The 55,046-nt window shown below is 73.1% G+C and carries 58 protein-coding genes (2 of these 58 cut by a window edge); 32 read left to right on the top strand and 26 right to left on the bottom strand.

Annotated elements, in window-relative coordinates:
* Positions 1-58 carry the 3' portion of a hypothetical protein gene (locus AB0E14_RS07750; RefSeq protein ID WP_362413575.1) on the top strand. The gene continues 254 nt to the left of window position 1, outside the view, so the window shows 58 of its 312 coding nt (coding positions 255-312); its start codon lies off the left edge, out of view; its stop codon occupies positions 56-58.
* Positions 59-185: 127 nt separating this feature from the next.
* Here the strand turns inward: AB0E14_RS07750 and AB0E14_RS07745 are convergent, their stop codons facing one another.
* The 3 genes from AB0E14_RS07745 to AB0E14_RS07735 form a co-directional block, all read right to left on the bottom strand.
* Positions 186-1,835 carry an acyl-CoA dehydrogenase family protein gene (locus AB0E14_RS07745; RefSeq protein WP_362413573.1) on the bottom strand — a complete coding sequence of 550 codons (1,650 nt, stop codon included), beginning with the start codon at positions 1,833-1,835 and terminating at the stop codon, positions 186-188.
* The gene (locus tag AB0E14_RS07740; protein ID WP_362413571.1) at positions 1,819-2,436 is read right to left on the bottom strand and encodes a TetR/AcrR family transcriptional regulator; all 618 of its coding nucleotides are present in this window, start codon (positions 2,434-2,436) and stop codon (positions 1,819-1,821) included. Before AB0E14_RS07740 ends, AB0E14_RS07745 begins: the two co-directional genes overlap by 17 nt.
* 105 nt (positions 2,437-2,541) lie before the next feature.
* Positions 2,542-3,126 (bottom strand): TMEM165/GDT1 family protein, encoded by a 585-nt coding sequence (locus AB0E14_RS07735; protein WP_362413569.1) that lies wholly within the window; start codon positions 3,124-3,126, stop codon positions 2,542-2,544.
* A 300-nt stretch (positions 3,127-3,426) separates the two neighbouring features.
* On the opposite strand from AB0E14_RS07735, the gene AB0E14_RS07730 reads away from it, so the two are divergent.
* Genes AB0E14_RS07730 through AB0E14_RS07720 form a run of 3 tightly spaced genes read left to right on the top strand, consistent with a single transcriptional unit; the run spans position 3,427 to position 6,678 of the window.
* The gene (locus AB0E14_RS07730) at positions 3,427-4,050 is read left to right on the top strand and encodes a TetR/AcrR family transcriptional regulator (RefSeq protein ID WP_362413566.1); all 624 of its coding nucleotides are present in this window, start codon (positions 3,427-3,429) and stop codon (positions 4,048-4,050) included.
* Positions 4,047-5,516: an MFS transporter gene (locus AB0E14_RS07725; protein WP_362413564.1), complete on the top strand. Its 1,470-nt coding sequence runs from the start codon at positions 4,047-4,049 to the stop codon at positions 5,514-5,516. The genes AB0E14_RS07730 and AB0E14_RS07725 overlap by 4 nt, the downstream gene beginning before the upstream one ends.
* A gap of 58 nt (positions 5,517-5,574) precedes the next feature.
* Positions 5,575-6,678 carry a PP2C family protein-serine/threonine phosphatase gene (locus tag AB0E14_RS07720; protein WP_362413562.1) on the top strand — a complete coding sequence of 368 codons (1,104 nt, stop codon included), beginning with the start codon at positions 5,575-5,577 and terminating at the stop codon, positions 6,676-6,678.
* A gap of 45 nt (positions 6,679-6,723) precedes the next feature.
* On the opposite strand, the gene AB0E14_RS07715 is transcribed toward AB0E14_RS07720, so the two are convergent.
* Positions 6,724-7,572, bottom strand: a complete 849-nt coding sequence (locus AB0E14_RS07715) for a hypothetical protein (RefSeq protein WP_362413560.1) — start codon at positions 7,570-7,572, stop codon at positions 6,724-6,726.
* 293 nt (positions 7,573-7,865) lie between these two features.
* A complete protein-coding gene (locus tag AB0E14_RS07710; RefSeq protein ID WP_362413558.1) occupies positions 7,866-8,270 on the bottom strand; it encodes a cupin domain-containing protein in 405 nt (134 codons plus the stop codon).
* A gap of 70 nt (positions 8,271-8,340) precedes the next feature.
* Between AB0E14_RS07710 and AB0E14_RS07705 the strand changes: the two genes are divergently transcribed.
* Complete coding sequence (locus AB0E14_RS07705; RefSeq protein WP_362413556.1) at positions 8,341-9,342, top strand: helix-turn-helix domain-containing protein; 1,002 nt, start codon at positions 8,341-8,343, stop codon at positions 9,340-9,342.
* Positions 9,343-9,362: 20 nt separating this feature from the next.
* On the opposite strand, the gene AB0E14_RS07700 is transcribed toward AB0E14_RS07705, so the two are convergent.
* Positions 9,363-9,947, bottom strand: coding sequence for a nucleosidase (locus tag AB0E14_RS07700; RefSeq protein ID WP_362413554.1), 585 nt, complete (start codon positions 9,945-9,947; stop codon positions 9,363-9,365).
* A 79-nt stretch (positions 9,948-10,026) separates the two neighbouring features.
* On the opposite strand from AB0E14_RS07700, the gene AB0E14_RS07695 reads away from it, so the two are divergent.
* On the top strand, positions 10,027-10,230 hold the full coding sequence (locus tag AB0E14_RS07695) for a cold-shock protein (protein WP_362413552.1): 204 nt from the start codon (positions 10,027-10,029) through the stop codon (positions 10,228-10,230).
* Positions 10,231-10,254: 24 nt separating this feature from the next.
* Here AB0E14_RS07695 and AB0E14_RS07690 read toward each other — a convergent pair whose 3' ends face one another.
* The 3 genes from AB0E14_RS07690 to AB0E14_RS07680 form a co-directional block, all read right to left on the bottom strand.
* A complete protein-coding gene (locus tag AB0E14_RS07690; RefSeq protein WP_362413550.1) occupies positions 10,255-10,623 on the bottom strand; it encodes a hypothetical protein in 369 nt (122 codons plus the stop codon).
* Positions 10,624-10,705: 82 nt separating this feature from the next.
* Positions 10,706-12,094, bottom strand: a complete 1,389-nt coding sequence (locus AB0E14_RS07685; RefSeq protein WP_362413548.1) for a VWA domain-containing protein — start codon at positions 12,092-12,094, stop codon at positions 10,706-10,708.
* Positions 12,091-12,960 (bottom strand): MoxR family ATPase, encoded by an 870-nt coding sequence (locus AB0E14_RS07680; protein WP_362413546.1) that lies wholly within the window; start codon positions 12,958-12,960, stop codon positions 12,091-12,093. Before AB0E14_RS07680 ends, AB0E14_RS07685 begins: the two co-directional genes overlap by 4 nt.
* A 296-nt stretch (positions 12,961-13,256) precedes the next feature.
* Here AB0E14_RS07680 and AB0E14_RS07675 point away from each other — a divergent pair, with 296 nt between their 5' ends.
* Together AB0E14_RS07675 and AB0E14_RS07670 are read left to right on the top strand one after the other, a co-directional pair.
* Positions 13,257-14,456 carry a PP2C family protein-serine/threonine phosphatase gene (locus AB0E14_RS07675; RefSeq protein WP_362413544.1) on the top strand — a complete coding sequence of 400 codons (1,200 nt, stop codon included), beginning with the start codon at positions 13,257-13,259 and terminating at the stop codon, positions 14,454-14,456.
* A gap of 195 nt (positions 14,457-14,651) precedes the next feature.
* Positions 14,652-15,020 carry a luciferase family protein gene (locus tag AB0E14_RS07670; RefSeq protein ID WP_362413542.1) on the top strand — a complete coding sequence of 123 codons (369 nt, stop codon included), beginning with the start codon at positions 14,652-14,654 and terminating at the stop codon, positions 15,018-15,020.
* Between the two features lie 7 nt (positions 15,021-15,027).
* On the opposite strand, the gene AB0E14_RS07665 is transcribed toward AB0E14_RS07670, so the two are convergent.
* On the bottom strand, positions 15,028-15,516 hold the full coding sequence (locus AB0E14_RS07665) for a PaaI family thioesterase (protein WP_362413540.1): 489 nt from the start codon (positions 15,514-15,516) through the stop codon (positions 15,028-15,030).
* Positions 15,517-15,743: 227 nt separating this feature from the next.
* Here AB0E14_RS07665 and AB0E14_RS07660 point away from each other — a divergent pair, with 227 nt between their 5' ends.
* From AB0E14_RS07660 to AB0E14_RS07645, 4 genes are all read left to right on the top strand, one after another.
* Positions 15,744-16,625: a YhjD/YihY/BrkB family envelope integrity protein gene (locus AB0E14_RS07660; RefSeq protein WP_362413538.1), complete on the top strand. Its 882-nt coding sequence runs from the start codon at positions 15,744-15,746 to the stop codon at positions 16,623-16,625.
* 130 nt (positions 16,626-16,755) lie between these two features.
* On the top strand, positions 16,756-17,256 hold the full coding sequence (locus tag AB0E14_RS07655) for an NUDIX domain-containing protein (RefSeq protein ID WP_362413536.1): 501 nt from the start codon (positions 16,756-16,758) through the stop codon (positions 17,254-17,256).
* Between the two features lie 175 nt (positions 17,257-17,431).
* Positions 17,432-17,650, top strand: a complete 219-nt coding sequence (locus AB0E14_RS07650) for a hypothetical protein (RefSeq protein WP_362413534.1) — start codon at positions 17,432-17,434, stop codon at positions 17,648-17,650.
* A gap of 57 nt (positions 17,651-17,707) precedes the next feature.
* Positions 17,708-18,205 (top strand): peptidylprolyl isomerase, encoded by a 498-nt coding sequence (locus AB0E14_RS07645; protein WP_362413532.1) that lies wholly within the window; start codon positions 17,708-17,710, stop codon positions 18,203-18,205.
* Between the two features lie 70 nt (positions 18,206-18,275).
* Here AB0E14_RS07645 and AB0E14_RS07640 read toward each other — a convergent pair whose 3' ends face one another.
* Positions 18,276-18,530 (bottom strand): type B 50S ribosomal protein L31, encoded by a 255-nt coding sequence (locus tag AB0E14_RS07640; RefSeq protein WP_362008853.1) that lies wholly within the window; start codon positions 18,528-18,530, stop codon positions 18,276-18,278.
* Between the two features lie 91 nt (positions 18,531-18,621).
* Positions 18,622-21,036, bottom strand: coding sequence for a SpoIIE family protein phosphatase (locus AB0E14_RS07635; RefSeq protein WP_362413583.1), 2,415 nt, complete (start codon positions 21,034-21,036; stop codon positions 18,622-18,624).
* Positions 21,037-21,300: 264 nt separating this feature from the next.
* Here AB0E14_RS07635 and AB0E14_RS07630 point away from each other — a divergent pair, with 264 nt between their 5' ends.
* Genes AB0E14_RS07630 through AB0E14_RS07620 form a run of 3 tightly spaced genes read left to right on the top strand, consistent with a single transcriptional unit; the run spans position 21,301 to position 22,457 of the window.
* Positions 21,301-21,588, top strand: a complete 288-nt coding sequence (locus tag AB0E14_RS07630; protein WP_362413529.1) for a hypothetical protein — start codon at positions 21,301-21,303, stop codon at positions 21,586-21,588.
* Positions 21,589-21,628: 40 nt separating this feature from the next.
* Positions 21,629-22,138 carry a DinB family protein gene (locus tag AB0E14_RS07625; RefSeq protein ID WP_362413527.1) on the top strand — a complete coding sequence of 170 codons (510 nt, stop codon included), beginning with the start codon at positions 21,629-21,631 and terminating at the stop codon, positions 22,136-22,138.
* A 52-nt stretch (positions 22,139-22,190) separates the two neighbouring features.
* Positions 22,191-22,457, top strand: coding sequence for a hypothetical protein (locus AB0E14_RS07620; RefSeq protein WP_362413525.1), 267 nt, complete (start codon positions 22,191-22,193; stop codon positions 22,455-22,457).
* 10 nt (positions 22,458-22,467) lie between these two features.
* Here the strand turns inward: AB0E14_RS07620 and AB0E14_RS07615 are convergent, their stop codons facing one another.
* On the bottom strand, positions 22,468-22,680 hold the full coding sequence (locus AB0E14_RS07615) for a DUF4287 domain-containing protein (protein WP_362413523.1): 213 nt from the start codon (positions 22,678-22,680) through the stop codon (positions 22,468-22,470).
* A gap of 129 nt (positions 22,681-22,809) precedes the next feature.
* Complete coding sequence (xylA, locus tag AB0E14_RS07610) at positions 22,810-23,982, bottom strand: xylose isomerase (RefSeq protein ID WP_362413521.1); 1,173 nt, start codon at positions 23,980-23,982, stop codon at positions 22,810-22,812.
* Positions 23,983-24,128: 146 nt separating this feature from the next.
* On the opposite strand from xylA, the gene xylB reads away from it, so the two are divergent.
* Positions 24,129-25,616 carry a xylulokinase gene (gene xylB, locus AB0E14_RS07605; RefSeq protein WP_362413519.1) on the top strand — a complete coding sequence of 496 codons (1,488 nt, stop codon included), beginning with the start codon at positions 24,129-24,131 and terminating at the stop codon, positions 25,614-25,616.
* Between the two features lie 32 nt (positions 25,617-25,648).
* Here the strand turns inward: xylB and AB0E14_RS07600 are convergent, their stop codons facing one another.
* Complete coding sequence (locus AB0E14_RS07600; RefSeq protein WP_362413517.1) at positions 25,649-26,578, bottom strand: universal stress protein; 930 nt, start codon at positions 26,576-26,578, stop codon at positions 25,649-25,651.
* 70 nt (positions 26,579-26,648) lie between these two features.
* The gene (locus tag AB0E14_RS07595; RefSeq protein ID WP_362413515.1) at positions 26,649-27,332 is read right to left on the bottom strand and encodes a hypothetical protein; all 684 of its coding nucleotides are present in this window, start codon (positions 27,330-27,332) and stop codon (positions 26,649-26,651) included.
* Positions 27,333-27,468: 136 nt separating this feature from the next.
* Between AB0E14_RS07595 and AB0E14_RS07590 the strand changes: the two genes are divergently transcribed.
* From AB0E14_RS07590 to AB0E14_RS07580, 3 genes are all read left to right on the top strand, one after another.
* Positions 27,469-28,407: a PfkB family carbohydrate kinase gene (locus tag AB0E14_RS07590; protein ID WP_362413513.1), complete on the top strand. Its 939-nt coding sequence runs from the start codon at positions 27,469-27,471 to the stop codon at positions 28,405-28,407.
* Between the two features lie 164 nt (positions 28,408-28,571).
* Entirely contained in the window at positions 28,572-29,549 is a 978-nt protein-coding gene (locus tag AB0E14_RS07585) for a tellurite resistance/C4-dicarboxylate transporter family protein (protein ID WP_362413511.1), read from the top strand.
* Between the two features lie 52 nt (positions 29,550-29,601).
* Entirely contained in the window at positions 29,602-30,210 is a 609-nt protein-coding gene (locus AB0E14_RS07580) for a hypothetical protein (RefSeq protein ID WP_362413509.1), read from the top strand.
* A gap of 61 nt (positions 30,211-30,271) precedes the next feature.
* On the opposite strand, the gene AB0E14_RS07575 is transcribed toward AB0E14_RS07580, so the two are convergent.
* Entirely contained in the window at positions 30,272-31,663 is a 1,392-nt protein-coding gene (locus AB0E14_RS07575; RefSeq protein ID WP_362413507.1) for a serine hydrolase domain-containing protein, read from the bottom strand.
* 172 nt (positions 31,664-31,835) lie between these two features.
* Here AB0E14_RS07575 and corA point away from each other — a divergent pair, with 172 nt between their 5' ends.
* A complete protein-coding gene (gene corA / locus AB0E14_RS07570; protein WP_362413505.1) occupies positions 31,836-32,927 on the top strand; it encodes a magnesium/cobalt transporter CorA in 1,092 nt (363 codons plus the stop codon).
* Between the two features lie 294 nt (positions 32,928-33,221).
* Positions 33,222-34,400, top strand: a complete 1,179-nt coding sequence (locus AB0E14_RS07565; protein ID WP_362413503.1) for a Cmx/CmrA family chloramphenicol efflux MFS transporter — start codon at positions 33,222-33,224, stop codon at positions 34,398-34,400.
* Here the strand turns inward: AB0E14_RS07565 and AB0E14_RS07560 are convergent.
* Positions 34,336-35,712: an FAD-dependent oxidoreductase gene (locus AB0E14_RS07560; RefSeq protein WP_362413501.1), complete on the bottom strand. Its 1,377-nt coding sequence runs from the start codon at positions 35,710-35,712 to the stop codon at positions 34,336-34,338. The genes AB0E14_RS07565 and AB0E14_RS07560 overlap by 65 nt on opposite strands.
* A gap of 175 nt (positions 35,713-35,887) precedes the next feature.
* Here AB0E14_RS07560 and AB0E14_RS07555 point away from each other — a divergent pair, with 175 nt between their 5' ends.
* The 8 genes from AB0E14_RS07555 (at position 35,888) to AB0E14_RS07520 (ending at position 48,285) form a co-directional block, all read left to right on the top strand.
* Entirely contained in the window at positions 35,888-38,401 is a 2,514-nt protein-coding gene (locus tag AB0E14_RS07555) for a SpoIIE family protein phosphatase (protein ID WP_362413499.1), read from the top strand.
* Between the two features lie 81 nt (positions 38,402-38,482).
* The gene (locus tag AB0E14_RS07550) at positions 38,483-40,000 is read left to right on the top strand and encodes a carboxylesterase family protein (RefSeq protein WP_362413497.1); all 1,518 of its coding nucleotides are present in this window, start codon (positions 38,483-38,485) and stop codon (positions 39,998-40,000) included.
* A 58-nt stretch (positions 40,001-40,058) separates the two neighbouring features.
* Entirely contained in the window at positions 40,059-40,403 is a 345-nt protein-coding gene (locus AB0E14_RS07545) for a hypothetical protein (RefSeq protein WP_362413495.1), read from the top strand.
* Positions 40,404-40,560: 157 nt separating this feature from the next.
* Positions 40,561-41,352, top strand: coding sequence for a hypothetical protein (locus AB0E14_RS07540; RefSeq protein ID WP_362413493.1), 792 nt, complete (start codon positions 40,561-40,563; stop codon positions 41,350-41,352).
* A 128-nt stretch (positions 41,353-41,480) separates the two neighbouring features.
* Positions 41,481-42,887, top strand: coding sequence for a serine hydrolase domain-containing protein (locus AB0E14_RS07535; protein ID WP_362413491.1), 1,407 nt, complete (start codon positions 41,481-41,483; stop codon positions 42,885-42,887).
* Between the two features lie 238 nt (positions 42,888-43,125).
* Positions 43,126-43,833 (top strand): tRNA-dependent cyclodipeptide synthase, encoded by a 708-nt coding sequence (locus AB0E14_RS07530; protein WP_362413489.1) that lies wholly within the window; start codon positions 43,126-43,128, stop codon positions 43,831-43,833.
* Entirely contained in the window at positions 43,823-45,007 is a 1,185-nt protein-coding gene (locus tag AB0E14_RS07525; RefSeq protein WP_362413486.1) for a cytochrome P450, read from the top strand. Before AB0E14_RS07530 ends, AB0E14_RS07525 begins: the two co-directional genes overlap by 11 nt.
* A 200-nt stretch (positions 45,008-45,207) precedes the next feature.
* Complete coding sequence (locus AB0E14_RS07520) at positions 45,208-48,285, top strand: phosphocholine-specific phospholipase C (protein WP_362413484.1); 3,078 nt, start codon at positions 45,208-45,210, stop codon at positions 48,283-48,285.
* Between the two features lie 12 nt (positions 48,286-48,297).
* Here the strand turns inward: AB0E14_RS07520 and AB0E14_RS07515 are convergent, their stop codons facing one another.
* Both AB0E14_RS07515 and AB0E14_RS07510 read right to left on the bottom strand, forming a co-directional pair.
* On the bottom strand, positions 48,298-49,284 hold the full coding sequence (locus AB0E14_RS07515) for an MBL fold metallo-hydrolase (protein WP_362413482.1): 987 nt from the start codon (positions 49,282-49,284) through the stop codon (positions 48,298-48,300).
* 107 nt (positions 49,285-49,391) lie between these two features.
* On the bottom strand, positions 49,392-50,177 hold the full coding sequence (locus AB0E14_RS07510; RefSeq protein WP_362413480.1) for a LysR family substrate-binding domain-containing protein: 786 nt from the start codon (positions 50,175-50,177) through the stop codon (positions 49,392-49,394).
* 78 nt (positions 50,178-50,255) lie between these two features.
* Between AB0E14_RS07510 and AB0E14_RS07505 the strand changes: the two genes are divergently transcribed.
* Positions 50,256-50,660, top strand: a complete 405-nt coding sequence (locus tag AB0E14_RS07505) for a DUF5997 family protein (protein WP_362413478.1) — start codon at positions 50,256-50,258, stop codon at positions 50,658-50,660.
* On the opposite strand, the gene AB0E14_RS07500 is transcribed toward AB0E14_RS07505, so the two are convergent.
* The 6 genes from AB0E14_RS07500 to AB0E14_RS07475 all read right to left on the bottom strand — a co-directional run bounded on the left by AB0E14_RS07500 (position 50,608) and on the right by AB0E14_RS07475 (position 54,363).
* Positions 50,608-51,447: an SGNH/GDSL hydrolase family protein gene (locus AB0E14_RS07500; RefSeq protein ID WP_362413476.1), complete on the bottom strand. Its 840-nt coding sequence runs from the start codon at positions 51,445-51,447 to the stop codon at positions 50,608-50,610. The genes AB0E14_RS07505 and AB0E14_RS07500 overlap by 53 nt on opposite strands.
* A 69-nt stretch (positions 51,448-51,516) precedes the next feature.
* The gene (locus AB0E14_RS07495; protein ID WP_362413474.1) at positions 51,517-52,053 is read right to left on the bottom strand and encodes an NUDIX domain-containing protein; all 537 of its coding nucleotides are present in this window, start codon (positions 52,051-52,053) and stop codon (positions 51,517-51,519) included.
* 120 nt (positions 52,054-52,173) lie between these two features.
* Positions 52,174-53,004: a DUF5995 family protein gene (locus AB0E14_RS07490; protein ID WP_362413472.1), complete on the bottom strand. Its 831-nt coding sequence runs from the start codon at positions 53,002-53,004 to the stop codon at positions 52,174-52,176.
* A gap of 23 nt (positions 53,005-53,027) precedes the next feature.
* A complete protein-coding gene (locus AB0E14_RS07485; RefSeq protein WP_362413470.1) occupies positions 53,028-53,462 on the bottom strand; it encodes a hypothetical protein in 435 nt (144 codons plus the stop codon).
* A 164-nt stretch (positions 53,463-53,626) separates the two neighbouring features.
* Entirely contained in the window at positions 53,627-53,926 is a 300-nt protein-coding gene (locus tag AB0E14_RS07480) for a DUF3817 domain-containing protein (RefSeq protein ID WP_362413468.1), read from the bottom strand.
* Between the two features lie 5 nt (positions 53,927-53,931).
* Positions 53,932-54,363, bottom strand: coding sequence for a hypothetical protein (locus tag AB0E14_RS07475; RefSeq protein ID WP_362413466.1), 432 nt, complete (start codon positions 54,361-54,363; stop codon positions 53,932-53,934).
* An 85-nt stretch (positions 54,364-54,448) separates the two neighbouring features.
* On the opposite strand from AB0E14_RS07475, the gene AB0E14_RS07470 reads away from it, so the two are divergent.
* Positions 54,449-54,790, top strand: coding sequence for a helix-turn-helix transcriptional regulator (locus AB0E14_RS07470; protein ID WP_362413464.1), 342 nt, complete (start codon positions 54,449-54,451; stop codon positions 54,788-54,790).
* A protein-coding gene (locus AB0E14_RS07465; RefSeq protein WP_362413462.1) for a permease prefix domain 1-containing protein crosses the window boundary here: on the top strand, positions 54,787-55,046 show its 5' end (the start). The gene runs 469 nt beyond the window's last position; 260 of the gene's 729 nt are visible here — the first part of the coding sequence; its start codon is at positions 54,787-54,789; the stop codon falls past the right edge of the window. The genes AB0E14_RS07470 and AB0E14_RS07465 overlap by 4 nt, the downstream gene beginning before the upstream one ends.

Below are 55,046 nucleotides of genomic sequence, written 5' to 3'. Positions count from 1 at the left end.
GCTGACCGTCGCCGACCGGGACCTCACCGGGCACCCGACCCCGACGGTCTCGCGGTAGCGCGGGGGTGCGGCACAGAGCGGTGAACTCCGGGGAGCCGGCCGCGGCTCGGGAAGCCACGGCCGGGTCGCCGCCCCCGCCGCGTCACCGCTGTCCTCAGGCCGCCCCCCCCGCGTCACCCCCGTCCTCAGGCCGTCCGCGGCGCGGCGCGGTCGATGATCGACGCCGTGTCCAGGCCGGGAGGCAGCGTGCCGAACGCGATGCCCCAGTCGCTGTCCAGGCGCGAGGCGCAGAAGGCGTCGGCCACCGCCGGGTGGCCGTGCCGGACGAGCAGCGAGCCCTGCAGGACCAGGGCCATGCGCTCGACGAGGCGCCGCGCGCGGTACTGCACGGCCGCCGGGTCGTCGCCGAGGTCGGCGAGGTCCTTCCGGAGCCGGGCGGTGGCCGCGTCGAGACGGTGGTCGGCACCCGAGGCGCGGTCGACCTCCGCGAAGAAGGCCTCCACCGCCTGCGGCTGCCGCCCCATCGCGCGCAGCACGTCGAGCGCGGCCACATTGCCCGAGCCCTCCCAGATCGAGGGCAACGGCGACTCGCGGTACAGCCGGGGCAGGCCCGAGTCCTCGACGTAGCCGTTGCCGCCCAAGCACTCCAGCGCCTCGGCCGCGTGCGCGGGAGCGCGCTTGCACACCCAGTACTTGGTGACCGCGAGCCCGATCCGGCGCAGCAGCTCCTCGTCCGCGTCACCGGCCGCCGCCCGGTCCACCGCGCCGGCGAGCCGCAGCCCCGCGACCGTCGCCGCCTCCGCCTCCACCGCCAGGTCGGCGAGGACGTTGGTCATGAGGGGCTGGTCGATCAGCCGCGCCCCGAACGCGCTGCGGTGCGTCGCGTGGTGCACCGCCTGGACGAGCCCCTGACGCATCCCGGACGCCGAACTGACCGCACAGTCCAGCCGGGTCATGTTGACCATCCGGATGATGGTCGCGACCCCCCGGCCCTCCTCGCCGACGAGGCGGCCGAGCGCGCCCTCGTACTCGATCTCCGACGAGGCGTTGGAGCGGTTGCCGAGCTTGTCCTTCAGCCGCTGCAGCCGGATCGCGTTGCGCGTGCCGTCGGGCAGCACCCGGGGCACGAGGAAGCAGGACAGTCCCCCCGGCGCCTGGGCAAGCGTGAGGAAGACGTCCGACATCGGCGCCGACGTGAACCACTTGTGGCCGGTGAGTGCGTAGAAGCCGTCCTCACCGGTCGGCACCGCCCGCGTCGTGTTCGCGCGGACGTCCGAGCCGCCCTGCTTCTCGGTCATCGACATCCCGGCGATGATCCCGGCCTTCGACGTCGGCTCGCGCAGCCCGAAGTCGTAGACGGGGGAGGACAGCAGCGGTTCGTACACCTCCGCAAGTCCCGGCTCGGCGCGCAGGGCGGGCACCGCCGCGTACGTCATCGAGATCGGACACAGGTGCCCGGGATCGGCCTGGCCCCACACGAACACCTTCGCCGCCCGCGCGACGTGCGCGCCGGGGCGCCCGTCGCGCCAGGGCGCCCCGTGCAGCCCGTGCCGCACGGCGACGGTCATCAGCTCGTGCCAGTACGGGTGGAACTCGACCTCGTCGACGCGGTGGCCGTACCGGTCGTGGGTGTGCAGCACGGGGGAGTGCCGCTCGGCGAGCCGCCCCCACTCCTGGGCCTCCTCGCCGCCCGCCCGTACACCCAGTTCGCGCACCTCGGCCTCGGCCCAGCCCGCGCCCTCGCGGCGCAGCGCCTCCAGCAGGGCCGGGTCGGCCGACACGTCGTGACCGGTCAGCGGCGGGACTTGGTTGGTGACCTCATGCGTGGGCGGCATCGGGAACTCCCAGGGCTCTCAGGGTGAAGGTGACCAGGGCGGGTACGGTCTCGGGCCCCACCGTGCCCTCCGCGAGCGGACCGACGAGCGCCTCCGCGCCCGCCCCGACCAGCGCGGACGCGGTGAGCAGGGCGTCCTGCGGCGGAAGCCGGCCGGACCGCACGCCCTCGGCGATCCGCTCGGCGAAGACATCGCGGAACGCCCGCCGGAAGACCAGCCGTTCCGCGTCCACGGCAGGGTCCACCGGCTCGGCCAGCAGGGCGTAGGCGAGCCGGGGGGACTTCAGGGCGCGTTGGGCGAACGTCTCGATGACGGCGACGACCCGCTCGGCCGGCCCCGCGTGCTCGGGGCGGCCGGCGGCCTCGGCCACGGCGGCCACCTCGCGCGAGACGACGGTGCGGAAGAGCTCCACGGCCAGCTCGGCCTTGCTCGGGAAGTGGTGGTAGACGCTGCCGGTCGCGATCCCGGCGCGGGCGGCGACGGCGGCCATCGTGCAGCCCGCGTACCCGTGCTCGGCGAGCAGCCCGAGCGCCGCGTCCACGACGGTGGCACGCCGGTCGTCGAGCCGGGCCTGGACCGCGGGGGTGCGTCGGTAGGGCATGAAAGAAGTGAAGCAGTGATTCATTGCTTCAACAAGGGGCCGGAGACAACGCGAAGCGCCCCCGGATCCAGTGATCCGAGGGCGCTTCGACGCGGGCATGTGCGGTCAGCCGACGAAGATCTCCGTGAGCGACCAGACGGCAAGGGCCGCCATGCAGAGGCCGCCGATGCGCTGGACGGTCTTCAGCGGGACGCGCTTGGCGATGAACCGGCCCGCGACCAGGGCGAGGGCCGAGACGCTCATCAGGGCGGCGGCGGAGCCGATCGCCGTGGACCAGGTGCCGTTGGTGGCGGCGAGGTTGGCCGTGGTGATCTGCGTCAGGTCACCCCACTCGCTGATGAACACGGCCATGAACGCGGTCGAGTAGACCGGCCAGAAGCCGGTCACGGTCGCGCCGCCGGCCTCGTCCGCCTCGTCGTCGTCCCCGCCGCGCAGCAGCATGAACGCGCCGAAGCCGAACATCAGGGCCGAGACGAGCTTGACGGTCCAGTCGGGCAGCAGCCCGATGAGGCTGCCGGCGCCCACGGCGATGGCCACGTGCACGACGAACGCGGTCGAGGTGCCGAACCAGACGTACAGCGGACGCATGCGCGTGCCCATGGCGAGGGACGCGAACATCGTCTTGTCGGGCAGCTCGGCGAGGAAGATCAGGCCGAAGGCCGTGAGGATCGCCAAGAAGTCGAGGTGCATCTACCGGGGGCTCTCTGCTCGTTCCGGGCCCGGGATCCGCACGGCACCACGGTGGGCGACGGGAAGAACCACTCGGCCCGGCATGACGGACCACGCCCACGGAACGCGGACATGGCGAATGCCTGGCCGAAGGTCTCGCCCGTCCGTGCTGTTCGCAGGGACCCGGTCACCGGGAACCCGAGGGCTCCAGTGTGTCGACGACCGGTTCGCAGGGCTACTCCCCTTCGCTGTCGAACAGTGTAGCGGAGGGTCGTGTCGATCTTCGTAGACAGTGTCTACGGATGCTGGTAGACAGGGCGCATGACTGAGGAGACACAGGAAGCGGTGAGCGGGCCCGAGGCCGGGGTGCGCGACCGGCTGGTCGACGCCGGGGTCGAGCTGGTGCACGCGGAAGGCGCGCAGGCGCTGTCCCTGCGGGAGATCGCCCGGCGCGCCGGGGTCTCCCACGGGGCGCCGCGCCGGTACTTCCCGACCCACCTCGACCTGCTGTCGGCCATCGCCCGCGAGGGCTTCGGGGAACTCGCGGACCGGGTGGCGGCCGCGGTGGGGGAGGAGGCGGAAGGGCGCGCCGGCGCGCGGGCCCAGCTCGACACCCTCGCCCGGGTCCACCTCGACTTCGCGTCGAGGCGGCGCGGGATGTACGAGCTGATGTTCCGGCACGACCTGCTGGAGAGCGGCAGGCTCGGGCTGCGCGAGTCGAGCCTGCCGCTCTTCGAGCTCCTCGGCCGGCTCGTGGCCCGCGCCCGCCCGGAGGCCGCGGACGAGCCGGCCGTCGTCGCGGCCGCGCTCTGGTCGAACCTGCACGGCATCGCCCAGCTCCGGGCCTGGGGGAGCCTGCGGCTCGCCCTGCGCACGGACGACGTGGAGCCGCTCCTGCGGGCCGTCCTCGACGCGCACCTCGGCCCGGCGGAGAGTGCACGGTGATACGGCGACGTCGGGCGACCCTCGCCTGCAGCGTCCTCGGCGCGGCCGTCGTGGCCCTCGACGGCACGGTGCTGACGATGGCCCTCCCCACGCTCCAGCGCGATCTGGGCGCGGACTTCGGCCAGGTCCAGTGGACCAGCACCGGGTATCTCGTCGCGGTGGCGAGCCTCCTCGTCTTCGCCGGCCGACTGGGCGACGCGTACGGCCACCGCCGGCTCTTCGTCCTCGGCACGCTCGGCTTCGCGGCGACCTCGGCCGCGATCGCCCTCGCCCCGGGGATCGGCTGGGTGATCGCCCTGCGGGTCCTCCAGGGGGTGGCGGGGGCGCTCCTGCAGCCGGCCACCCTGGGCATGCTCCGCGCGGCCTTCCCGCCCGACCGCCTCGCCATGCCGATCGCCCTCCGTATGAGCGCGATCGGCCTCGCGGCCGCCGCGGGCCCGCTCGTGGGCGGCGCCCTGGTCGCGGCCTGGGGCTGGCGCTCGGTCTTCGTCCTGACGGCCGTACCCGCCCTGGCCGTCGCCGTCCTGGCAGCCGTCACCCCGACCCCGCGCGCCGTCGCCGTCCTGGCAGCCGTCACCGCGACCCCGCGGACCACGGAGGCGGCGGCCGCCCCCGACGATCCGCCGCAGCCCCGCGGGGCGGCCTCCGGTCTCCCTTCGCTCGACCTGCCCGGGGCCCTGCTGCTCGCCGTCACGCTCGCCGGCCTGGTCCACGTGCTCGTCGCGGTCCCCGAGTCGGGCCTGAGCACGACGACCGCCCTCGCCCTCGCCGCCGCCGTCACGGCCGCAGCGGTCCTCGCGCGGCACGAGCGGCGCGCCGCCCGTCCGCTGCTCCCGCCCGCGCTCCTGCGGTCCCGGCCCGTCCTGGCGGGACTCGCCACCCTGCTGGCCTCGTCGGCCGCGCTGTTCGGCGCGCTGTTCGTGGCGACGTACCTGCTGCAGGACGTCCGCGGGCTCGACCCGCTGACCTGCGGCCTGTGGGTGCTGCCGCTTGCCGTGCTCATGGTGCTCGGCGCGCCCGCCGCCGCCGTGCTGCAGCGCCGCTTCGGGCCGCGCCGCACGACGGCCGCGGGAGCCGCACTGCTCACCGTCGGTGTGCTCCTGCTCTCCCGGCTCGACGAGACGGCGGGGGCGCATGAGACCGGTGCCTGCTTCGCCCTGCTCGGCGCCGGCTTCGGCACGGTCATGACCACGGCGACCGCCGCCGTCGTGCACCGCGCACCCGTGGCCGACGCGGGCGTCGCCGGCGGGCTCCAGCAGACCGCCATGAACGTGGGCCCCGCGCTCGGTGTAGCCGCCGCGACCCTGCTGATGACCGCCGGCGCGCCCGCGGGCTCCGTCCCCGCGACGGGCACGACGTTCCTGGCCCTGGCCGCCGTCGCCGCCCTCGGCGCCGCCGCGGCGCTCGGCCTGCCCGGACACGACGCGGCCGCGAAGTCCCCGGAGAGGCCCGTTCCCGTGCCCTGACACGCCAGCGCGGCGGCGGCACCGGGGCGGCGCCGTTCCTGCCTCGTACGATCGCGCAATGACCTCCCGTGAGCCCGGCGGCCCCACCCTGCGCCGCTCGCGCGCGCAGATCGGCGTCGGCCGGGCGCTGCCGATCCTGGTCATGGTCCTCACGGTGGTCGCCGACCTCGTCTCCGCGAACGAGGAGCGCTACGACCGGCTCCTGGCCGCCGCGCCGGCGCTCGCCGCCGTCACCTGGAGCGTCCGCGGGACCGTCGTCATCGGCGTGGCCGCCATGGTGCTCGGCGTGCTCCTGGGGACGACCAGCGGTGACCCCTTCGTCCCCGACATCACCGCGAACGAGTCGGCGCTCGGGGTGGTGACCGCGGTCGCCGCCTGGGTCAGCAGCGCCAGGACGCGCTACGAACGGGACCTGCGCGAGGTCACCGCCGTCGCGGAGGTCGTCCAGCGCGTCGTCCTGCGTCCCCTCGCGCCCCGGCTCGGTCCCGTCGACCTCCATCTGCTCTACGTCGCGGCCGCGGCCAAGGCCCGCATCGGCGGCGACTTCTACGAGGCCGTGCAGGTGCCCGGAGCCGTACGCCTGATGCTGGGCGACGTCCAGGGCAAGGGGCTGGGCGCCGTGGAGACCGCGTCGGTCCTGCTCGGCTCCTTCCGCGCCGCCGTCAACGACGCCCCCGATCTGCCCGCCCTGGCCGACCGCCTGGAGGAGGGCCTCGGCCGCTACGGCGCCTGGGACCCCGACACGGACGCGGCCGAACGCTTCGCCACCGTCGTGCTCGTCGAGATCCCCGACGACGGAGCCGTCGCCCGCCTCCTCAGCTGCGGTCATCCCGCGCCGCTGCTCCAGCACAACGGCCGGGTACGCCTCGTCTCCTTCGCCGACCCTTCCCTGCCGGTCAACCTCTCGGGGCTCCTCGACGCCCGCCACCGCGTCGAGGAGATTCCCTTCGTGTCGGGGGACCGGCTGCTCCTGTACACCGACGGGGTGAGCGAGACCCGCGACAGGAACGGCGCCTTCTACCCCCTGCAGGAGCGGATGAGCCGGTGGGTGGACGAGCCCGGCGAGCGCGTCCCCGCCCTGCTCCACCGCGAACTGGACGCCTACGGCGCCCACGGCGTCGACGACGACGTCGCCGCCATGCTCGTCGTGCGCCGCTCCTAGGCCGTGACCGGTCCTGATCCAGCCGGACAGGCCCGGTCCGCCGTCTCAGTCCGCCGGGACCGACTCGTACAGCACCGTGTGGAAGCGGCCCGCCGCCTCCCGGCCGGTCGGGTCCGCGCCCAGCGCCCGCACGGCCTCCACGGCGAAGCGCTGCTCGCCAGGGTCGGTGAACAGCCGCTGCGGATAGGTCCGTGAAGGGTCGTGGTCGGTCCGCAGCCCGTGCGTCGCCAGGCAGTCGGCGATCGGGCGGTACGACACCGTCCGCAGGACGAACGCGCTCACCCGCAGCGGTCGCCCCGCCCAGCCGAGGAGCGCGTCGAACGTGCGCCGGGTGAGATAGCTGCCGCCCCCGGTCAGCGTGATCAGGCCGACGTCGGCCATCGCCGCGCGCAGCCCGGGGCTCGGTTGCGCGCCCTCCTCCAGGTTCTCCGCGAACGCGTCGTCCAGGAGCCCGACCGCGCGTGCGTACCGCACGGCGTTGTCCGCGACGTCCAGACCGATGACCGGGGCGGCGTCGCTCCGGCGTCGCGACGCGTAGAACTCCTTGTCCTGTACGGCGAGTTCGGCCGACGTCAGGGAGCTCACCGCGGGGTCGGTGTAGCGCGCGTACAGCTCGGCCAGCGTGACGTCGTGATTCAGCAGAGCCGCGTTGATCCCGTACGAACAGCACAGGTCGAGCACCGTCCCGCCGTCCCGCTCGGCCGCCGCGCGCCGGAAGGCCGGCCGGGCCCGCTGCGGGATCTCGTACTCCAGCGGCGCGAGCCGCCGGAAGTACGCGCGTGGGTCGGGCCGGTCGTAGACGTCCTCGAAGCGGGTCTTGCCCCCCGTGCCGTCCCCGCCCCCGGTGAGGTCCCCGTCCCCCGTGCCGGACCACCCTGTGCCGGACTCGCTCATGCGTCCCGCCTCCCTCCAAGGCCCCAGGTGGGCATCGTGCGCGGAACGCGACCCGGCGCCCCCGTCCTCATCGGGGGCGCACGGGCGCACCACCCGCGTCGGGGAGCGGCCGCCGGACGGTGCCCATGCCTCCAGGATGGTCCCGGCATCGGCCAAGCGGCGAGGAGGGTCGGCGGCCACGCGCGCGTGGGCACGGGAGCCGCCGGTCCGAAACGTGGAAATCAGGGCAAGGGGTGTCGTCGGCGACGGCTGCGGCGCGGCGTGCGCCCGCGCCGCGCACCGGTGGCTCGGGCTCACACCTCCAGCACGTGCCCTGTCGTCGCGTCCACGTGGTCGGGGACGGCGTCGTGGCGGTCGCCGACGGAGAGGGTGCCCGTCGGCTCGAAGAGCAGCAGGGACGCGCCGGAGGGGGCGTACGGGCGGTGCTCCACGCCCTTGGGGACGGTGAAGGCCGAGCTCCGGGGGAGGGTCACCGTCCGCTCCGTGCCGTCCTCGCGCAGCGCGATGTGCAGCTCGCCCTCGATCACCAGGAAGAACTCGTCCGTGTCGTCATGGGCGTGCCACACGTGCTCGCCCGCGACCTTGGCCACGCGCACGTCGTAGTCGTTCACGCGCGTCAGGATGCGCGGGCTCCACAGGTCCTCGAAGGACGCGAACGCGGCGGCGAGGGCGACGGGAGCGGAGGAAGCGCTGGTCACAGCGGGATTCTGGGTCATGCGGCCATCCTGCGCCGGGCCCGCCCTCCGGCGTGAGTGCTAGAAATAGCGTATGTCGCAAGGATCCTCGCAGCAGGGCGCCCACCGCGTCGTCGTCATCGTCGACGAGAACTCCAATCCCTTCGAACTGGGCTGTGCCACCGAGGTCTTCGGTCTGCGCCGGCCCGAACTCGGACGCGACCTCTACGACTTCCGGCTCTGCTCGCCCGAGCCCCGCACCCTCATGCGCGACGGCTTCTTCACCCTCACCGGAGTCGCCGGACTCGACGCGGCCGACACCGCCGACACGCTCATCGTCCCCAACCGGCCGGACGTCGAGGTGCCCCGCCGCCGCGCCGTGCTCGACGCCGTCCGCCGGGCCCACGCGCGCGGAGCACGGCTGATCGGCTTCTGCAGCGGCGCCTTCACCCTGGCCGAGGCCGGGGTCCTCGACGGCCGGCGCGCCACCGCCCACTGGCAGTGGGCCGACGCCTTCCGCGCCCGCTTCCCCTCCGTACGCCTCGAACCGGACGTCCTGTTCGTCGACGACGGAGACATCCTCACCGCCGCGGGCAGCGCCGCGGCGCTGGACCTCGGACTCCACGTCGTGCGCCGCGACCACGGCGCCGAGGCCGCCAACGCGGTGAGCCGACGCCTCGTCTTCGCCGCCCACCGGGACGGCGGGCAGCGGCAGTTCGTCGAGCGGCCGGTCCCCGAGATCCCGGACGAGTCCCTCGCCCCGCTGCTCGCCTGGGCCCAGGAGCGCCTCGGCTCCCCGCTCACCGTCGCGGACCTGGCGGCTCGCGCGGCGGTCAGCCCGGCCACGCTGCACCGCCGCTTCCGCGCCCAGCTCGGCACCACGCCCCTTGCCTGGCTGACCGGCGAGCGGGTGACGCTCGCCTGCCGGCTGATCGAACGCGGCGAGACCCGCTTCGACGTCGTCGCCCGCGCCAGCGGCCTCGGCACCGCCGCCCATCTGCGTGCCCTGATGAACCGCGAGACGGGCCTCTCCCCGTCGGCCTACCGCCGGCGCTTCGGCCCGGCGGCGTCACCCACGGCCGCGCCTCGCCCCTGACCGCTCCGCACCGTCACCGTTCACGAGCGGTACGGCGTGTTCTCCTCCGCCCACTCCGCGAGCGCCCGCGCGCACTCCGCCACGGACTCCCGCCAGGTCCTGGCCGCACCGTCGCCCGCCTCGTCGCTGACGTGCTTGACGATCCTGATCGGAACCCCGAACAGCCCGGCGGCGGTCGCGAGGGCGTAGCCCTCCATGTCGACCAGCGCGGCGCGCGCGGCGAGCCGGGCCCGGGCGGCCTCGTCGGAGATGAAGGCGTCACCGGTGGCCAGGGTCACCTCACCGCCGTCCGGCAGGACGAGCGGCGCCCCGTAGGTCTCGCCCGTCAGCGTGGCGAGCAGCTCGCCGTCCAGATCGTGCTGGATGACCGTGCCGACCACATGGGTCCCGGTCCACCCCGGACGCAGCGCGCCCGCGGTCCCCAGGTTGACGACACCGGACGGGCGCGGGCCGCGCCCCAGCGCGGTGGCGAGCGCGGTCGCCGCGTTGACCTTCCCCATGCCGGTCAGCAGGACCGGCAGATCCGTGTCCAGGAACTGGGCCTCCTCCTTGACGGCGAGGACGAGCAGGGGCCGGTCGGCGGCGATGTCTCCGATGAGTTCCATGGCCGCCACGCTACCCGCCGGGACTTCCCGCCCGTGCCGAGAGACCATGGAGATGTAGTCCAGAGCCGAGGAGCTCGTCATGGCAACCGGAACAGTCAAGTGGTTCAACGCGGAGAAGGGCTTCGGCTTCATCGAGCAGGACGGCGGTGGCCCGGACGTGTTCGTCCACTACTCGGCCATCGCCAGCACCGGCTACCGCGAACTCACCGAGGGCCAGAAGGTCACCTTCGACGTCGTCCAGGGCCCCAAGGGCCCCCAGGCCGAGAACGTCACCCCCGGCTGACCTTCGGGAGCGCCCGCAGGCGCCTCACCCCAGCAGATCCGTGGGGACGTGCGGGCGCAGTTCCCCGAGCGCCCGGTCCGGATCGGGGTCGGAGACGGCCAGCCGGCGGAAGGGCGCGTCACCGCGGAGTTCGACGCAGACCACGGACGTGCCGGGCTTCACCACGGCGAAGTCCCGGCCGTCCGGCAGGACACGGACGCCCACGCACAGCCGGTCGGGGATCCACAGCCCCCGTCCGCGCCGCCCGCGCAGCGCCCGCCACCAGTCCGGCTCGACCCGCACCTCCCGCAGGGCGCTCACCGGCACCCGGACGGGCCCACGGCGCGCGGCGAGCCGCTCGCGCGCGGTCAGCCGGACCACGATGTCGGCGCCGTCCACCGTCACCCGTGCCATCACGCCTCACCGCCCGTCTCCCCGCCCTCCGTGCCGCACTGCCTCCATGGTCGGGCCGGCGCCGGGGAGCCGCCAGACGGCGTCACACGGGCAGCAGGCGGCCGATCAGCTCACCGAGCTGCCGGGCGTCGCGGCAGGGGCGCATGTCGACCAGCTCGGCGTAGGCGAGGGCGACCGAGTCGCCCGTCGACCACAGGGCGGGCTGCTCGGGGTTGAGCCAGTGGACGCGGCGGGCCCGGTCGGCGATCGTCCTCAGCGCCGGAAGGTTCGGGTCGCTCATGTTCGTCCGCGCGTCGCCCAGGACGAACACCGCCGTGCGCGGGCCGACGGCGTCCGCGTACCGCTCCACGAACTCGCCCAGGGCCGTCCCGTAGTCGCTCTGCCCGTGCCAGCCCGTCACCACGGCCTCCTCGAGGATGCGCGCGCCGAGACCGGTCGGGTCCGCCGCGCCCCGCGCGATCAGGTCGGTCACCTCGTCGACCCGGTTGACGAAGGCGAACACCCGCACCCGGCTGAACTGGTCGTGCAGCGCCTGCACCAGGAGCATCGTGAAGCTCGCGAACCCCGCGACCGAACCCGACACGTCGCACAGCAGGACGAGTTCGGGGCGGGCGGGTCGCCGGCGCCGCAGCACCGGCCGCATCGGTACGCCACCGGTCGACAGCGAGCCCCGCAGCGTGCGCCGCAGATCGATCCGCCCGCGCGCGGCGCGCCGACGCCGGGCCGCGAGCCGGGTCGCGAGCTTGCGCGCCAGCGGCCGCACCGTGGTGCGCAGCTCGTCGAGCTGGGCCCGGCCCGCGAGCAGGAAGTCGACGCTGTCCGGTGTGCCCGCCACCGCGCGCCGCGCGACCCGGTCCCGGCCCTGCCGCTCGGCGACCCGGCGCCTGGCCTCCGTCCGTACCCGTTCGCGGAAGGCCTCGATCCGCCGCCGGATCTCGTCGTCCGTCAGCCGGTCGGTGAACGTCTCCTCCCCGCCTTCGGCCTCCCGGCGCATGGCCCGTACGCGAGCGAGCAGCGTCTCGGGGCGCAGCCGGGCGAGCGTCTGGTACGAGGACCAGCCGTCCGAGCCCGGCGCGGCGCCGTAGCCGCCGAGTCCGCCCACCGCCTCGCCCGCAAGCCGGGTCAGCGCCGAGCCGTCGTCGGCGGCCAGGGCGGCGGCGAGCCGCTCCCGCAAGGAGGCCGTGTCGAACGCCCCCGCGCTGTCCGGCGTGGACGGATCGCCGTCCGGGTGCGCCGTGGTCAGCGGGAAGTACAGGTCGAAGACGCGGTCGAAGAGCGGCCTGTGCCCCGCCGCGTGGAGCAGCGTCGCCGCTAGCGCCTCCCGGATCCGCTCCCGGTCGGCGAACCCGACCGCCTCCAGGGCGTGGCCCGCGTCCACGCTCTCGCCCGTGCCGATCGACAGACCGTGCGCGCGCAGCGCGTGCACCAGGCCGGTGAGCCGGTCCGCCACCCCGTCCTCAGGCGTGGTCACACCGCGTCCAGGTCGAGCTTGGCGGCCGCCTTCTGGATGTCGTCCTGATGCTTGAGGATCACGCCCAGGCTGTCGCGCACCACCGTCTCGTCCAGCGCGTCCGCGCCGAGCGCGAGCAGGGTCCTGGCCCAGTCGACGGTCTCCGCCACCGAGGGAGCCTTGCGCAGGTCCATCGCGCGCAGCGCGCCGACCACCCTGACGACCGACGCCGTCAGCGCCGCGCCGAGCCCCGGAACCTTGGAGGACACGATCCGGCGCTCCAGCTCCTCCTCGGGGAAGCCGATGTGCAGGAAGAGGCAGCGGCGGCGCAGGGCCTCGGACAGTTCGCGGCCCGCGTTGGAGGTGAGGACGACGAAGGGGCGCCGGGTCGCGGTGATCGTGCCCAGCTCGGGGACGGTGATCTGGAAGTCGCTCAGCACCTCCAGCAGGAGCCCCTCCACCTCGATGTCCGCCTTGTCCATCTCGTCGACGAGCAGCACGGTCGGCTCGGCGGAGCGGATGGCGGTGAGGAGCGGCCGGGGGAGCAGGAACTCCTCGCTGAAGATGTCCGTGCGGGTCTCGTCCCAGGTCTCGTCGCGCCCCGCCGTGATCCGCAGCAGTTGTTTGGCGTGGTTCCACTCGTACAGGGCACGGGACTCGTCCACGCCCTCGTAGCACTGGAGCCGTACGAGCCGGGCGCCGGCGACCTCGGCGACGGCCTTCGCGAGCTCGGTCTTGCCGACCCCGGCCGGGCCCTCCACGAGGAGCGGCTTGCCCAGCCGGTCGGCGAGGAAGACGGTGGTCGCGACGGCGGGCGATGCCAGGTAGCCGGTGGCGGCGAGCCGCTCGGTCACGTCGTCGACGGAGCTGAAGTACCCGGTCGTCATCGTTGTCTCCCCCGGAGCCTCGACATCCTGTACTGGCGAGTAGCCATGTGCGTACTGGATCAGCTCGCACCTCGCTCCACAACCGTCAGGACCGCGAGTGCGGCCAAGCTCACGGGGGATTTCGTGAAGATCGGACGGGAGTGCCGTCGCGGCGTAGCGTGGGGCGCAAAGATCTGGCTACGGGATCACGGAATGTGATGGACTCCTGGTCCGGCCGGTGTGGCGGGCGGGCCGGGCACCCCGCTGGTCCAATGGATGTGTGCGCTGCTCGGGGCCGAGGCGGCGGTGGAGGTGTCTTGTCGGAGCGAGCGGGGGAACAGGCCTCCCTGGTCGAGGAGCACGTGGCGGTCCAGGCCCGGCTGAGAGCCGTGACGGACGCGATCGAGGAGATCGGGAAGCACTCCGACGAACAGGGCGTCTGTGAGGACCTGGCCCGGTTCCTCTGCCGACACGGGTTCGACGCAGCGGCCGTGGACGTCCGCCCCGAGGACGGGCCCGGCCGGCTGCGCGCGGCGGTGGCCGGCGACCCGAAGCTGGTCGACCTGGCCGACCCCGCCGACGAGGCCGCCGAGCCCCTCGTGTACGCCGACATGGCCCCCGGAGGCATCCCCGTCCAGGTGGTGGCCGCGCCTCTGGAGTCCCAGGGACGGGCGATCGGACACGTGCGCGCCGTCAGCGCCCGGGCCGACCCCCTCGGCGAGCACGCGACCGCCACGGTCCGCGACGCGGCGCGGCTCGCCGCCGTCCACCTGGGCCACGCCCGCCGCCTCGCCGCCACCGAGCGGACGGCCTTCCACCTCCAGCAGGCCCTGGTCGCCGAGCCCGGCCGCCCGCACCCCAACCTGGAGGTCGCCGGCCGCTATCTGCCGGTCGGCGCCCGCACCCTGGTGGGCGGCGACTGGTTCGAGAGCGTACGGCTCCACTTCGGCCGCAGCCTGCTCGTCGTCGGCGACGTGATGGGCCACGGCCTCGACGCGGCCGTCGACATGAACGCGTACCGGACCGCGCTGCGCGACGTGGCCTCCACCGACCTGCCGCCGCACCGCGTGCTCCGCCAGCTCGACTCCGTCGTCGCCGACGACGGCGGGCTGCGCCCCGCCACCTGCCTGCTCGTCCAGGTCGATCCGGCGCGCGGCTCCGCCACCTTCGCCAGCGCCGGCCATCTGCCGCCCGCCGTCTTCTCCGCGGACGGCTCCGCCGAACTCGTCCAACTCCCCGTCGGCCCGCCCCTGGGCACCGGCGTCGGCGGCTACGAACCCGTCACCCGCGCGCTCGCCCCCGCCGACACGCTCGTCCTGTTCACCGACGGCTTGGTCGAGCGGCGTGGCGAGGACATCGACGTCTCCCTCGCCCGGCTGTCCTCCCTTCGGGTGCACCCGGCATCCGGACCCGAGGAACTCGTCGAGGAGGTCCTGCAGCGGCTCGACGCCCACCACGCCGAGGACGACGTCGCCGTCCTCGCCGCCCGGATCCGCGAACGCCCCGCCACCCCGTGAACGCCCGGTGAACCGGTGAACGGCCCGCCCTGCGGCCGCTCGTCGGCGCCCTGACCCCCACCCCCCGTCGCGCAAGGGGCTTTTGGGGCGGTGTAGGCGCCCTGCGTCACCCCGGGCAGGCCTGTTTCACGCCTCGGCGCGATTAATCGCGCAAGGCGCTTGTGCACGGCGCGCACTCCCGGCACGCTCCTGGGTATGAACACCGCCCGGCACGCCAGTGAACGTCTGATGAGCTGGCCCTCGCTGGCCCCCGGCCGCGCCCAGTGCGGCGCCGAGCTCGGTCTGCACACCGCGACGCACGACATCGTCCACTTCCACGGCGAGCACGAGGCGGACGTCCACCTCACCCGCGCCATGATCGCCAAACTGCGCCCGGCGCTCCTCGGGTCGAGCGCCGTCCGCCTGCGCGCGGGCTCCGGCTGGGTGACCGTCCGGCTCGACATGGGCTCCGACATCGACCTGCTCGCGACGCTCGTGAGCGCCGCGCTGCAGGCCTCCACCGGCCACCCGGACACGGCGCCGGACGGCTGCACGCGCTCCTGCCTCGCCTCCGCTCGGATCTGAGCGCTCGTCACTCCGTCGGGAACAGCATGCACGTGCTCGTGGCATGCCCCAGGAGCCGGTCCGAGGAGTCGTAGAGACCCGCCTCGGCGAGTGCCGTGCGCCGCCCCCGACTGATGACCGCGCCGATCGCGCGGACCTTGCCCGTGTCCACCGTGATCGGGCGCAGGAAGCGGGTCGACAGGTCGAGCGAGGTGTACGCCATGCCGTGCGGGAGCGTGGAGTGCACCGCGCACCCGGCGGCCGAGTCGAGCAGCGTGGCGTACACGCCCCCGTGCACACTGCCGATCGGGTTGTAGTGCTGCTCGGCCGGTTCGAATCCGAAGACGGCCCGGCCGTCCTCGACCTCCTCCAACGCGAAGCCCAGCAGGGAGCCGAGCGGGGCGGGCGGCAGCCGCCCGGCCACGATCTCCCGCAGGAAGTCGAGCCCCGCCATCGTCCCCGCCGCCTTCGCGGTGGCGGAGGCGTCCTCCCACTCGACCGTGCGTGACCGCTTCATGCCCACTCCACTCCTCACCCCGAAGCCATCGCCGGACCCGACCCTCGACCTCCACTCGAGCCTCACCCTGAGGCTGAGCCCGAGGTTCACTCCCGACACCCGCGTCGTACGCCAACGCCAAGATCGACGCTAGACCTCCCCGGCACACCCTGTCCACGACGGCCGGCGCCCCCCGTTCGGCGGCATGCGGGAGGGGTCCCACCGCCCGGGCGGGTACGTCCCGTGGCATGCCCCCCACTTCCGGTGCGCCCCACGACGGTGCCCCCGCCGAGCACGGCCACTGGTTCCAGAGGCTTCACCGGACCGTCCTCACGTCCGTCGTCGGGCTCGCCTGGAACCGAGGCCGCGAGGTGGAGCTCATGCACCGCGCGATGGGTTTCGCGGCGCTCAGCCTCCTCACCCTCGTGCCACTGCTCATCGTCGTCGCCGCCGCCGACCTCGCCAGCGGCGCCGGCTTCGCCCGCTGGCTCATCCAGGGGCTCGGCGTCTCGGAGGTGTCGCAGGAGGAGGTCGAGATGCTCTTCGGCACGCCGGGGGAGGCGCTGCAGCGCACCACCGCCTTCGGTCTCGCCGCCCTCGCCGCGTTCGGCGTCACCTTCGGGTCGGCCGTCCAGACCGGCTACGAACGGGTCTGGGACCTGCCCACCGCCCGCTGGCACACCATGTGGCGCCACGTCGTCTGGCTCGCCGTCCTGGTCGCCGCCCTGCTCCTCTTCGTCGCCGCCCCCGTCCCCGCCGAGTCCTCGACCTTCGTGACCTTCGCCGTGGCCGTCGCCGACGTCGTCGGCGCCTTCCTCTTCTTCTGGTGGTCGCAGCGCTTCCTCCTCTGCGGCCGGATCCGCTGGCGCGCGCTGGCCCCGGGGGCGCTGTGCACGGCCCTGGGACTGTTCGGGCTGCGGATCTTCTCCCAGTTCGTGTTCTCGCCGCTGATCGCCTCCAACGCGGTCACCTACGGCCCGTTCGGCACCGTCCTCGTCCTCCAGTCCTGGCTCGTCGGCGTCGGCTTCGTGGTCTACGGCGGCGCCCTCGTCGGGCGCCTGATCCACGAGCACCTGGTCCTGCGCCGCATCGACCGGCTCCCGGCCGAACTGCCCGGCGACGCCCCCTGAGCCGGGGCGGCTTCGGATTCGTGACCCCGTGATCACACGATCCGGTGGACATGATCGTCGCGGGCGGGGCCGGGCACGCCCGCCCGGTTGGATGGAGGTTCCACCCGCCCCGTCGAAGGAGAGCCGACCCATGGCGAACACCTGGCTGCCGCCCGCCGAGTACATCGCGACGCTGCCGAGGGCGACGGCGTACGCCTGCCTGTACTTCACCGACACCGCGGGCCGGCCCTTCCAGCTGCGCGCCACCTACTCCACCGAGCTCTGGCAGTGGCCCGGCGGCAACATGGACCCGGGGGAGACCCCCTGGCAGACCGCCGTCCGCGAGTGCCACGAGGAGACCGGGATCGTCTTCCGGGGCGAACCGAAGCTCCTCGGCACTCACTTCGTCTCCGACCGGGGCGACGACTGGCCGGCCAACCACATCGGCTTCATCTTCGACGGCGGAGTCCTGACGGACGAACAGCTCGCGGGCGTCGTCCTCGACCCCGAGGAGCACAGCGAGTTCCGCGTGCGGACCATGACCGAGTGGGAGCGGGAGATGACACCGAGGAACTTCGCCCGGCTCGCCGAGATCGACGGTGCCCGGCGCTCCGGCACGACGGTGTACGTGGAGACGGGCACCGACCTCTGAGCGTGCCCGGCGGGCGGCCGCGCGCGGGCGCGGCCGCTGCGACGGCCCCTGTACGGGGCCCACGCGCGCGGCGGACCGTTCCGGGGCGCACGTGCGCGTGGCCCGCGCTCCCGGTGAATCCGATCACCCGACCCGGAGGCCGTAACCCCGGAGCGTCTCAGCAGTTGACCAGGGCATGAAGAAGCGCAGCATGCTCGCCATCGCCTCCCTCGCCGCCGGTGTCGTCACGGCCCTCGTGACCCCGCCGCCCCACGCCTCCGCCGCCGATCACAGCGCGGCAGGACCCACCGGGCTCCTGCAGAACGACAACCCGATCGCTCCGCTCGTGGACGGTGCCGTGCCCCTGGTCGGCGAGGCGCTCCCCCAGACGCCGGACATCGGCGGGGTGGCCTGACCCCCGGACGGGCAGCCCGTGCGCGCGCGGTCTGAGGGGGAATGACAGGATGTCCTCATGAGCAACAACGTGTACTTCGACATCACGATCAACGACGAGCCCGCAGGTCGGATCGTCTTCCAGCTGTTCGACGAGGTCGTTCCCAAGACGGCCACGAACTTCCGCGAGCTTGCCACCGGCAAGCACGGCTTCGGCTACGCCGGTTCCTCGTTCCACCGCGTCATCCCGGCGTTCATGCTCCAGGGCGGCGACTTCACCCGCGGCGACGGCACCGGTGGCAAGAGCGTCTACGGCGAGAAGTTCGAGGACGAGAACTTCAAGCTGAAGCACGACCGGCCGTACCTGCTGTCCATGGCCAACGCGGGCCGCAACACCAACGGCTCCCAGTTCTTCATCACGACCATCGTGACCGACTGGCTCGACGGCAAGCACGTCGTCTTCGGCGAGGTCGTCGAGGGCCAGGACCTGGTCAAGAAGATCGAGGGCCTCGGCTCGGCCTCCGGCCGCACCAGCGCCAAGATCTCCATCGCCGAGTCCGGCGTCATCGAGGGCTGAGCAGCACCCCTCCGCACGACCGCCCCCGTCGCCACGGCACGGGGGCGGTCGGCCGTTTCAGGAGGGCCGATCAGGAGGGCGACTCCTCCCCGAAGCGCCGCTCGAACTTCGCGATCCGGCCCTCGGCGTCCACCGTCCGTGCCTTGCCCGTGTAGAACGGGTGGCTCTCGGAGGAGATCTCGACGTCGACCACCGGATAGGTGTTGCCGTCGTCCCACTCGATGGTCTGCTCGCTCGTCGCCGTCGACCGGGTCAGGAAGGCGAACCCGGCCGAGCGGTCACGGAAGACCACGGGACCGTACTCCGGCTGCTTGTCCTGCTGCACACGTCCTCCTCGGGATGCCTGTCCGATGGCCCCAGCCTCCCCGGGCGCGGACCCGCCGACCAGCGCCACGCGGCCGACCGGGTGAGCGCGGTCACTCCGTCCAACGGGCCGCGAGCAGCAGGGCGATGTCGTCCGGCCGGTCACTGGCCTGCCGGGCGTCCCGGATCAGCCGGTCCGCCGTCTCCGTCAGCGGGATCGAACCCGTCACGGAGAACGTACGGCGCAGCCACTCGATCCCCTCGTCGATGTCGCGGCCGGGCCGCTCCACCAGACCGTCCGTGTACAGCGCGAGCACCGCGCCGGGATCCAGACGCAGCTCGGTCACCGGATACGTGGCATCGGTGTCGATCCCGAAGACGAGTCCGCCCGGCAGCTCCAGGATCTCCGCCGTCCCGTCCGGGCGCCGCAGCAGCGGCTGCGGATGGCCCGCGCGCACGGCCTCGGCCACACCCGTCGCCGGGTCGAGCACCACGTAGCAGCAGCTCGCGAACTGGCCGGGGTCGAGATCGATCAGCAGCCGGTTGGTGCCCTTCAGCACCTCCTCCGGAGCATGGCCGCCGAGCGCGAAGGCCCGTACCGCGCTGCGCAGTTGTCCCATCGTCGCCGCCGCGGCGACGCCGTGGCCCTGGACGTCGCCGCACACCAGAGCCAGCAGCCCCCGCTTGGTCTCGACGACGTCGTACCAGTCGCCGCCCACGTCCATGCCCTGCGTACCCGGCAGATAGCGCGCCACCGTGTCGACGTGGTCCCGCACCGGCAGCCGTGCGGGCAGCAGCGCGTCCTGGAGCCCGCGGGCCAGCGCGGCCTCGCTGTCGTACCGGCGGGCCCGCTCCAGTGCCTGGGCGATCAGCCCGGCGAGCGCCGTCAGGACCGTGCGCTCCTCAGGACTGAAGCCGCGCGGCCGGTCGAAACCGAGGATGCACGAACCGACCGGCCGGCCCGAGGCGATCAGCGGCAGGAAGGCCCGTGCTCCGGACACCGCGTCCAGCGGCAGCCCCGGGTACGCCCGGCTCATCTGCTCCATCGACTCGTAGAAGAGCGGGCGGCCGGTGGTGAGCGCCTCGACGCCCGGCATCCGGGCGTCGAGCCCCACCCCGTCGAACGGCTCCAGGAACCCGGGTGGGAACCCGGTCTCCCACGCCAGATACAGATGCCGGTCGCTCAACAGATAGATCGCCAGCTGCCGGCCGCCGAAGGCGGGCAGCAGCTCGTCGGTGACCACCGCCGACACCTGGCGGGCGGTGACGGCCTCGGTCAGCGCGATGGCGAGCGCCACCGGCCGGTAGAGCGCCGACGCCTTGTCCGCGGGGGAACCGAGCCCGACGTCCGGCAGGGAGACCGAGGCCGGCTCGTAAGCGGGGTCGCCCTCCGGCACGAGTACCAGGGTCACCCCGTCGTGCCCGGGGTAGAGCGAGACCGACAGCCACTCCTTCTCACCCGCGTGGACCAGGAAGTGCACCGGCTCGTCGGAGAGCAGCACGGCCCGCAGGTGCTCCTCGTGCGCGGGCTGCGCGAACCAGGGCAGCACGTCCCAGACGCTCTGGCCTGCGAGCGAGGCACGCGGGACGCCGAGGAGCGCCTCGGTCAGGTGGTTCACGTAGGTGACCCGCCCCAGCCGGTCGATCGCCAGGATCGCCCGGGGCAGCCGGTCGACGGCGTCGGAGCCGACCAGACCGGTGCCCAGGTCCACCAGGGAGCCGGTCAGCCGGCCCGCGCGTCCGCCCGGCGCCGCGCGGGCCGACACCTCCAGCAGGTGCAGCCCGCCGTCGGGGCCCTTGAGCCGGATCCGGCGCGCGACCCTGGAACCGGACTCGGCCGCGCGGCGCGCCATCGTCCACAGCGCGTAGGCGTCCTCGGGGGCCAGCCGCGCCGTCAGCGCCTCGATCGTGCCGGGGACGGTGTCGTCGTCCCCGAGGATCGCCCGCAGCCCCTCGTCGGCGAGGACCTCGCCGCTGTTCAGGTCCCAGTCGAAGGTACCGATCCGTACCGGCTTCGTGCCGCCCGACGGGAGCTGGACGCAGACCGGCTCCTCGGCCCACTCCACGGTCGTGCCGGCGTCCGCGAGACCCTTCAGGGCCGCCGCGAGCCGCTGGGCCTCCCGGGCCAGCCGGCTCCGGTCCCGGCTGTTCACCGCCACGCCGGGGGTGGGCGTACGCAGCACCACGAGCACCCCGAACCGCTCCCGACCGCTCACGATCGGCGCGTACAGGGACGCGAAGGGGAACGGCAGACTGGCCACGAGCTGCGGAAACTTCCGCATGGCCTCCTCGACGTCGGCCAGGTGCACCGGCTGGCCCGACCGGTGGGCCTCCGCGACCGGGAACGGCCGGTTCACATGCATCCGCCACCACGGGCGGAAGAGGGAGCCGGGCAGCCCGGCGAGGACCGCCATGCGCAGCAGCCCCGGTGTCCCGGAGCGCAGATAGACACATCCCGCGTAGCCGCCGACCGCCTCGATCGTCCGCAGCGTGGCCTCGGCGACGACCAGCGGCAGCGCGTCGAGCAGCCTCCCGTCGGTGTCCGCGCTCCCGGGCGCGTCTTCGTTCTCGGCCGACGGGTCCTGTCCGGCCACGCCGTGCGGGGTCACAATGCCAGGATGCTCCCCGGCGAAGGGGCCGCGCATCTCGACGGGGGAGCAGCCGAGGGCGCGCGTGGTCCCGTGCGGCGCGCGAGCGCGCGCGGTGCGAGGCGCCCTGCGCGACGATGGCCGAGGAGTCTGCGCGGCGATGGCCGGGGAGTCCGCGCGGCGATGGCCCGGGAGGGAGAGGGCATGGACCCGTCCGTGATGACTGCGGTGCTCGCCGCCCTGGCGTTGGTGTGCCGCGCGGCCGTGCTGGAGCTGCGCACGCCCGGAGCCGGCCGTCGGGCCTGGGCCTTCGCCACCGATCGGCGGGCCCTGGGCACGGGCCTCGGGGTGGCGGCCGTGCTCGGCGCCGTCGGGTGGGCGACCATCGGCGGTGGCGCCGTGGTGGTGTGGGCAGGCCTGGCAGGGGTTCTGGTCGCCTCTCTCACGGCGGAGCGCGGACGCGCGGGGCGCGACCGCGGGGAACCGGGGTAAGTTCGGGCCCCCTGACGGATCCTGACGAGGAGACCTGCCCGTGAGCGCCGACCCGCGCGTCCCGCCGCCCCGTTCCGGCGATGAGCGCGAGACCCTCCGCGCCTTTCTCGACTACCACCGGGCGACCCTCGCGAGGAAGTGCGAGGGGCTCGACGACGAACAACTCCGCGAGCGGTCGATGCCGCCGTCCACGCTGACGCTGCTCGGCCTCGTCCGGCACATGGCGGAGGTGGAGCGGGCCTGGTTCCGCCGGGTCTTCGAGGACGCCGAGGCGCCGATGGTCTGGTCGGACCGGGTCGACTTCCAGGCCGCGTACGACGCGAGCCGTTCGACGCGCGCGGAGGCCTTCGCGGCCTGGGAGGCGGAGGTGGAGCACTCCCGGCGGATCGAACAGGCGGCCGACTCCCTCGACCGGGCCGGGTACCAGCCCCGCTGGGGCGAGGAGGTGTCGCTGCGGATGGTCATGGTGCATGTGCTGCTCGAGTACGGGCGCCACAACGGCCACGCGGACTTCCTGCGCGAGGGCGTGGACGGCACCGTCGGCGCCTGATCGGACCTCCGTGACGGGGCGAGTGTCAGTGCCCGGTGCGATGCTGCGGAGTATGGACGAGCTGATGCGAGGCCGCGTGTACGGCGCCGACCACGACGACCCCAGTCCCGGCCCCCGCCCCGGCCACGACTACCGCGAGCTGGTGGCCGGCCCCTTGGACGGGCTGCTCCTCGACGTCACCGGCTGGACGCGCGCCGAGTTGGGCGAGGGCGCCGCCCTCGCCACGGAGATAGGCGCGTACGGCCCCGGGGGCCACGCCCGTTACGGCCCCCGGGAGGGCGACGACCTCCGCTGGGACTGGGAGGGCGACACCCGCTAGGACCGCCGCGTCAGCGGCCCTTGGACTCGGCGAGCGTGTGGGCGACGAGGGCGTTGGCGTGGCCGTGACCGAGGCCGTGCTCGGTCTTGAGCCAGCCGACCAGCTCCATGTGCTTGGTGAGCGGCGAGGCGTGGATGAGTTCCTTCCACTCCGCGATGGGACGGCCGTACTTCTTCTCGATCGAGGGGAAGTAGCTCGCGGGGCCCTTGACGGTCTCGGTCATGGCGGTGGTGTCCCTTCAGGTGCGGTGTGTTCTTGCCAGGGAAGACCGAAGACGGAGCGGGAACTCATCGGTGGGGCGTCGTGATGTGGATCACTCTCGAGAGGTGTGGGGTGATCCTCCTCGGCGCGGTCAGCGGCGTACGCCCAGCAGGTGCTCCAGGGCGAGTTGGTCGAGGCGCTCGAAGGCCATCGACCGCTCGGCCGCCGCCGTGACGTCGAATTCCTCGAACGCGCCGGTGTCCGCGAGCAGGCCGGCGAGGCCGTCGGGGGCCGTGGGCAGGGCGAGTTCGGGGAGACGGGACGCGGCGAGCGCCTCCTGGACCTCCGGGTCCGCGCGGAAGGCGGCGGCGCGCTCCTTCAGGATCAGGTAGTTGCGCATGCAGTTCCTCGCCGACTCCCACACCCCGTCGAACCCGTCCGTGCGCACCGGCTTGAAGTCGAAGTGCCGAGGGCCCTGGTATCCGGCCGTCTCCAACAGGTCCACCAGCCAGAACGCCTGGCGCAGATCCCCGGCCCCGAAACGGAAGTCCTGGTCGTACTTGATGCCCGACTGCCCGTTGAGGTCGAGGTGGAAGAGCTTGCCCGCCCAGAGCGCCTGGGCGATCCCGTGCGGGAAGTTGAGGCCGGCCATCTGCTCGTGGCCGGTCTCCGGGTTCACGCCGACCAGCTCGGGTCGCTCCAGACGTTCGATGAACGCCAGCGCGTGGCCGATCGTCGGCAGCAGGATGTCGCCGCGCGGCTCGTTCGGCTTCGGCTCGATCGCGAATCGCAGCGGGTAGCCCTGCTCGGTGACGTACTGGCAGAGGAGGTCGAAGGCCTCCTTCATCCGGTCCAGGGCCACCCGGACGTCCTTGGCGGCACCCGACTCGGCGCCCTCGCGCCCGCCCCACGCGACATAGGTGGTCGCGCCCAGTTCGACCGCGAGATCGATGTTGCGGAGCGTCTTGCGCAGCGCGTAGCGCCGCACGTCACGGTCGTTGGCGGTGAACGCGCCGTCCTTGAAGACGGGGTGGGTGAAGAGGTTGGTGGTGGCCATGGGCACGGTCAGGCCGGTGCGCTCCAGGGCGGCGCGGAAGCGCTTGACCACGGCCTCGCGCTCCCCCTCCGAGGCGCCGAAGGGGACGAGGTCGTCGTCGTGGAAGGTGACGCCGTACGCCCCGAGCCCGGCGAGCCGCTCGACCGACTCGACGGGGTCGAGGGCCGGGCGGGTGGCCTCGCCGAAGGGGTCGCGGCCCTGCCAGCCGACGGTCCACAGGCCGAAGGTGAAACGGTCGCCGGGGGTGGGGGAGAACTGTTCCGTCATGGTCTGTCCCTCTTCTGCGCGTCCACAGGGGAGAAGAGAGGCGTGGCGAGGCCTGGCCCCTCTATTTGTTTTCTGAGATAACTAATACGGCACGGGGCGATCCCGCGCCAGAGTGGCCACGCGGTTTCGACGAAAGGTGACACCCAATGGCGGCGACACGCACCGCACCCCCGGTCGTGATCGGCGTGGACAGCTCCACCCAGTCGACCAAGGCGGCCGTCGTGGACCTGGCGACCGGTTCCGTACGCGCCGTCGGACGGGCCGCGCACACGGTCACGGGGGAGGACGGCGCCCGCGAGAGCGAGCCCGAGCAGTGGTGGTCCGCGCTCCGCGCCGCCGTCGCCGAGGCGCTCGCCACCGCGGACGCGCCCCCGGGCAGCGTCGCCGGCATCGCCGTGGCCGGCCAGCAGCACGGCCTCGTCGTCCTCGACCGCGCCGGCCGGCCGCTCCGCCCCGCCGTGCTCTGGAACGACACCCGGTCGGCGCCGCAGGCCGCCGGGCTCGCCGCGGCGCTCGGTGGACCCGGACAGTGGCTCGCCCGCACCGGCTCGGTGCCGGTCGCCTCCATGACCGCCACCACGTGGCAGTGGCTGCGCGCCCACGAACCGTCCGTCGCCGAGGCCGCCACGGCCGTCCGGCTGCCCCACGACTACCTGACCGAGCGCCTCTGCGGCGTCGCCGTGACCGACCCCGGAGACGCCTCCGGCACCTGCTGGTACGACACCGCGAACCACGCCTATGACCAGGAGATCCTCCGCCTCATCGGCCTCGACCCGGCCCTCCTGCCCACCGTCGCCGCGAGCGGAGCCACACCCGTCGGAACGCTCACCCCGGAGGCCGCCCGCGCGCTCGGACTCCCGTCCGGCGTCGTGGTCGCCGCGGGAACGGGCGACAACATGGCCGCCGCCGTCGGCCTGGGCCTCGGCGGCGCGGGACTCCTCGACCATCCGGTCGTCAGCCTCGGCACCTCGGGCACCGTCTTCGCCGCCACCCGTACCCGCCCCGCCGCCCCCGGCCTCGCCGGGTTCGCCGCCGCCGACGGCACCCACCTCCCGCTCGGCTGCACCCTCAACTGCTCACAGGCCGTGGACCGGTTCGCCGGCCTGCTCGGCCTCGACCGCGAGGACACGGCCCCCGGTGACGGCGTGGTCGTCCTGCCCTACCTCGACGGCGAACGCACCCCCGACCTGCCGCACGCCACCGGCCTCGTGACCGGACTGCGCCACACCACCACCCCGCGTGCGATCCTCGGCGCGGCCTACGAGGGCGCCGCGTTCACCGTGCTGCGCGCCCTCGACGACCTCCTCACCGCCTGCGGCCTCGACCCCTCCGAACCGGCCGTACGGGACCGCCCGCTGCGTCTCATCGGCGGCGGCGCCCAGGGCCGCGCCTGGCGGGAGACGATCGGCCGGCTCTCCGGCCGGCCCCTGGTGATCCCCGCCGAGACCGAACTCGTCGCCCTCGGCGCGGCCGCCCTCGCCGCCTCCGCCGCGACCGGCGAGGACCCGGTCGGCCTCGCCGCGACCTGGGGTACGGACCGCGGCGAGAACCTCCCGGCGGTGGACCGCGACGAGGAGACCTGGCACCGGATCGACACCGTCCTGGCCCGCGCGGCCCCGAGCCTGCTGAGCTGAGGCTCCGAGTGGGCGGGTTCGAGGCGGCGGCCTCAGGACCCGTCCGTGGTGGGCGCCGGAACCACCGCGACCGGGCAGTGGGCGTGGTGCAGGACGGCATGGGCGACCGAGCCCATCAGGAGCGAGGCCACGCGGTGCCTCCGGTGGCGGCCCACCACCACGAGTTCCGCGCTGCGGGAATCCTCCACGAGCCGCCCCGCCGCGTCCGCCGGTACGACCGCGGGGGAGACGGTGACGTCCGGGTAGCGCCCGGTGAAGGGCCGCAGCCGCTCCTCCTGGAGGCGCGCGGTGTCCCGGACGAGCTCGGGAGTCTCGTCGTCCAGGGGGATCGGGGGCGGCACCTGCAGGGCGGGGGCCGGCGGGCTGACCATCAGGACCGGCGAGGGCGGCAGCCGGTAGGCCGTCACCACCTCCAGGACCACGCCCCGTTGCGCGGCGGCGTGGAACGCGAAGTCGAGGACCTCGTCCGCGGTCTCCTCCGGGTGGAGCCCCACGAGAACCCGGCCCGCCTCCGCCGCGTCCTGCGACGGCACCGTGCGCTCCTCGTGCGGCACCACGACGACCGGGCACGGCGCGGACGTGGCCAGGGACCGGCTCACCGACCCGAGGAGCAGGCTCGCGAAGCCCCCGCGCCCACGGGAGCCGACCACCAGCAGCCGCGCCGAGCGGGCCTGGTCGAGAAGGGCGTCGGGCACCGTGCCGTCCAGGGACTCGTAGCGCACGGGTACGCGCACGTCCTGCTGCTCGATCCAGGCGCCCACGCTGTTGAGGACCGTGTCGGGGATGGCGGGGCTCGGACCCAGGGAGGCGATCCGCGCCTCCCCGAGCTGGAGCGCCTCGGAGCGCACATGGGCGACGAGCAGGGGCGCGTCGAGCCGCTGCGCGACACCCAGAGCCCAGGTCAGGGCCAGGCGGCTGTGCTCCGACCCGTCCACACCGACGACGACCGGCTTTTCGTCCATAGGGGAATGATCACCCCTGTGCCGGGTCTGCGCGCCCGGGGGCACCCGCGCGTGCGGCGGCCCCGGGGTCCTACCGCAGGCCGGAGACCTTGAAGACGGTCTCCGCAGTCTCCCGGTCGATGCGCCGGGCGAGTTGGTCCAGCGCGGTCGCGCCGCACAGGAGCGTGCCCTGGGCCGCGGAGCGCCGGGCGTCCGCCGCCACCCGGTGCCAGAGCGCCGGGTTGGCGACGAGCACGCGCGGGTCGATCTCGGCCCGGTTGTCCTCCGCGTCGCGGAGCACCAGCCGCTGGGAGACGCCGTTCGACCAGCGGACGGACCGCAGCCGGTCGGTGCGCACGGTGTGCCGGGTCCACAGGCCGCGGACCGTGAGCTGGCCGGGGGCGGCGGAGACGCGCGAGGGCGTGAGGATCACGAACAACAGGGTGGCGACCCCGATCCAGAGCACCGCGCGAACCGTGCTCAGGGAGCCCGTACCGGCGTCGATGGTCAGGGACAGGGCCAGCAGCAGAGCCGCGCAGCCGGCGGCGGCCCGGGTCTCGCCCGCCCACTCGTCGTCCTGCGCCTCGCCCGCCTCGGGCATCGGGTGGTCGTCGCGGGGCTCGGGCGTGCCGTGCGCCGCGTACGCGCCGTGCGCGACTGGGGTGCCGTGCGGGACAGGAGCGCCGTGCGCGACCGGGTTGCCCTGGGCGAACGGGTTGCCGTGCGCGACCGGCCTGTCTCCGTCGACGGGCGACGAGGCTTCAGGAGGTTCCATGGACGCACGGTAGGCCCGGAGTTCCGCGTCACCCGACCTCTTTGACGACCCGTATACGTGCTCCTGACGAGCCCCTTGCCCCGTCCCGTGACGGCGGTCGCATACTGGGCGAGGCGGGACCCGAGAGGCGGCAGAGTTGAGTGCACAGAACGACCGGTACGACATCGTGGTGGTCGGCGGAAGCGGGGTGGACACGGTCATCCGTGTCGACGCCCTGCCCGTCCCCCTCGCGGACTCGGTCCACGTCGGGCCGATCGAGGAGTGGCCCGGGCACACCGGCGGCAACGTGGCCCTCGGCACCCGGGCCCTCGGCCTGCGCGTCGCCCTGCTCGACTGCGTGGGCGACGACTGGATCGGCACGCTCGTACGCCGGCGGATGGCCGACGGGGACGTCGAGTTCCACCCGGTGATCTCGCCCGCCGGAACCCGGCGCGCGGTGAACCTCGTCGACGCGACCGGACGCCGGATGTCCTTCTACGACGGCCGGGACCCGGTGGACCTGCGCATGCCGAGGGAGCACTACCTGCCCCGGCTGCGCGGCGCGCGCCACGTCCATGTCTCGATCATGAACTTCGCGCGCTTCCTGTACGACGACATCGAGGAGCTCGGCGTGCCCGTCTCCACGGACCTGCACGACTGGGACGGCCTGGCGGAGCACCACCGGGAGTTCGCCCTCCGCTCCGACCTCGTCTTCCTCAGCGCGGCGGGGGCGGGCGACGGCACGCCCGCGCTGATGCGGGAGATCCTGCGCGAGGGCCGCGCGCGCACCGTGGTCGCGACGGCGGGCGCGGAGGGCTCGTACGTCCTCACCCGGGACGGGGGCGGGATCCCGCACCACGTCCCGGCCGTCGCCCCGGACGCGCCGGTCGTGGACACCAACGGCGCCGGCGACGCGTACGTCAGCGGCTTCCTCTACGGCCACCTCGCCGGCGAGGCCGTCCTGACCTGTGCTCGCCTGGGGGCGATCTCCGGAGCCCACGCCTGCACGGCCCCCGGTTCCACGGCCCTGATCACGCCGGAGGCGCTCCTGGCGACCGCGACCACCGGAGGCGCTGACGCGACGACGGGAGGCTGATCCGACCACCGGAGGCTGACGCGACGACGGGAGGCTGACGCGGCGACGGGATGCTGCCCCGACGACCGGAGGCAGACCCGACGAGAGGAGGCCGACCTGCCGCGCCCGCCCGGCTCCCGGCGTCCGAGTGGCGGGGACGGCGGGCAGCCGGTGCGATAGGGGGCATGAAGGAGCGCGTCGCCCGTTGGTGGGCCGAGTTGCCGCCCGCCGCGGGCTCCGCCGTGATGGCCACCGGCATCCTCTCGGTCGGGTTCCATCTGACCGGCCGTGAAACGGTCTCCCGCGTCCTGTTCGGCCTCGCGTGCGTGGTGTGGGTGCTGCTGGCCGGCGACTTCGCCCATCGGCTGCTGCGCAGCCGGCCCCGCTGGGTCGCCGAGGCCGACACCCCGCCGGCCCTGACCGCCGTCGCCGCCACGACGGTGCTCGGGGTCCGCGTGGCGCTCCTCGGCTGGACCACGACGGCCGCCGTCCTCCTGGCGCTGTCCGCCGTGCTGTGGGCGCCGCTGCTCGGCGCGGTCCTGCGGCACGTGGGGCGCAGGATGCCCGGCGGGGTGTTCCTGATCTGCGTCGCCACCCAGGGGCTCGTGGTCCTCGCGGCCACCCTCGCCGTCCCGCCGGCGGACCGGGACTGGCTCGCCCGGACGGGCCTGGTCTTCTTCGTCCTCGGGCTGCTGCTCTACGCGGCCGCCCTGTTCCGCTTCGACTTCCGCCAGGTCACCGAGGGCGCCGGCGACCAGTGGGTGGCCGGGGGCGCCCTTGCCATCTCCGCGCTCGCCGGATCCAAGCTCCTCGCCACCGGCGTGTGGGCGGGCACCGGCGCCCACACCGCCCTGCGGACGGTCACCCTGATCCTGCTGGCCGGCGACCTCGCCTGGTACGTCGCCCTGCTCGCGGCCGAGCTGCTGCGCCGCCGCCCGGGCTACGACCTCAGACGCTGGGCCACCGTCTTCCCCATGGGGATGACGTCGGTCGCCTGTCTGTCGACCTCGGCGGCGACCGCCATCGGGTGGCTCGACGGGCTCGGGCAGGTGCTCCTGTGGATCGTGACGGCAGCCTGGCTCGTCACCCTGGCCCTGATGGTCCGCACGCTGCCCGCGCGGACCCGCGATCCGTTCGTATCCCCGGGAAGCGACTTTCGATGACTGCGCCGGGTGCTCACCGACGGCGACCATCGTCGAGAAGGAATCGACGAGCGTGGAGCGCACCATGGGTCTCGAGCAGTCGCAGCAGCACTTCCACATCAATCAGAAGATCACGCCCATGGCGAATCGCTACGCGGTCCACACGGCCGGACCGGACGGCGCCGAGGGCGAGATGGTCGCGTTCGCGCACCAGAAGCGCATGGCCCTGAAGGAACGGATCACGTTCTACACGGACGAGTCCCAGAAGCAGGTCCTCTTCACCTTCCAGGCCCGGCAGGTGATCGACCTCGGTGCGACCTACGACGTCCGGGCGGCCTCGGGCAGTCAGGTGGGCACCTTCCGGAAGAACTTCGCCGCCTCACTGCTGCGCAGCACCTGGCACATGAGCGAGGAGGGGGCGACGGCCGAGACGACGGGCGTCGAGCGCAACATGACCGTGGCCGTGCTGCGCCGCGCCTGGGACGTCATTCCCTTCGTCGACATCCTGCCGTTCGCCTGGCCGTACCACTTCGACTTCGCCCGGGCGGACCGCCCCGTCATGTCGGTGCAGAAGAGGCTCGGCCTGCGCGACCGGTACGTCCTGACGATCCACGACGAGCACCTCGACCGCCGTCTCGCCATAGCCCAGGCCGTCGCTCTGGACGCCCTGCAGTCCAGGTGACGGCCCGTCGGCCACCCCCCCCCGGCGGGGGCGTGGCGCGACATGACACGGTGTGGCGCGGCTACCGCAGGGACGCCTGGTGGAGCGCGTCCGGGCCGATCGGCAGGGCGGGCAGCGTCTGTGCTCGCCGCTCACCCGGCGTGCCCCGAGGCGTCGCCGCGCGCGGGGGAGTCGTGGTGGTGCCGGCGAGGGCGCCGTCCACGTGGGCGTACAGCGCCTCGGTGATCGGGTCCGGCAGCGGACGTCCCTCGGAGTCGAACCGCTGGTACTTCATCAGGTTGTAGCCGATGGCCACCTGTCGACGACCGTCCTCGGTCGACAGGGCCCAGGTGCCCGCCCCGAAGACAGCGCCGTCATGCCCCCAGTACCAGCCGCCGCTGGGCATCCGCAGGGTGTAGATGCCCAGGCCGTAGCGCATCAGCGCCTCCTCGCCCGGCGCGGTCTCGTAGGCCGGGACGGTGGTCTTCATCTCCCGCAGCTGCGCGGCGCCGAGCAGCCGCCCGCCGAGCAGCTTGCGGTAGAAGTCGTTGAGGTCGCTCGTCGTCGAGACCAGGGCTCCGGCCGTGCCCGCCCACGACATGTCGTAGACGCTGTAGTCGCGCGCCGGGTCGATCATCCCGAGGAACGACTCGTACATCCGCGCGTGCGGGCCCTTGATGGCCGGTGAACTCGGGAAGTAGGTGTGGCGCAGCCCGGCCTTGCGGATGACGTTGCGCGTGATGTAGGCCTCGGCCTTCTGCCCCGTCACCCGCTCCAGGATCAGCCCGGCCAGGATGTAGTTGGTGTTCGCGTACGAGTGGGTCCCGCGTTGTACGACGGGCGCGGCGGCGAGACCGAGCCGGGCGAGTTCGTCGGGGGCGATCGTGCGGAGCCGGTTGTCGTCGAGGGTCTTGCCGGGGTTCTCCAGGAGGCCGGGGAAGGCGGGCAGGACGTAGTCGGCTATGCCGCTGGTGTGGTTGAGCAGCATGCGGACGGTCACCAGCCGCCCCCGTTCGTCGGAGACGATGTCGGGGATGTAGCGGCCGACCGGGGCGTCGAGGTCGATGCGCCCGGCGCCGGCCTGCTGGAGCACGGCGACGGCCGTGAACGTCTTGGTGATGCTGCCGACCCGGTGCTCGAAGTCCGGCCGCGTGGGGCGGCGCGTGTCGATGTCGGCGAAGCCGGTGGCTCCCCGCCACTGCGCCGAGCCGTCGCGAACGGCCGAATAGGCGCCGTACATGCCCGCCTTGTGGAAGGCGTCGAGCGAGCCGCGCAGCGCGACGCGGTCGAGCCGGTGGCCGGTGACGCCCGCCGGCACGGCGGGGTCGGCGGCGACGGTGGGACTCCCGGAGACCGTGGCCGTGGGGGAGACGCGCTCGGCGGTGACGGCCGCCCGCGCCGGTAACGCCGTGGCGGAGAGCGCCACCAGCGTGGCGGCGACGACGGAAAGCTGGGCCCTGCGGGACACGTTCATGGATGGATCCTGTTTCGCTCGATCGGCAGTGCTCCCATCCTCGTCACGGCCGTGCTGCCCGCCCTCAGCCCTCGGGAGGATCTCGCGCACAGGAACGTGTGACATTTGTCAGGAGTCCCGTCCACGCTGCGTCGATGGCACACTGGCCGCTGATCGTTCCAAGGAGCCCCGCGTGCCCATAATCCGCAATCTGAGGCGCACCGTCCGCCGTGCCTACCGCCGGACGGTCGACCTGAGTCACCCGGCCCGCTCGCCGCTGGGCAGCTCGGTGGTCAACTGCGTGCTGTACGAGGACGGGGCGCGGCAGCGCGGGTCCTGCCCCGCGGACGAGGCGGTGCGAAGGGTCCGCAAGTCGGGCGACGGTTTCGTCTGGATCGGTCTGCACGAGCCCTCCGTCGAGGAGTTCGCCGGCCTCGCGGAGCTGTTCGGGCTCCATCCCCTGGCCGTCGAGGACGCCGTCCACGCCCACCAGCGGCCCAAGCTGGAGCGGTACGACGACACCCTGTTCGCCGTCTTCAAGACGGTCCGTTACGTGGAGCACGAGGAACTCACGGCGACCAGCGAGGTCGTCGACACCGGTGAACTCATGGTCTTCACCGGGCCCGACTTCGTCATCACCGTCCGGCACGGAAGCCATGGTTCGCTCGGCCCGCTGCGGGAGGCCCTGGAGGCCGAGCCCGACCAGCTCGCCAAAGGTCCTGCGGCCGTGCTCCACGCCATCGCCGACCATGTCGTGGACGACTACCTCGCCGTCGCCGACGCCGTGCAGAACGACATCGACGCCGTCGAGACGGCCGTCTTCAGCGAGCAGGTCTCCCGCGGTGACGCCGGCCGGGTCTACCAGCTCAAGCGCGAACTGCTCGAACTGAAACGAGCGGTGACACCGCTCGACCGTCCCTTGCAGGCCCTGGCGACCGCGCATCCCCACTCCCTGGTGTCGGGGGAGATCCAGCCCTACTTCCGCGACGTCGCCGACCACCTCTCGCGGGTGACGGAACAGATCACCTCCTTCGACGCCCTCCTCGACTCGATCCTCCAGGCCCATCTCGCCCAGGTGACGGTCGCCCAGAACGAGGACATGCGGAAGATCACCGCCTGGGCCGCGATCATCGCCGTCCCCACGATGGTCTGCGGCGTCTACGGCATGAACTTCGACCACATGCCCGAACTCCGCTGGACCTTCGGCTACCCGCTCGTCCTCGGCGTGATGGTCACGGCCTGTTTCCTGCTGCACCGCAGCTTCCGCCGCAACGGCTGGCTGTGAAGGGCGGGGTCGCCGTAATCGGGTGGACCCGTCGAGGACGGGACCCGTACGGTGGCGCCATGTCGAGCCCCGAGTCGGACAGACTCAGGCCACCGGTCCTCCGGTGGCCTGTCGAGTCGACCCGCTGAAGCACCGCGGCCCCTGAGGGGCCGTTCGTCGTGCTGGGCGTGAGCGTGACCGTGGCCACGGATCGGCCGTCTCCCCCGCCCGCGCGCGACCGCGCGCCGGCCCACCGCACCCCCTGCTCCGGCACCGGGTGCGGCTCACGCCGCTGCTCGACCGTGGAGACCCTCGATGCCCTTCGCCCTCTATCTGCTCGGCCTGGCCGTCTTCGCCCAGGGAACCTCCGAGTTCATGCTCTCCGGCCTGCTGCCGGACATCGCCGCGGAGCTGGGGGTGTCGATCCCGCTCGCGGGGACGCTCACCTCCGCCTTCGCGGTCGGAATGATCGTCGGCGCGCCCGCGACGGCGCTCCTGGCCAGGCGCTGGTCGCGACGGTCCGCCCTGACCGTCCTGCTCGGCACCTTCCTGCTCGCGCACGTGATCGGCGCCCTCACCCCGCACTTCGGGATCCTGCTCGCCACGCGGGTCATCGGCGCCCTCGCCAACGCCGGGTTCCTCGCGGTGGCGCTGGTCGCCGCGAGCGCCATGGTCGCCCCGGAGTCCAGGGGCCGGGCGACCGCGGTGCTGCTCGGTGGCACCACGCTCGCCTGTGTCGTGGGCGTGCCCGCCGGTGCGCTGCTCGGCCAGCTCTGGGGCTGGCGCTCCGCCTTCTGGGCCGTCGCCCTGCTCTGCGTCCCCGCACTCCTGGCCATCGCCCGGTCGGTGCCCACCGCAGGCGGCGACACCCCCCGACCGCTTGCCGCGTGGTCCGAAGCGCGGGTGCTGCGCAGCCCGCGGCTGCTGGTCACGCTCCTGGTCTGCGCCCTCGCGAACGGCGCCATGTTCTGCGGCTTCACCTACCTGGCCCCCGTCGTCACCGACGTGACGGGCCTCGCCCCCGCCGCGATCCCCGTCCTCCTCGCCCTGTTCGGAGCCGGCTCCTTCGCGGGCGTGGTCCTCGCGGGCCGTCTCTCCGACACACGGCCCGGCCCGGTCGTGGCCGTGTGCGGCACGGGTGCGGCGGCCGGCTGGTCCCTCTTCGCGCTCACCGCGGGGAGCGCGCCGGCGACGGTCGTCCTCGTCCTCGCCCTGGGCGCGCTCTCGTTCGCCGTCGGCTCCACCCTGATCACCCGCGCGCTGCGCACGGCCGGCGGCGAAGCCCCCACCCTGGCCGGAGCCTTCGCCGTGGCCGCGCTCAACGTGGGCGCGGCCCTCGGCCCGTGGCTGGGCGGCACCGTCCTCGCGGCCGGGTACGGCTACCGCGCGCCGCTGTGGACCAGCGCCTTCCTCACCGCCCTCGCCCTGCTCACGGCCCTGGCGACGCCTGAGCCCGCAGCGCGGCGGTGTGCTCCCGCACCTGATCGGGTGTGAGGTACGCGCCCGTGTACTCGAAGTCGGCCAGCGTCCCCGACCGGGACGACAGGAATCCCGTACGGACGAAGTCGTCCCCGGCCACGGCGTTGAGCAGCCAGTTCGTCATCACCCGGGTCTTGGCGACATTGGTGCGCAGCGCCGCCCAGTGATACGCCCTGGCCACCGCCTGGGCGGGCGTGCCGTGCAGCTCGATCCCGAGCGGTTTCGAGACGGCGTCCCGCCCGCCCAGGTCCACCACCAGACCGAGATCCTTGTGGTGGTACGGGTACGTCCGCTCGCCCCGCAGCATCGCGACGAGGTTGTCGGCGACCTGCTTGCCCTGGCGCATCGCGTGCTGCGCCGTGGGCGGGCAGATCGCGTCGGGCTCGTTCTTCGCCAGGTCCGGAACGGCCGCGGCGTCACCGAGAGCGTGCACCCCGTCCAGACCGGGCACCACCATGTCGGGCCCGACGACCAGCCGGCCCCGGTTCGTCTCCGCCTCCAGCGTGCCGATCAGCGGGCTGGCCGCGACCCCGGCCGTCCAGATCAGCGTGCGGCTCGGGAGCACCCGCCCGTCGGTGAGCGTCACCGCCTCCGCGTCCACGGAGGCCACCGACACACCGAGCGAGACCTCGATCCCGCGCCTGCGCAGGATGGCCAGGGCGGCGGCGCCCAGCTTGTCGCCCAGCTCGGGCATGAGCTTCGGCGCGAGGTCCACCAGGTGCCACTTGATCAGCGCCGGGTCGAGGCGCGGATAGCGCTGGACCGCGTTGTGCGTCAGCCGCTGCAGACAGGCCGCCGTCTCGGTGCCCGCGTAGCCTCCGCCGACCACCACGAAGCAGAGCCGCGCCGCGCGCTCCGCGTCGTCCTCGGCCGCGTCCGCCAGATCGAGCTGGGCGATGACGTGGTCACGGATGTAGGCCGCCTCGGCGAGCGTCTTCATGCCCCGCGCGTGCTCGCTCAGGCCCGGGATGTCGAAGGTGCGGGTCACACTGCCGGGCGCGAGCACCAGATGGTCGTACGGCTCGTCGATCAGCTCGCCCGAGATCGTCCGCACCAGGCAGACCTTCGCCCTGGTGTCCACGCCGACCGCGCCGCCGGGAATGATCCGGGTCCGGTGCCGCTTGCTGCGTCGCAGCGACAGGGCGACCGACTGCGGGGTCAGCACCCCGGCCGCGACCTGGGGGAGGAGCGGCAGATAGAGCTGGTACGAGAAGGGCGACAGGAGCGAGATCCGCGCCTCCCGCTCGGTGAGCCGCCGCTCGAGACGCCGTACGCAGCCGACCCCGGCGAAGCCGGCGCCCACCACCAGAATCCTCGGTCGAGTCACGGTGCCCGCCTCCCGGGTCGTCGGTCCTTGAGACCTCACTAACCTCTCCGGCCGATCGGGAACCCGGACCGTCCTCCGAACGAGTGATGGCAAAACGGGATCTAACGGCAGGAACCCGGGCATGCTGTGATAGAAGGGACAGGCAGGGTGGGCTGTGAGAACGGAGCCGACGGCCGTGGGGAGACCCGAGGACCCAGACACCAGCGCGCGTGAGGCCGTGTTCGGTGTCGCCGATTCCGTCGTTCTCCTCTTCGACGAGGCCGGGACGGTCGTAGGCCGCCCGTACGCCGCCGAGCGGCTGCTCGGCTTTCCCGCGGCGGAGCTCAGCGGCCGCCGTGTCGAATCCCTCCTGGCGGGCGACGAGACCGGCCGGCTGCCCGGCATCCGCGCGACCGCGGACCGTGACGGCGGCTGGTCGGGCGTCCTGCTCGCGCGTCACCGGGACGGCCGTACCGTCGCCGTCGACGTCACCGTGCTCCCGCTGCCGGGGGAGGCAGGTCCGGCCCGCTGGCTCGTGGTCGCCGTGGGCGCAGCGCCGTCCCGGCAATGGACCATGGGTCCCGCCCTGCTGGAGCACATGGTCACCGAGATGCCCATCGGGCTCTGCTTCGTCGACCCCGACCTGCGGTGCGTGTGGTCGAACACGGCGCTGGAGCACTTCGGCGGCGGCACCGTCGAACAGCGACGCGGCAAGCGTTTCGCCGAGATCCAGCCCGGGATGAACGCCGAGATCGTCGAAGCGAAGATGCGCGAGGTCCTCGCGTCCGGCGAACCCGTCCTCGGCTACGAGCACGTGGGCCGCCCGCGTTCCCGGCCCGAGCGCGACCACGCCCACGCCATGTCCTTCGTCCGGCTCGACGACGACAACGGACGCGCGCTGGGGGTCTGCTACGCGGTCGTCGACATCACCGAGCGCTACCGGGCCCGGCAGCGCCTCGCCCTCATGGCCCGGGCCAGCGAGCGCATCGGCCGCAGCCTCGACGTCATGGACACCGCCCAGGGCCTCGCCGACGTGGCGGTGCCGGGACTGGCCGACTTCGTCGCCGTCGACCTCCTGGACGCCGTCCTGAGGGGCGCCGAGCCCTCCCCGGGCCCCACGGACGCCGCCACCGCCCTGCGCCTGGTGCGCGGCGGCGCACAGAACGCACGCACCGGCGGGGTCATGGAGGTACTGGAGCCGGGGCGACCCTCCACCTACCTGCCGACCTCACCCCAGATGGACGCCGTGGCCCACGGCCGCTCCTGGCTGGCGGCCCGGCTGGACGCCTCGACCCGCGAAGCGGCGATCCCGACCGCCCTGACCGCGACGGCGGAGGCCGAGGCGGCCGGTGTCGTCGACGACGTACCGCACACGGCGATGGTCGTGCCGATCCTCGCCCGGGGCATCACCCTCGGCGTGGCCACCTTCCTGCGCACCCGGCAGGACGAGGCGTTCGACGAGGACGACCTGCGGCTCGCCGAGGAACTCGTCGCCCGCGCCGCCGTCTGCCTCGACAACGCCCGCCGCTACGCCCGCGAGCGCGCCGCCGCGCTCGTGCTCCAGCGCAGCCTCCTCCCGCACGGCGTCCCCGAGCAGGAAGCCGTCGACGCCGCCTCCTTCTACCGGCCCGCCGACGAACTCAGCGGCCTCGGCGGAGACTGGTTCGACGTCTTCCCACTCTCCGGAGCCCGGGTCGCCCTGGTCGTCGGCGAGGTCCTCGGCCACGGCATCGAGGCGGCCGCGACCATGGGCCAGCTCCGTACCGCCGTCCGCACCCTCGCCGACCTCGACCTGGGGCCCGAGGAACTCCTCGCACACCTCGACGACCTCGTCGTCCAGGTGACCCGCGAGGGCACCGCGACGGACCTGAGCGGAGCGCCCAACCCCGCGGGCGTCGGCGCCAGCTGCCTCTACGCGGTCTACGATCCCGTCAGCCTCCGCTGCGACCTGGCGAGCGCCGGACACCTGGCGCCGGCCGTCCGCGCACCCGACGGCACCGTCACCTTCCCCGAGCTGCCGAACGGACCGGCGCTCGGTATCGGCGGGCTCCCCTTCGAATCCGTCGAACTGCCCCTCGCCGAGGGCAGCGTCCTCGCCTTCTACACCGACGGACTGATCGCCGCGCCCGGCGCCGGCCGGGACGGCCTTGGCCGCGTGCTGGCCTCCGCGTCCCGGGACCTGCCGCTCGACGAGCTCTGCCGCGGCATCGTCGACGAACTCGCGCCCAGCAGGCCGTACACCGACGACGCGGCCCTCCTCCTGGTCCGCACGCGTCGCCTCGCGGCCGGGCAGGTCGCCGTGTGGGACCTGCCCGCAGACCCGGCCGTCGTCGCCCGCGCCCGGGTGATGGCCGCCCGCCAACTCGCCGCCTGGGGCCTGGAGGAACTCGCCTTCACCACCGAACTCGTCGTCAGCGAACTCGTCACCAACGCCATCCGGCACGCCTCCGGGCCCATCCGGCTCCGCCTCATCCTCGAACGCGCCCTGATCTGCGAGGTCTTCGACGCCAGCAGCACCTCGCCGCACCTGCGCCACGCCCGCACCACCGACGAGGGAGGCCGAGGACTCTTCCTCATCTCCCAGTTCACCCGCCGCTGGGGCACCCGCTACACCACGGAGGGCAAGGTCATCTGGGCCGAACAACCCCTGGAGTTCGACGAATCCGCTCCGGCGGCCGTCTTCGACCCGGCCGTGATCGAAGATCTTTAATCGATTGTCCGACCCGCGCGGCCCGTGCCAGGGTGTGCTGCCGCGCGGAAGGGCCGCAGGCGTCGAAAAGGGGTTCCACCTGTGCGTACGGGCGCCGACGGCCACATCGTCGACACGAGCGCGGGGCCGGTGCGCGGCACCCGCGCCGACGGGCTGCGGATCACACGGGGCATTCCGTACGCCGCGCCGCCCTTCGGCGCCGGGCGCTTCCGGGGGCCGCGCCCGGCCGAAGCCTGGGCGGACGTGCGGGACTGCACCCGCTTCGGCCCGGTGGCCCCGCAGTCGGCGGAGCTGCCCGGCTCCCCGGTCTGGAACCCGGACGACGACGGCGTTCTCACGCTCAACGTCTGGGCGCCGGAGGAGAGTTCCGGCCCCCTGCCCGTGCTGTTCTGGATCCACGGCGGCGCCTACACCTTCGGCTCCTCCGCCCAGCCCGACTACGACGGCTCCGCCCTGGCCCTGGCCGGCACGGTGGTCGTGACCTGCACCTACCGTCTCGGCTTCGAAGGCTTCGGCCACGTGCCCGGCTTTCCCGAGAACCGAGGACTGCTCGACCAGATCGCCGCCCTGGAGTGGGTGCGCGACAACATCGCGGCCTTCGGCGGCGACCCGGACCGTGTGACCGTGGCGGGGCAGTCGGCGGGCGCCGGCTCGATCGCCTGCCTGATGAGCAGCGCGCGGGCCGACGGGCTCTTCCGCCGGGCCATCGCGCACAGTGTCCCCGACGCCTTCTTCCGGCCCGAGTTCGCCGAGCGTCTGGCCCGCGAGGTGGCCGAGGCCGCGGGAGTGGAGCCGACCGCCGACGGCCTGCTCTCGGCGTCCCCGGGCGCCCTCGTGGCGGCCTCGGACCGGGTGGTCGCACGGTACGCGGGCGATCCCTCGGCCGGGTTCCTCCACTACGACACCGTCCTCTACGGCCCGGTCGTCGACGGCGTACTGCTCGTCGGCGATCCGCTCGACGCCCCGGCCGTCGGCGGCCACGTCGATCTCCTCGTCTGCCACACCACCGAGGAGTACCGGCTCATGCACCAGGTGGGCACCATGCCGTCCGTCACCACGGACGACGGTCTCGACCGGTTCGCCGCCGCCTACGGACTCGCCCCGGACCTGGTCGCCGCGTACCGGACCGGCATGCCCGGTGCGCCGGTCCTCGACGTGTTCCTCGCGCTCGCCGGCGACGCGGTCTTCACCCTGCCCACCGTCCGGCTCGCCGAGGCGCATGCCCGCGCGGCGGGGGGACGCACGTTCCTGTCCCGGTTCGACCGGCGGCGTACCCGGCCCGACGGCAGCCCGGTGCGCGCCTGGCACGCCGCCGACGTGCCCTTCGCCTTCGGGACCCTCGACGCCACCGGCGTCGACTTCCTGACCGGCGGCCCCGCCGACGCCGACGACCGGGCCCTGTCCCGCCGGATGGTCGACGCCTGGGCGGCCTTCGCCGCCACCGGCGACCCGGGCTGGGCACCGTTCGCCGGCCCCGCCGACCCGGACGGGACGCCCACCGTGCGCGTCTGGGACGTCCCCCGGGACCGTACCGAGGGGCCGAGCCCCGCCCACGCGCTCTGGCGCGGCGCGCGGATGGCCCCGCCGTCGATCCCCTGACGGGCACGGGATAATGACGGCGCAGACGCGAACCACCGACGCAGGAGATGAGACCCCGATGGACGTACGGCACTTCGAGCGGATCACCGCTTTCATCGAGGACCGTCTCCGGCCGCTGTTCGACCCGGAGAACGGCAACGACCACGGCTTCGGCATGGACGACACCTCCCGCGCCCTGCGGGCCCTCCTGGGCACGGTGAAGGCCGCCGCGGCCGTCAAGGGCCTCGCCGACCAGCGGGCGACGGCCGACCCGGCGCTCCGCCACATCATCGACCAGGCCCTGGAGCACAACTGGGACGTCCTGCGGGGCGTCGCCCGCAACTGGGAGGACCACCCCGACTTCGCCCGTGAGTTCAAGCGCCACTCCTGGGAACTCGACGAGACCCCCACCGCCACGGCCTGACATGTTCTGACGGGGTTTCAGCGGGGCGCCGCCGGCCGGGCGCTCGTCCTCCGCTCTGCCCCGGTCGGGTGAGTGCGTCGCTCCGCCGACAGGCGTGGGCGCGGACCGGGTACGTATCGCGGCATTGCCGTCCGCGAGCGTCGGAGGATGCCGCCCCATGCATGTCAGGAACGTCCGCCCCGGCCCGCGCGTGGTGACCGCCGCGCTCTGCGCGACCCTCGCGCTCGTCGGCTACCTGAAGGTGTACGACCAGCCTCCCGGCCCGGAAGCGGCGCCCGGTGCCCGGGCCTCCGCCGCCAAGAACACCGGTGCGGACGCCCCACCGCTCCCGGCGCGGACGCCCGAGGCGCAGGTGCCCTCCGTGCTGCCCGGGGTCGGGCCGGTGACCCGGACCAGGATCCCGGACGGCACGAGCCAGGTCTTCGTCGTGACCGGCCGGACCCAGGACACCAACGTCGCCACGGCCACGCTCTACGAGCGGGACGCGGCGGGGAGGTGGAGCCGCACGGCCGGGCCGTGGAGCGCGCACAACGCCCTGCGCGGCTGGACCGACGACCACTGGGCCGGCGATCTGCGCAGCCCGACCGGGGTGTTCCGGCTCGGCGACGCGGGCGGACGGCTGCCCGACCCCGGCTCGCAGCTGCCCTACGACGAGGACGAGGAGTTCGTCTCGCCGGGCGTCGGGTTCCTCGGCGAGCCCCTGGAGGGCTCCTTCGACTACGTCGTCGCCATCGACTACAACCGCGTCCCGGGCACGACCCCGCTGAACAAGGAGCGGCCGCTCGGCCTGGAGAAGGGCGGCGGGGTCTGGGTCCACGTCGACCACGGCGGCCCCACCCAGGCCTGTATCTCCCTCACCACCGACGCCATGCGCGAGCTCCTGCTGGCTCTGGACCCGGCCAAGGAACCCGTCATCGTCATGGGACCGGCCGACAAGGTCGGGCGGTGAGCGCGCGCCGCTGACCGCACCTGCCGCGCCAGGTCAGCGGCTGTCAGCGCATGGTCGGCACCCTGTCAGCGCGCCCGGGCATCGTCGTCGTCATGGAGATCGACGACACCCGATACGGAGTACCCACCATGAGCGCCCACAGCGTCGAGCAGTCCCAGTACCAGCTGGCCGAGTTCGTCGAGCGGACGGCCGTCAGGCACGGCATCCCCGGCGGCATCGTGGGGGTGTGGGCCGACGGCCGGGAGGCCTTCGCGGCCCACGGTGTCACGAGCCTGGACAACCCGCTGCCGGTCGACGAGGACACCCTCTTCCAGCTGGGTTCCACCAGCAAGACCTTCACGGCGACCGCCCTGATGCGCCTGGTCGCCGAAGGCCGGATCGAGCTGGACGCGCCGGTGCGCCGGTACGTTCCCGAGCTGGTCCTCCCCGACGAGAAGGCGGCGGCCGAGATCACCGTCCTCAACCTTCTCAACCACACCTCGGGCCTCGACTGGAACATCATCGTCGACACCGGTGACGGTGACGACGCCCTGGCCGGCTTCGTCGCGAAGATGGCCGACCTGCAGCTCATCGGCGCGCCCGGAGAGCGCGCCTCGTACAGTCAGGCGGCGTTCAACCTGCTCGGCCGGGTCCTGGAGAAGGTCACGGGGCAGACGTACGAGCAGGCCATCGCCTCGCTGCTGCTCGAACCGCTGGGGCTCACCGAGAGCTTCTTCGGGACGGCGGACGTCATGACCCGGCGGTTCGCGGTGGGCCACAACCCCGACGAGGACGGCGATCTGGCCGTGGCGAGGGAGTGGCGGCTCACCCGCGGCAACAACCCCGGCGGCGGTCTCGCGTCCTCGGCGGCGGACGTCCTGCGCTGGGCGCGGTTCCAGATCGGCGACGGCCGTGCGGAGAGCGGCGAGCGGCTGATGCCGGCCGAGGTACTGCACGCGATGCGCGAGCAGACGGTCGAGCTGCGCGGCAGCAACCTCGGTGACGGCTTCGGCATCTGCTGGTTCCTGCGCGAGGTGGACGGTGTGCGGACGATCGAGCACGGCGGTTCGGCCAACGGCCAGTTCGTGGAGCTGCTGATCGTCCCCGAGCGGAACTTCGCCGTCGTCGCCATGTCCAACTCGGGTGCGGAGGGCATCCCGTTCAACCGCTCCGCGATCCGCTGGGCCCTGGAGCACTACCTGGGCGTCGTCGACCGGGACCCGGAGCCGCTGCCGTACGACGCGGCGCGCGCCCGGGAGCTCCTCGGGGCGTACGACAACGACGGCATGATCCTGACCGTCGGCACGGACGCGGCCGGGCTCACCCTCGGGGCCGTGATCAAGCCGGAGATCCGGGCCGCGGCCGACTTCGAGATGCCCGCCGACTACCAGCCGGCCGCGACGGGGCTCCTGCCGGGCGACGGCGACGAGTTCATCGTGACCGAAGGCGGGCTGGCGGGCCAGCGCGGCTTCTTCTCGCGGGACGGGCACGGCGTCGTCGTCGGCATCGATCTCGGCGGCCGGGTCTTCACCCGGGTCCCCGTCGCCTCCGCGTGACGCGCACACCGCTGACCGGCTCTTCGTCCGGTCAGCGGTGTGCGGTGTCCGGAGTGACCGGAATTCATCGCTCCTTGGCTCTACGATGCGTCAAATCACGTCACGTACCGAAAGTATTCGGCCACCTCAGTCTCAGAATCGTCACTCTGTGGAGATCACCGGTAACTTCATGCCGTCGCCGCCACACCAGGGGCACAAGGCCCCGACGGGACTAGCGGCCCGAAGGACATCTCTTCACTTGACGACAGCGACCGACAGCTTCAAGGTCCAGCCGTACACGCAGCACTGCCAAGTGATCCACACCGAAGGCGCGCACGCGGTCATCGGCATCTCTCCGGGCAACGGCTACTTCTCCGCCCAACGGGTGGCCGACCTCGCCGCCTGGGGACTCCGCGGCTTCGACCAGGTCGACCTCATCTACACCGACCTGCACGTCGCCGACATGTACGAGGCTCTCGGCTACCCGCCGGACGAAGCCCGCCGCAAAGCGGTCAAGAACCTCCGCGGCGTCCGCGCCAAGGTGAACAACGCCGTCGCCGCCATCGACCCCGGTGGCGAACGGCTCCGAGGGCGCCCCATGTCCGCGCTCCTCGACATCCCGGCCTACCGGCATCTGCGCAAGCACCTGGACGATCTGCTCGCCACCGACAGCGAGTTCCTCGCCACCTGCGACCGGCTCGTCGCGGCGTTCCTCTCCTCCAAGGTGCTCGAAGGACAGACCCCCACCGCCCGCCAGCGGGAGGTCTGCCTCCAGTACATCTGCGCCGAGGCACCGCTCTTCCTGGACACCCCCGCGATCCTCGGTGTCCCCTCCTCCCTCAACTGCTACCACCAGCTCCTGCCGATGGCCGAACTCCTCTACTCCCGGGGCTCCGGACTGCGTGCCTCCCGCAACCAGGGCCACGCCATCGTCACCCCGATGCTCGGAGACCACGATGACCACTGACACGCTCCTCGACTTCCCGTTCTCCGCGCGAGGCGACCGCCTGCCGTCCGAGATCGAGTCCCTGCGCGCCGAACCGGTCAAGCGGGTCCGCACGATCGCCGGCGACGAGGCCTGGCTCGTCTCGTCGTACGCGCTCTGCAAGCAGGTCCTCGAAGACCCGAGGTTCTCGCTCAAGGACACCTCGGCGCCCGGCGCGCCCCGGCAGTACGCCCTGACCATCCCGCCCGAGGTGGTCAACAACATGGGCAACATCACCGGGGCCGGGCTGCGCAAGGCCGTCCTCAAGGCCATCAACCCCAAGACGGACGGCCTGACGGGCTGGATGCGCGACCACGCCACCGCGCTGGTCGACGACCTCCTCGCCTACGGACCGCCGGTGGACCTCCGGTCCCGGTTCACCAGCCCGTACGCCGAGCACCTGCACTGCCGGATCCTCGGCATCCCCGAGTCCGACGCGCCGCGCCTGGCCGCCAGTCTGGACATCGCCTTCATGAACTCGGCCTGCCCGATCACCGGCGCCCGGCTCAACTGGGACCGGGACATCGCGTACATGGTCGAGCGCCTGGACGACCCGGCCACCACCGGGCTCATGGCCGAACTCGCGGCCCTGCGCGGGAATCCCGAGTACGCCCATCTGACCGACGAGATGCTCGCCACGGTCGGCGTCACCTTCTTCGGCGCGGGCGTGATCTCCACCATGGGCTTCCTCACCATGGCCCTCTTCTCCCTGCTCCAGAACCCGGACGTGTGGGAGCGGCTGCGCAAGGAGCCGGAACTGATCCCGGCCGCCGTGGACGAACTGCTGAGGGTCAACCTCTCCATCGCCGACGGGCTCCCGCGCATCGCGCTCGATGACGTCACCCTCGGCGACGTCGAGGTGCGCAAGGGGGAGCTCCTCCTCGTCCTGGTGGAGGCGGCCAACACCGATCCGGCCGTCTACCCCGACCCGCACACCCTGGACGTCACCCGGCCGAACGCCGGCACCCACCTCTCCTTCGGCGGCGGCGGTCACTACTGCCCGGCCACGGCCCTCGGCAAGAAGCACACCGAGATCGCCCTGGAGGTCCTGCTCGACCGGATGCCCGACCTGCACCTCGCGGTCCCGGTCGACCAACTGGTCTGGCGCACCCGCTTCATGAAGCGCATCCCCGAACGCCTTCCGGTCGCCTGGTGATCACCGCCTGACCGGCCTCCGCCCCACCGTCGCCCCCGGCCACCGCCGGGGGCGACGCTGTGCCCGGATCCGTGCGGGCGGTGCGAAGGAGTTCGTCCGCCGTTCACCGAAGACGCGGAATCCCGACCCTCACATCACCTACACATAACGGGTCTGGACCGAAGTGAGGTCCCGAAGTGACACCCGAAGGAGCACCTGCCATGCCCCCGCTCCCCGACGTCTCCCGCCGCACCCTGCTCGGCGGCGCCGCCGGCGCGGCCGTCCTCGGCGCGCTGCCGCTCAGCGTCCGCGAGGCGCTCGCCGCCCCCGCCCGGCCCGGCCGGCTGAAGGACATCGAGCACGTCGTCGTCTTCATGCAGGAGAACCGTTCCTTCGACCACTACTTCGGCACCCTGCCCGGCGTCCGGGGACTCGGTGACCGCACCGCCGTCCGCGGCACCAACGGCCGGTCCGTCTTCCACCAGCCCGACCCCTCGCGCGCCGAAGGCCATCTGGTGCCTTTCGCCATGAACGCGGCGCACACCAACGCCTACCGGCAGGGTGCGCCCGCCTTCGGCTTCATCGACTCCTTCCCGCTCTGGAACGACGGCCGCGCCGACGGATTCGTCACCGGCCGTTCGAGCGGCTGGCTCGGCCACGGCTTCTACGAGCCCGCCGACATGCCGTTCTACAACGCCCTGGCCAGCACCTTCACCGTCTGCGACCAGTACCACGCCTCGGTGCAGTGCAACACCAACACCAACCGCGACCACTTCATGACGGGCACCAGCGGCGGCACCGTCAACGACACCGTCGTCTACAACAACAGCTACATACCGGGCGGTTACACCTGGACGACCTACGCCGAGCGCCTGGAGCAGGCCGGGATCAGCTGGAAGACGTACCAGGCGCGGGACAACTACGACGACAACGCGCTCGCCTGGTTCAAGCCCTTCCAGCAGGCCAAGCCCGGCGAACCGCTCTACGACAAGGGCATGGCCCGCGTCGGCGCGGCCGCCGACGAGAAGGACGGCCACAAGATGGGCGACGCGCTCGTCGAGGCCTTCCGCGCCGACATCGCCGCCGACCGGCTGCCCCAGGTCTCCTGGATCGTCGCCCCCGAGGCGCTCTCCGAGCACGCCAGCTGGCCCCCGCCGAACGGCGAGCACCTCACCGCCCGCCTCATCGAGGCCCTCGCCGACCACCCGGACGTCTGGGGCAAGACCGTCTTCATCCTCAACTACGACGAGCACGGCGGCTTCTTCGACCACTGCATGCCCCCGGTCCCGCCGCTCTCCGCCGACCGGGGCAAGGCCACCATGTCCGTCGACGGCGAGGTCGTCGTCCGGGTTCGCAAGGCCGACGGCTCCATCGCGATGCGCGTCGTCGCCCAGGACGGCCGCTACCGCGTGCGGGCCGCCGACGGCACCCTCGACTGGTCCACGACCCTGCCCGACGGCGAGACCCTCGTCTCCGGACCCCACGCCATGGGCCTCGGCATCCGTGTCCCGATGCTCGTCGTCTCCCCCTGGACCAGGGGCGGTGTGGTCGACTCCTCGGTCCTCGACCACACCTCCGTCATCAAGTTCCTGGAGCGCCGCTTCGGCGTCCACGAGCCGCAGATCAGCGAGTGGCGACGGGCCGTCACCGGCGACCTCACCTCCGTCTTCGACTTCTCCGGCGAGGAGATCGACTGGCCCGAACTCCCCGACACCAGCGGCAACGTGGCCAAGGGCCAGGCCGCCGCGGGCAAGCCGTCGATCGCCGTACCCTCCCCGCAGTTCTTCCCGAAGCAGCAGTGCGGCACCCGGCCCGCCCGGCCCGTGCCGTACGCCCTCTCGCTGCGCTCCCGGCTCCGCGACGGCCGGATCGAGCTGGACTTCCGCAACAAGGGCCGGCAGGCCGCCGTCTTCCAGGTCTACCCCGAGCCCGGCACCCGGCCCGACCACTACACCGTCGGCGCACGCTCCGAACTCTCCGGCAGCCGCCCCGCCGCCGACGGGTACGACCTGCGCGTCCACGGGCCCAACGGCTACCTCTGGCACCTGCGCGGCAGCGCCGACGACACCCTGGAGGTCCGCCTCTCCGAGGACCACGACGGCCGCCCCGAGGTCGAGATCGAGATCAGGAACCGGGGCCGCAGCGCCCGGACCGTCCTGATCGGCGACCTCGCGTACGGCGGCGGCGTCAAGGAGGTCCGTGTGGGCGCCCGCGACGAGCGGACCGTGACCGTGCGCGTGCCGGCCGAGCGCTGGTACGACATCGCCGTGAGCGCCGCCGACGAACCGCTCTACCTGCGCCGCTTCGCCGGACGCTGGGCCGACCGCGAGGCCAGCGTCACCGACCCGGCGATGGGACTGCCCGACGCCCTGACCGTCGAGGTCACCACGGCCGCCGGCGACGAGCCCGTCGTCGCCGGCGGCGGCACCGCCCGCTTCACGGCCACGGTCACCAACCGCGGACCCGTCGAACTCCACGACGTCCGGGCCGGGTTCTCGGTGCCGCCCGGCTGGGCCGTCAAGGCGGTCGCCGACATCCCGCCGCAGACCCTCGCGGCCGGATCGTCGTCCACCGCGAGCTGGGACGTCACCGCCCCCGCCGACGCCGAGGCGTACGGCTCGGCGCGGCTGCTCGCCGTCGCCCGCGCCCGCGCCGCCGACGGCCTGCGCCTCGCCGACGGCGAGCTCCAGGCCCGGATCGCCCCCACCATGACCGGTCACCTGCTCGGCGAGGACTTCCAGTCGCTCGCCGGCAAGCTGGTCAAGCGCGGCCAGGTGCTCGGCTGGACGCCGACCGCCCCCGACGGCTGGTCGGTCGTCAACGCCGCCGCCATGCCGCAGGGCACGCCCATGTTCCAGGGCTGGACCTTCCACACCCGGCGTGCCTGGTCGGGCGGCGCCCAGAATCGCCCCCACTTCACCAGGGGCCTGGGCGTCGTCGCCGTCGCCGACCCGGACGACTGGGACGACACCGGAGCGCCCGCGGCCAAGGGCCGCTTCGACTCGACCCTGGTCTCTCCGGCCGTCCCCGTCCCCGCCGGTACCACGACGCTGCGGCTCGACCTCGACTCGCACTACCGGCAGGAGGGCAACCAGAAGGCGGAGGTCCGCGCCGTCTTCGACACCGGCCAGGAGCAGGTCCTGCTGAGCTACGGCCCCGGCTCGCCGGACGCCGAGAACACGGCCGTGTCCAAGGAGTTCCCCGTCCCCGCGGGCGCCGGCGCGGTGACCCTCCGCTTCCGGATGTACGACGCCGGCAACAACTGGTACTGGGCGGTGGACCACATCCGCCTCGGCTGAACCGGTCAGCGGTCAGCGGCGCGGGCGCAGGTCCGCGCCGTAGACCGTGCGGTAGTCCGGGACGACGACGCGCGTCCCGGGTGACTCGCGGTGGACCTGACCGATCAGTCCGGCCAGGTCCATCGTCGGGTCGGCCCGTACGGGCTCGCGCAGAGGCGTCTCGAAGTTGTCCCAGTGCACGGGCACGACGACCTCCGGACCGCCGAGGGCCCGCAGCAGCCGGGGCACGTACCGGTGGGTGGCGGAGCTGGAGGGCACGGCGACCATCGCCGCATCCGGGCGGAGCCCCTCGGCGGCCCGCTGGTCGAAGTCGCTGGCGCCCATGAGGAACAGGGTCGGTCCCTCGGATCCGGCCGTCACCTGGAAGGCGAGGGTGTCGCCCTCCGGCAGGTCGGAGATGGTGGCCGGCACGGCGGCCGGCGGCCCGCAGAGGGTGCCCGGAGCGAAGTAGGAGTGCCGCTTGTTGCGGCTGTGCAGGCTCGCGACCACCTCGACCACCAGACCCTGGCCGAAGTCCAGCACCTCGCCGCCCTTGACCACGGAGATCTGCCCCGGATCGACGCCGAGGGCGACCAGCAGGTGATAGGTCGTCTCGGTCCCCAGCACGCGGGCACCCGTGGTCCTGGCGAGGTGGGGAACGTCGGCGACGTGGTCCCAGTGGGAGTGACTGACCAGGATCAGCTCGGGGTTCCCGGCGTACTCCCGCGCCAGCCTCGCGTCGGTCTTCGCGAGCGGGGTGGCCGGGTCGAAGGAGGCCTCGAAGAGACCGGTCCTGAAGCGGGTCAGATACGGGTCGAAGAGCACCGTCCGCCCGCCGGTGTCGATCCGCCAGCCCGCCGTCCCCAGCCAGCGCAGCAACACCGAGCCGGGCGAGGGGGCGGGTGTGGAGACGCCGGCCGGGCGGGCGTGGGCGGCGGCAGGCAGCAGTGGTAAGGCCGAACCGGCGGCGGCGCCTCGCAGGACGGTCCGCCGCGGGAAGGTACGCGTGTCGTCGTTCATGCCGCCAGAAGATCAGCCGGCACGCGCGCCTGTCCAAGACCGGATCGCCGTGGCACCCATAGGCATACGGCTATGGAGACCCGGGGCGCCACGGTCCGGTGAACGGGTCAGGACCTGCGGCGCGGCTTCCCCGGCTTGGCCCCGCGCTTCACACCCTTCGCCCCCTTGGCGCCGCCCTTGGCCGCGGGCCTGCCTCCGGTGTTCCGTTCCGGACGCTTGGCCTTGTCGCCCGCCTTCGCCTTCGCCTTGGCACCGGCCTTCGGCTGCGGGGGAGTCTGCGGGCGGCCCCGGGTGCTGTTCACGGTCCGCCCCCTGACGATCCCGATGAACTGCTCCACCAGGTCCGGGGTCGGCTCCGCCCGCGGCCAGGACAGGGCGACCCGGGACTCGGGCGCGTCCCGAAGGGTCCGGTAGGTGAGGTCCTTGCGGTGGTGCAGCCGCGCCAGTGACTGCGGGACCACGAGCAGCCCCACGCCCGCCGCCACGAGCTCGATCGCGTCCGCCGTCGTCGCCGGACGCTCCAGCGCCGGCACCCCCGGCGGGCGCTCCCAGTCCAGGGTGTCGTCCAGCGGATGCAGCACGACCTCCTCGGCCAGCTCCTCCGGCGACACCTCCTCGACGGCCGCCGCCACATGGTCCTTCGGCACGACGACGACGGTCGTCTCGACGTACAGCGGGATCGCGCTGAGATCCGGGTCGTCGACGGGGAGCCGTACGAAACCGGCGTCCGCGCCGCCGTCCCGCAGCAGCTCGAGGGCCTCGGCGGCGGGCACCGGGACGAGGGTCAGCGGGACGTCCGGGAGCCGCTCGTTCCAGATCCGCACCCACTTCGTGGGCGTCACTCCGGGGACGTACGCGAGCCGGAACGAGGAGGGTTCTTCCTGGCCAGTCACCCCGCCAGGTTACCCGCCGTGGTCCTGAGTGGATCAGCCGTGGTCAAGGGCCGTTCATACGCTCGATACCCTTGACCCATGACGTCGCACCAGACCGCCCAGACGATGAAGCCCGCGACCGCGGCGAAGAAGCTGGGTGTGTACCTCGAGGCCACCCCCGCGGAGTTCCAGGAGGGTGTCGTCTCGCGCACCGAGCTGAACGCCCTGCAGACCGACCCGCCCGAGTGGCTGCGCGAGCTCCGCGCCAACGGCCCCCACCCCCGCCCCGTGGTCGCGGCGAAGCTCGGTATCTCCATCTCCGGCCTTGCCCGGGGCGGTATCACGGATGCCCTCACCACCGAGCAGATCGAGGCTCTGAAGCAGGAAGCCCCGGAGTGGCTCCAGAAGGAGCGCGCCACCCAGGCCGAGGTCCGCAAGGAAGCGGTGCGGATCAAGGAGCAGCAGGCGGAGAAGGCCGCGAAGGCCGACCGCTCGCACTCCTGACCTCCCCGCTCCCGACCGGCACCAGGTCGGGACGCTTCGCCGCGCGGCCGTCTCCCGAGGAGCGGCCGCGCAGCCGTCTGCCGATCCACGGTCCGAGGAAGCCCGCGACCCACCGCGCCTCGTCGAGGGCCCTGCGCGGGCCCGACGCCGGTGCGCCGGGCGCCGCGGGCAGCGGACGCGTCCAGGAGTCGTCGCTGCCCGGCAGTCCGAGCGCGTCGGCGACGGCGGCGGCGATCCTGGCGTGACCCAGCGGACTGGCGTGCAGCCGGTCCGGGCTCCACAGCCGGGCGTCCGTCACCACCGGGTGGAGGTCGGTCTCGGCCACCGCCACCCCGTGCCGCGCCGCCGCCGCGCGGATCCCCGCGTTGAGCGCGACGACCCGGGAGGCGACCGGCCGCGCCACCGGGACCAGCCGCCCGAGGTCGGGGAACGCCACTGTCGCCACCCGCGCGCCCGCGGCCGTGAGCTCGGCGAACATCGCCTCCAGGTGACCGACCACCTCGTCCGCGTCGAAACGGGGCCTGAGCAGGTCGTTCATCCCCGCGACCACGGTGGCCACATCGGGCCGCAGCGCGAGCGCGGGGCCGAGCTGCTGTGCGCGCACCTGGCCGACGAGCCTGCCCCGCACGGCCAGGTTGGCGTAGGCGAGCCCCGGACTGCCGACCGCCATCAGCTCCGCGAGCCGATCGGCACAGCCGCGCAGCCCCGTGCTGTCGTCGCCGTCCCCGAGGCCTTCGGTCTGACTGTCGCCCAGGGCGACATAACGCTCGTACGGGCCGGTGTGCATACGCGTGGCGCTCCTCCGTGCGGCGACGCGCCCCGTGCGACGCGCCCTCGGAGGTATTCAACACCCCACCTATTCAATTACGCGACTAGGGTCCGGGTTGTCGTGAGGCTCCGGGGTGATGGAGTACCGATGGAACGGCCCCTCTTCGATGGGCAGTTCCGGGCGCCACATCCGCAGCGCCTGGGCGGAGGGCGTGAACAGGGGCTGGGGGAGACGGTCGAGCGCGGTCCACTCCCAGCGCTCGATCTTGTCCGGCTCCGCGACGACCGGGGTGCCGCTGAAGGCCCGCACCACCGCCACCGCCGTCAGCCGGGTGACCTGCGTCGACGTCATCGAGTCCAGCAGGATCCCGATGACGTCGACATCGGTGGCGTCGGCCACGAGGGTGGTCTCCTCGGCGAGTTCGCGCACGGCCGCCCGCTCGATGGACTCGCCCGGGTCGACCTTGCCGCCGGGCAGCTCCCACGTGCCGCTCGGATGGAGCCCGAGCAGCACCCGCCCCGCCCCGTCGGTCACCACGACACCGGCCCCGAGCGAGGCCTGCGCGGTCGGCGGTCGGGCGTTGCGGTGGGGCGGTGGCGTGGTGGGCCGGTCGGCCGGACGCATGTCGACTCCTCGTACGAACCATGGACGCGTGTCGCCCACCAGCCAACACCATGCCCGCCGACGGCCTGTTGCGAAGGGAGATCTTGTTCGTTGAAGACCGCCTCTCGTGGGGCGTGGTGACTACACGAGGGGTGTACGTGCTGTGGGCCAGTGCCGGCGGTCGGGAATCAACCTGCGCAGGATCCACAACCCGGCGCGCAGCTTCCGGTTCCCGGGGGAGCGGATCTCGGAGATGAGCGCGGCGGTGCTTCTGGCGATCGACCGGGACGCTTCCTCGGTCGAATCCGGGTCCAGGAGTCTGTCGCAGTTGAACCAGGCCAAGCCCCGTGCGACTCGGATCCCGTAATTGGTCAACAGTTCGTCGCTGCGCGTGAACAGTTTGTCCAGGGAGCTGAGTCCACGCATGTACCTGGACGAAAGGTCGTCCTGGACCTCGTCGATACAGGACGCCAGTACGGCGTTCATGCGGTGGAAGTCGGCGATATGGCGGCGGTCGGCCGTGGACGTCGCCATGTGCCGCAATGCCTCCGGCAGGTCGTAGGACATGTGCGCCATCATGGAAAAGAGCACGTCTTCCAGCAGGTAGGAGCGCCGGACGCTCGAGGCGGCGAAGACGTCTCGCCATGGTTGAGGGATGGTGTCCGGCAGTTCGCCGGGCTGGATCTCGTCTGCCGGGCCACCGGGCCGTACTGCCAGCCATGCGTCGATGCTGTCCATCGCGCTGAAGTAGGCCGATGCGAGCGTCTCGCACAGCTCGGCGACCCAGGGCGGGTCCTTGAACGCGGGGCTGCCGGTGTCCAAGGCTGTGGCGAGCGTCGTCGTGAGGCGGTAGTACGTGTAGGCGAAGGCGGCCCGGCGATCGCGTGTGGTGTCGTACTGCCTGACCCGGTCGGCAAGCAGTGCGGCGACCCGGGTGACCTTCTCGGCGGGGAGCATGGACTCGGCGGTCATCGGGAGTCTGTTCCAGTCGCTCGCTAAGCCGGCGCGCTGATCAGGCGGGTTTCCTCGGTCACTCGGCCCCAGTCGCACAACAGTTCCGCGAAGAGGCTCTGGCGGTCGGCCGCAACTTGATAATCCGCGGTCCAGGGGGTGCCGAGCAACGGCATGAGGTAGGTCGCGGCCATCCCTTCGTCGCGAATCTCGGCGGAGTAGGTGAAGGTCCGTGTGAGCAGGCGAGGCACAGGGCCGAGCCTCTCGTTCCCGTTCACCGTGACTCCGGTTCCGTCGCTGTGCAGTACGTACTCTTCTTCCAAGAGGTACAGGGTCATGCCGAACTTGGAGATCCTGACCACGTTGTCGGCCACGCCGAACTCGCCCTCGTTCGGCTTCGCCGCGATCGTCGACTCCTGCCGTGGGGCACCCGTGAGCCGCTCGACGGTGTGCATGGCGGTCGCGAGCAGCTTGTTCATCAACCCGATGTCGCTGCGCAGGAGGCGACGCCAAGAGGTGACGCGGAAGGTGGCGATTCCGTGCCAGGTGCCGGTCCCGATGTCGAAGTAATAGACGTGATTGGGCGCGTTCGTGCGGGTGCGAGAGATGCCCTCGGTCTATTGTCACGTTGTGTAGCATATCATCACTCCTTGTGAGCGCCGATCCTGGACGCGGCTCGACCGCGCCAAGCGGTCTGGTGGCCGCCCTTGAGCCGGCGCAGGGCCAGGAGGCCGCCGACGCCGGGGATGACGGAGAGCCGGCGTGCCCCCGACGCGGCGGCGCCGGGCACCGGCCACGCGGCCGCGATGGTGACGAGATATGCCGTGCCGTGCACCGGGCCGACGAGCGACGAGACCGCGGGTGTGTGCGTGGTGAGCAGGTTGACCAGGAGGGCCACCAGGGAGAACGCCTCCACGCCGGCCGCGATGCGAAGGGTGCGCATGGTCGTCACGCCCCCGTGGTCGAGCCGGGGCGGACGATCATGAGGACGACGACGACCGCCCAGAGGATGTTGAAGACCCCGGTGAGCATGGCCAGGCGCGGAGAGCCGGCGGCGTCCCCGGCGCCGTCGGCCCCGCTCAGCAGGGCCCGCTGTCCGGGCAGTATCGCCAGGACCAGGACGGCCGCGGCGATCGCTGTGAGGGCCAGTGACGTGAGCAGCCAGGCGTCGGCGAGGACGCCGAGCTGGAGCGCGGTCGCGATCCCGAAGACCGGGACGGCGACCCCGGCGACCGCGTACCCCCGGCAGATCCGGTGCAGCAGCGCGGCGACCGGCGAGGCCTGGCGCGCGTAGCGGGGGAACAGTGAGGCGGCCACGGTGATCGGTCCGACCACCAGGATCGCCGCGAGGACGTGCATGGACAGCAGCAGCTTGGTCACTGCGGACCCCTCCAGCCGAGGAAGTAGATATGTTGGCTGCCAATAGATAGCACGTCTACGCGTCGAGTGTGTAGGCTGCCTACTCATGAGGGCGGATGCGGTGCGAGGGCACCTCGACGGACTGCTGCTGGCCGTACTGGAGCAGGGGCCGTTGCACGGATACGCGATCATCACCGCGGTCCAGGAGCGCAGCGGAGGCGTGCTCGACCTGCGCACGGGCACGATCTACCCGGCGCTCAACCGGCTGGAGCGGATCGGGCTGCTGAGCAGCAACTGGGACGCGGTCGGCGAACGCCGCCGACGCTGCTACGAACTCACCGAAGCGGGCCGCGAGGGCCTCGCGGGGGAGCGGGCGGCCTGGCGCGCGTTCACGACGGCCATCGGCTCGGTCCTCGACCCGGCCGTGCGGCCCGGACCCGCGACATGAGCTCCCTCGCGGCGTCGAACGACCCTTACGAACCGGCGGGCCCGAACGGTCCGAACGGTCCGAGCGACCCGGTGGGCCCGGACGGCCCGGCCGACCCCGTCGACACGTACGTCGCCGAACTCCGGAGCGCCCTGCACGGCCCGCCGAGGGCGACCGCGCGCCTCGTCGAGGAAGTGCGCGGCGGGCTCGTCGACACCGCCGAGGCCCATCTCCACGAAGGCGTGTCCTACCAGGACGCGGTCCGGCGTGCGGTACA

Source organism: Streptomyces sp. NPDC047981, from assembly GCF_040653315.1.
Classification (GTDB): Bacteria; Actinomycetota; Actinomycetes; order Streptomycetales; family Streptomycetaceae; genus Streptomyces.
The sequence above is the reverse complement of the archived record's forward strand: the minus strand, read 5'-3'. Positions and strand labels throughout refer to the sequence as shown.

Bases quoted from the DNA above. Each gene is read 5' to 3' on its own strand.
- AB0E14_RS07745 (WP_362413573.1), bottom strand. From the start codon at position 1,835: ATGCCGCCCACGCATGAGGTCACCAACCAAGTCCCGCCGCTGACCGGT.
- AB0E14_RS07740 (WP_362413571.1), bottom strand. From the start codon at position 2,436: ATGCCCTACCGACGCACCCCCGCGGTCCAGGCCCGGCTCGACGACCGG.
- AB0E14_RS07735 (WP_362413569.1), bottom strand. From the start codon at position 3,126: ATGCACCTCGACTTCTTGGCGATCCTCACGGCCTTCGGCCTGATCTTC.
- AB0E14_RS07730 (WP_362413566.1), top strand. From the start codon at position 3,427: ATGACTGAGGAGACACAGGAAGCGGTGAGCGGGCCCGAGGCCGGGGTG.
- AB0E14_RS07720 (WP_362413562.1), top strand. From the start codon at position 5,575: ATGACCTCCCGTGAGCCCGGCGGCCCCACCCTGCGCCGCTCGCGCGCG.
- AB0E14_RS07715 (WP_362413560.1), bottom strand. From the start codon at position 7,572: ATGAGCGAGTCCGGCACAGGGTGGTCCGGCACGGGGGACGGGGACCTC.
- AB0E14_RS07705 (WP_362413556.1), top strand. From the start codon at position 8,341: ATGTCGCAAGGATCCTCGCAGCAGGGCGCCCACCGCGTCGTCGTCATC.
- AB0E14_RS07700 (WP_362413554.1), bottom strand. From the start codon at position 9,947: ATGGAACTCATCGGAGACATCGCCGCCGACCGGCCCCTGCTCGTCCTC.
- AB0E14_RS07695 (WP_362413552.1), top strand. From the start codon at position 10,027: ATGGCAACCGGAACAGTCAAGTGGTTCAACGCGGAGAAGGGCTTCGGC.
- AB0E14_RS07690 (WP_362413550.1), bottom strand. From the start codon at position 10,623: ATGGCACGGGTGACGGTGGACGGCGCCGACATCGTGGTCCGGCTGACC.
- AB0E14_RS07680 (WP_362413546.1), bottom strand. From the start codon at position 12,960: ATGACGACCGGGTACTTCAGCTCCGTCGACGACGTGACCGAGCGGCTC.
- AB0E14_RS07670 (WP_362413542.1), top strand. From the start codon at position 14,652: ATGAACACCGCCCGGCACGCCAGTGAACGTCTGATGAGCTGGCCCTCG.
- AB0E14_RS07665 (WP_362413540.1), bottom strand. From the start codon at position 15,516: ATGAAGCGGTCACGCACGGTCGAGTGGGAGGACGCCTCCGCCACCGCG.
- AB0E14_RS07660 (WP_362413538.1), top strand. From the start codon at position 15,744: ATGCCCCCCACTTCCGGTGCGCCCCACGACGGTGCCCCCGCCGAGCAC.
- AB0E14_RS07655 (WP_362413536.1), top strand. From the start codon at position 16,756: ATGGCGAACACCTGGCTGCCGCCCGCCGAGTACATCGCGACGCTGCCG.
- AB0E14_RS07650 (WP_362413534.1), top strand. From the start codon at position 17,432: ATGAAGAAGCGCAGCATGCTCGCCATCGCCTCCCTCGCCGCCGGTGTC.
- AB0E14_RS07645 (WP_362413532.1), top strand. From the start codon at position 17,708: ATGAGCAACAACGTGTACTTCGACATCACGATCAACGACGAGCCCGCA.
- AB0E14_RS07630 (WP_362413529.1), top strand. From the start codon at position 21,301: ATGGACCCGTCCGTGATGACTGCGGTGCTCGCCGCCCTGGCGTTGGTG.
- AB0E14_RS07620 (WP_362413525.1), top strand. From the start codon at position 22,191: ATGGACGAGCTGATGCGAGGCCGCGTGTACGGCGCCGACCACGACGAC.
- AB0E14_RS07615 (WP_362413523.1), bottom strand. From the start codon at position 22,680: ATGACCGAGACCGTCAAGGGCCCCGCGAGCTACTTCCCCTCGATCGAG.
- xylA (WP_362413521.1), bottom strand. From the start codon at position 23,982: ATGACGGAACAGTTCTCCCCCACCCCCGGCGACCGTTTCACCTTCGGC.
- xylB (WP_362413519.1), top strand. From the start codon at position 24,129: ATGGCGGCGACACGCACCGCACCCCCGGTCGTGATCGGCGTGGACAGC.
- AB0E14_RS07600 (WP_362413517.1), bottom strand. From the start codon at position 26,578: ATGGACGAAAAGCCGGTCGTCGTCGGTGTGGACGGGTCGGAGCACAGC.
- AB0E14_RS07595 (WP_362413515.1), bottom strand. From the start codon at position 27,332: ATGGAACCTCCTGAAGCCTCGTCGCCCGTCGACGGAGACAGGCCGGTC.
- AB0E14_RS07585 (WP_362413511.1), top strand. From the start codon at position 28,572: ATGAAGGAGCGCGTCGCCCGTTGGTGGGCCGAGTTGCCGCCCGCCGCG.
- AB0E14_RS07575 (WP_362413507.1), bottom strand. From the start codon at position 31,663: ATGAACGTGTCCCGCAGGGCCCAGCTTTCCGTCGTCGCCGCCACGCTG.
- AB0E14_RS07565 (WP_362413503.1), top strand. From the start codon at position 33,222: ATGCCCTTCGCCCTCTATCTGCTCGGCCTGGCCGTCTTCGCCCAGGGA.
- AB0E14_RS07545 (WP_362413495.1), top strand. From the start codon at position 40,059: ATGGACGTACGGCACTTCGAGCGGATCACCGCTTTCATCGAGGACCGT.
- AB0E14_RS07540 (WP_362413493.1), top strand. From the start codon at position 40,561: ATGCATGTCAGGAACGTCCGCCCCGGCCCGCGCGTGGTGACCGCCGCG.
- AB0E14_RS07535 (WP_362413491.1), top strand. From the start codon at position 41,481: ATGAGCGCCCACAGCGTCGAGCAGTCCCAGTACCAGCTGGCCGAGTTC.
- AB0E14_RS07525 (WP_362413486.1), top strand. From the start codon at position 43,823: ATGACCACTGACACGCTCCTCGACTTCCCGTTCTCCGCGCGAGGCGAC.
- AB0E14_RS07520 (WP_362413484.1), top strand. From the start codon at position 45,208: ATGCCCCCGCTCCCCGACGTCTCCCGCCGCACCCTGCTCGGCGGCGCC.
- AB0E14_RS07515 (WP_362413482.1), bottom strand. From the start codon at position 49,284: ATGAACGACGACACGCGTACCTTCCCGCGGCGGACCGTCCTGCGAGGC.
- AB0E14_RS07505 (WP_362413478.1), top strand. From the start codon at position 50,256: ATGACGTCGCACCAGACCGCCCAGACGATGAAGCCCGCGACCGCGGCG.
- AB0E14_RS07500 (WP_362413476.1), bottom strand. From the start codon at position 51,447: ATGCACACCGGCCCGTACGAGCGTTATGTCGCCCTGGGCGACAGTCAG.
- AB0E14_RS07495 (WP_362413474.1), bottom strand. From the start codon at position 52,053: ATGCGTCCGGCCGACCGGCCCACCACGCCACCGCCCCACCGCAACGCC.
- AB0E14_RS07490 (WP_362413472.1), bottom strand. From the start codon at position 53,004: ATGACCGCCGAGTCCATGCTCCCCGCCGAGAAGGTCACCCGGGTCGCC.
- AB0E14_RS07485 (WP_362413470.1), bottom strand. From the start codon at position 53,462: ATGAACAAGCTGCTCGCGACCGCCATGCACACCGTCGAGCGGCTCACG.
- AB0E14_RS07480 (WP_362413468.1), bottom strand. From the start codon at position 53,926: ATGCGCACCCTTCGCATCGCGGCCGGCGTGGAGGCGTTCTCCCTGGTG.
- AB0E14_RS07470 (WP_362413464.1), top strand. From the start codon at position 54,449: ATGAGGGCGGATGCGGTGCGAGGGCACCTCGACGGACTGCTGCTGGCC.